Raw genomic sequence first — 42,504 nt, forward strand, 5'->3', positions numbered from 1 at the left:
CCCGGAAAATCTTATTGGAATGAGGATTAGCAAGAGTGCGAGGGTGTGCTTTCTTTTGCTTCGTTTTCTTTGCACAAGCAAAGAAAATGAAGTCGCCCTTTAGGGCGAAACCTAAAGGTTAGATAAGAAATAATTTAGCTCAAAGTTTTATAATTGACTTTGTCAATAAACTGAGCCCATTATAATTAATGGGCTTTCTTGATTATAAATTTTAATAAACACTAATGAAAAAAAGATTACTTACAGCCCTTTTACCATTTACGTTGATTCCAATTGATACATTGGCACAAGCTGGAGTATTGCACACTCCACCTGAAATAGAAGATGTGGCTGTTGTTGCTAAACCAGAAGCACCAACGCAGTCACCAGTTATTGAACATAGCACTGAAAAGACGATTAAAATTGCAATAGCTGATCTTCAACACAATCCGCAATTAGCTGGAAAAATTTTAAATCAGGCGATTTTACAAAGAAATTATGCGGTAATTGCAAAAGTTTTGCCGATTTATCAGACTTTTTCTAACAAAGACGAAATTTTAGTGCTGTTTGCAGAAGGAACTTTAGCTGATGCACAACAGCAATATGCTGAGGCGATCAATAAATTTCGCCAAATTTTAGCAATCAATCCGCAGCTCAACCCGGTACGAATTGCTTTAGCAATTACTTTGTTTAAGGATCAACAAAATAGTGCGGCAGAAGATCAATTTAACAAAGCGAAAACAGCTGAGAATATGCCAGCACCAATAAAATCACTGATTGATCGTTTTTTAACTGCGCTTGAACAGCGTTCCAGCTGGAAAATCAATTTTTCGGTGAATTATTTACAAGATCATAATGTGAATAACACCTCTTCTACACGAGAAATTGAAAATACTGGTTTTATAAAAGCAGAGCAAATGCTGCCGCAATCAGCACATGGCGTCGCTTACTCATTTAATTTATCAAAAGATATTAATTTATTTGGTGCACATTATTTGTCGCTAGAAAATAATCTTTTGGGCAAATTTTATTGGGATAATCGTGACTATAATGATGTATTAAATCGTACTTATGTAGGTTATACACATAAAAGTGCAGAGCAGACTTGGCGTTTGCTGCCGTTTTATGAGCGTCGTTGGATTGGTGATAAACGTTACCAATGGTCAAATGGTGTTCGTGGCGAATGGAACCGTTGGTTATCAACAAATTGGCAGCTTTCAACAGCGTTGGAATATGCTAAACAGCATTATTTCACTAGTGAAGCATTGAACGGTCATAATCAATTGGCTTCAATGACGGTGTTATGGTTGCGCACACCACAGCAATATTTCTATTTTGGCACTGATTTTTATCGTGAGAAAACCGCAGTGAAACAATATAGCCATGATGCGAAAACCTTAAGATTAGGTTGGGGACAAGAGTGGTATCAAGGGATTTCTTCTCGTTTAAGTGTAGCGTTTACAAAACGAGATTATAAGGATCAAGCTGTTTTAGCGAATATATTGCCATTAGGTAAAGTTCGTGCAGATAAAATTTATCAAGCGAATTTGATGCTATGGAAGCGTGATTGGCATTTTTGGGGCATTACCCCAAAAGTCAAATTTTCGTGGAAGAAACAAGGTAGTAATATTCCGTCAATGTACTCTTATACGGATAAAAATGTGAATCTGGTATTTGAAAAAACGTTTTGATTACTTGCATTAAGAGTGTGATAAATCCTCACCAGTTGGTGAGGATTTTTTTACCTGGTAAATGGGAAATAGACAAATTTTTGCTACAATAAGCGCCCGAAAAAAGTTGTAACTTGATAATAGGAAAAATATGGCAATCTTAACCCTTTCTGATGCATATCTCTCTTTTAGTGATCACCCATTATTAGACCATGCCAATATGACGATTGAACCTGGCGAGCGAGTCTGTTTAGTTGGACGTAATGGTGCAGGAAAATCAACATTATTAAAAATTCTTGCCGGTGAAGCAGGTATGGACGATGGGCAATTAATTGTAGAAAAAGATCGGATTATTGCTCGTTTAGAACAGGATCCGCCGCGTCATATTGAGGGCACTGTATTTGATTATGTTGCGGAAGGAATTAAAGATTTAGCGCAATTATTAAAAGAGTACCACCAATTATCATTACAACTTACCCAAGATTACCAAGAGAAAACGTTAACGCGTTTATCTGAAATTCAAGCGCAATTAGAACATTTAAATGGTTGGCGTTTTGAAACTCGTATTCAAGAAGTATTGGCAAGATTAGGTTTAAACCCTGATACAGCGTTATCTGAATTGTCAGGCGGTTGGCAGCGTAAAGCCGCGTTGGCACGAGCATTAGTGAGTGAGCCAGATCTCCTATTATTAGATGAACCAACTAACCACCTTGATGTGGATACTATCAGTTGGTTGGAAAATCTATTGCTTGAATTTAAAGGCAGCATTGTGTTTATTTCACATGATCGTGCTTTTATTCGTCGTATGGCAACTCGTATTATCGATCTCGATCGTGGTAAGTTGGTTTCTTATCCGGGAAATTATGATCAATATTTACTGGAGAAAGAAGAGAATTTGCGTGTGGAAGCGTTGCAAAATGAATTGTTTGATAAACGTTTAGCGCAGGAAGAAGTTTGGATTCGTAAGGGAATTGAAGCTAGACGTACCCGTAATGAAGGGCGTGTGCGTGCGTTGAAAGCGATGCGTGAGGAGCGTCGTCAGCGTCGAGATGTAATGGGTAAAGCCAATATCCAAGTCGATAATGCAGTGCGCTCCGGTAAGATTGTCTTTGAAATTGAAAACTTAAATTATCAAATTGGCGATAAAGTTTTATTAAAAGACTTTTCAACTACTATTTTGCGCGGCGATAAAATTGCTTTAATTGGCCCAAATGGTTGCGGTAAAACGACCTTTATTAAATTGCTATTAGGTGAATTACAGCCGACTTCAGGGCGAGTACATACAGGTACCAAATTAGAAGTGGCCTATTTTGATCAATATCGTTCGATGTTAGATCCAGAAAAAACAGTGATGGATAATGTCGCTGACGGTAAACAAGATGTAGAGGTCAATGGAGTAAAACGCCATGTATTAGGCTATTTACAAGATTTCTTATTCCCACCGAAACGAGCAATGACGCCGGTAAAAGCGCTTTCAGGTGGTGAAAAAAATCGTTTGTTGTTGGCAAAATTATTGTTGAAACCGAATAACTTATTAATTTTGGACGAACCGACCAATGATTTAGATGTAGAAACTTTAGAATTATTGGAAGAGTTATTAACAGAGTATGCTGGTACAGTCATTATCGTAAGCCATGATCGTCAATTTATTGATAATACGGCAACAGAATGTTTTATCTTTGAAGGTGATGGGGTATTGAATAAATATGTTGGCGGCTACCACGATGCGAAGCAGCAACAGGCAAATGTGTTAGCGCAAAAACAAGTTGAAACTAAGCCAAGCAAACCTGAAGTAGAAGAACCAAAAACAGATAAGAAACAAGAGTTTCGAGCTAATAAAGTGCGTAAAGTAAAACTTTCGTATAAAGAACAACAAGAATTAGCCAAAATGCCCGAATTGTTAGAACAATTGGAGCAACAAATTCAGCAATTGCAGCAAGAAATTAATCACCCAGATTTCTTTACTCAGTCAAATGAAGTAACAAGTGCAAAATTGCAGCAATTAGCGGAACAGGAACAAGCACTCGATGATGCCTTAACTCGTTGGGCAGAATTGGAAGAAATCGCTAACGCTTAACGTTAATTGTGGTTAAATGTTGAATGAATAAGCAATAACGCTAGACGAACTTGCATTTCACCACTATTTATCAGATAATGCGCCTCGTCTTTTCGACATCTTCAATGGAGGCCTTTTCGGTTCCTCGCAACAAACTCTAGCTCAGCGGGTCAGGTTCGGAAGAAAGCAGCCCAAGTTAGAACTTTGTGTGCCGAGATTCAGCTGGAAAGGACTCCACCCTAAATTTCTCACCTACACTTAAATTATCAAGCAACTAATTACATAAGTATAAAAAATCCCCTTTCATCAGTTTAACTGATCAAAGAGGAAATTTTATTTAAACAGAATTATTCAGTTGGTGCGCTGCCTTGGTTCCATTGCTGGCTTTCTGCTGGTTTCTTTGTTTGCAATAAGAAATGTTGATAAGGTTTTGCGGTTGGTTGGACCACTTTTCCTGATGGTGTTGAGAAAGCAATGCCACCTTTGAGTAACTGTTGTGCAGTACCTGTTTGTAGATTAACTCCGCTCCAGCCAACATCTAATGAATAGCCGGAAGCAAGCCAGAATTCACTATTTTGACGGACGAGATGACGATATTGTTGTCCAAGCGTAATATCCACAAAAACCCGATCCGCAGTGGTATTTAATTGAATATTACTGATTTCACCTACTTGAATACCACGATAGAGCACAGGCGCGCCGATTGATAATGAAGCAGCGCTTTCTGTTTCTAACACTAATGGGAAGCCATTACTATATTTGTTATTTTCATTACTTTGTGTCAGTTTAAAGCGTGTTTGTAACGCCCCTTGTCCGAAGCTTACTTCAATATAAGGTTTCAATAACGCATCTAAGTTTTCTACGCCGCTAGCTGAAATTTGTGGTGTGATGAGAGCAAATTTACTGCCTTGTTTAGTGAGTTGAGCGAAATAATCTCCAGTAATCAATGCCTTAGCAATCACTTGTTGTTTTTTGTCATCTAATGAAATTTTTTGGATTGAGCCAATAGTCACGCCTAAATAGCGTAATGGCATACCGACAGCAAGATTCGTTGCGTCATTAGCAACTAATTGGATTTCTTGTCCTGCGGAAAAGGCAGAAATTTTATCTGGATATAAAATCGTTTGTTCACCATTGTGCGCAACATTATCAAAACTGATCGCGCCTTTTAAGATACGAGAAAGGGGCGAGGCTTTGATATCCACTCCTTGCAATGAAACATCAACTTGCACTGCACTTTCCGCCCAGAAACGGCTTTGTTTATTAAAGAGATAACGATATTGTTGATTAATAAAGACGCCAACAGCAAAACCTTGTTTTGTTGGTGTGATACTTAAAATTTTTCCTACGGGTAAACGGCGATATAACACCAAAGAGTTCTCACTAATATCTGGTAACTCTTGTGTGGTTAATACAATGGTTGGCTTGATTTCATTAGAAGTGATACCGGCTAACGCATTGCTATTATTTTCATATAAAGGATACTCGTTTAATGGTGCACTATGTTTATTAGATTGCAGTAATACGCTAATTCCACCTTGCAGCCATTTGCGTGGTGAATCAACGTTTAATTGTACGCCGTCGCTGCTAAGGTTTAAGTTAAAATTACTTGCAGCAACAAAGAGTGTTTCGGCATTAATTAAGTGACGATAGGCAGCAAGAATAACTACTTGGAAAGAGGCTTGCTTAATATCTACTTTGCGTGAAACAACCTCACCAATTTTTAATCCGTTGTAAACAATAGGTTGCCCTTCTTCAATATTATAAGTTTGTGGTGCAGTGAGGGTAAGAATTAACACTCCCGGTTGTTGCAGTAAAAGTTCAGATTGTTTAATCACATTAAATGAGAGTGTTGGTTTTCCACTGCCTTCGACAATTTCAAAATACTTACCTTGTAGAAATTGAGCAAGATTATTGACTTCTGCTAATGATGGGCGATCTCTTAACACAATCTTTGAGCCTGTCTTTAAATTATTTTTGATACTAGGATCGACTAATAATTTTGCTTGCATAGTCTTGCTGCTGTGGACAGTTGTTTCGTCATCATCATTATAATTAATTTCACTTAATACACCGACTTGGATATCACGAAAATAGACTGGCGTTTCGTTCTCTCTTAAGCCAAATGTATCATGAGGCAGAGTAATATCGACATTTAAACCGCGTTTTGCTGCTTTGATAGAAGAGTATAGTGAAAATGTACTATCACTTTTTGCTTCAGGGCTATCATCTGGAGAATCAAAGGCGATAGCACCTTGCACAATCGCGCGCACGCTGTCCATATTGATTGAAATGCCGTTTAGACTAGCATCTACCTTAATACCGCTGATATTCCAGAAACGGCTGTCTTGCTTCACAAATTTGGCATATTGTTTATCAATAATTAGATCAATAGCCACTTTCTTATCATCAGTAAAATTATAGTTATTCACTTTACCAACAGGGACTTTGCGGAAGAAAATACTTGACCCTAATTCGATTGAACCGAGGTCATCAGCAATTAAATGGATTAATAAATCACCTTCGTTCAACTCTGCAATCGGTCCTTCTTCTTCGGCAATAAAGGTATCTTCAGTTTCATCACTTTTTCCCGGTGCAAGGGTAATATAGTTTCCGGAAACTAATGCGTCTAAACCAGATACACCAGCTAAAGTTGCAGTCGGTTGTACGATCCAGAATTTGGTATCTTCTTTTAATACTGAAACCGCTTCAGGATAGATATTGGCGGTTACTTGTACAGATTTCATATCAGCAGTGAAATTGACTTTCTTAACTAAACCAATCTGTAATCCTTGATAACGAATTGGCGTTTTTTCAGCAACTAACCCTGAACCTTCAGAGAAATAAATAGTGATCTGTTCGCCTTGTTCTTTGTGTAATTGATAAAACAACACAACACCGACACAAAAGGCAATAAAAGGTAATAACCAGAAAGGAGAAATCCGCTTAATAGCGGAGATTTTGGCAGGTGTTGAAGTATTTGCGTTATTTATGTGTTTCATAATTTTTCCAAAGTAAACGAGTATCAAAGACTTCCGCAGAAATCATAGTTAAAAATACGGCTAAACCAAAATAAATAGCGGCTGGGCCTACTGAAAAGCTGATAATTTGTCCACGTGTAACTAAAGACATCATTAGTGAGAGAACGAATAGATCGAGCATTGACCAACGCCCGACAAAATGGACAATTTCAAATAATTTCATTTGTAGGTGAATGTTTTTCCCATAGCCAAAATGCACACAGCCGAGTAAGTACAGCATAATTAAAATTTTAGAAACAGGAACAAAAATACTAGCAATAAAAACAATTGCAGCAATGCTGTAATTGCCCATTTGCATAAATGCAATAACACCGGACATTAGCGTATCTGCGCTTGGTGCACCATTGACATAAACGACAGAAATTGGCAATAAATTTGCTGGAATGAGCATAATCGCCCCAGCAATTAATGTACTCCATGTGCGTTGTAAAATTAAATTGGTATCTACTGAAGTATCAGCGTGACAGCGCGGGCAAAAGTGACCAATAGCTTGCTCAGCAGGGAAACTCAACCCACAAGTTTTACAATAACGTAGATGAGCATCTGGTGAAGTTGGATAGGGATAAAATTTATCCCAAAATTGTTTAGGTGAAGTCTTTGTAAATAGCAAAATAGTCAGAAAAGTGACTAAAACAAAGGGTAATAAATAGAGTGTAAAAGAGATACTGGCATATTCTCTGACTTTAAATGCTGCAACACCAAGTGATACAAGATAAACATCTAACATTACCCAAGATTTGATGTAATTTAATGATAATAAAAGCATTTTGGCGTTGATTTTAAACAGATAACAGATCTGTAATAAAATAATAATGACCACAAAAGCAATGGGCATCACAATCGCGCAGAATAACACCAAAAAAGCAGTGTAAGGATAGCCTTCAGTTGCCATTTTCCAGACACCGCTCCAAATGGAAGCATAAATTGGTGTACCTAAGAGTTGGATATTTAACAACGGAAAAGAGAAGGCGAATGGCATTAAAATTAGAATAGATAATGCTAAAATCGAACAGCGTTTTAAACTCCACAAATTGCCAACCCGCACAGTATGGTGACAGTGTGGACAGTTTGCTTTTTGATTTTTTTGTAATGATGGTAATAACATTGCGTGATCACAAACATCACAACAAATTGCACGTTCCGTCGCAGAAATTGAGGAGAATCGCTTAATTAACATTGAAATTTTGCTTGAGTGACACTATTAGTTTAAATAAGCCAATAAAGTTGTTGAACAAGTATATAAATAAAGAGAGAATATACAAGTAAAATAATCTCATCGATTTGAATTTCAAATAGGCGTCAATTTTGCTTAATAAAGCAGCAATGCAGCAAATTGATACAAGTTGGTAAGTCTGATTTTAGACCATTTTAGACAATTACGAGTAGGACTATGTCGTTAGAAACAGAAAACAAAAATGAACAGCAAGCCAATGCTGAAACCGCTACAAAAAACAAATTCCAAGAAAACAATCAAGTTATTGCATATTTAGCCGAAAAATTTCCACTCTGCTTTTCTACTCAAGGTGAAGCAAAACCATTAAAAATTGGTATTTTCCAAGATCTTGCTGAAAGATTAAAAGATGATGAAACGGTTTCTAACAGTCAATTACGTCGTGCACTTCGTCAATATACTGCAGGTTGGCGTTATTTACATGGCTATAAACCAGGTGCGAAGCGTATTGATTTAGATGGCAATCCTTGTGGTGAAGTAGAGTTACAACATATTGCTCACGCAGAGCAACGCTTACAAGAAAGTAAGGCGAAAAAATTTGCTAAAACAGCAGAGCAAAGAGCGAAGCAAGCAAAAGATAAAGAGCAAAAGCCGCGTAAGCCAAATTATAAGAAAAACCCACACAATAAGGGAGCGGTAAGACGTAAACCAGCGTTAGTGCCAGTGGATTTATCTACTTTGCAGGAAACACAACAAGTGAAAATTAAAGTAGGAGAAAAGACACAAATTGCGACTGTATTGGCAGTGAGCAAAGATAGTGTACGTGTTGAATTGGCACAAGGTTTAGTGTTAACGATAACGGAAGATCGTGTATTTCAACTTTAATAATTGTTGATAAATGATCAATAACTGAAGCAGGTGATAATCCTGCTTCATGTTTCTAACATAAGTTCAAATTGATTGATAAGTTTATAGAATTTAAGAGGATTGGACACGAATGAAGTTCAAGAGAATTGCACAGAGTATTATCATCGGCTATCTATTTACTAATGTACCTGCATGGGCAGTTAAACCGGATATTAATGCGGATAAGATTGTCCTGCCGACAGCAACGGAAGCAAATTCGATTGAGGCAAAACGCGTTACGGCCAGATTAATCCAATCACATTATAAAAAGTTTACGCTTGATGATGCGATGTCAGAAAAGATCTTTAATCGCTATGTCAATTTTCTTGATTACAGCCATAATACTTTTCTGCAATCAGATATTGATGAATTACGTGCTAAATATGCAAAACATTTTGATGATGATTTAGTCGCGGGCGATTTATTGGCGGCGTTTGATATGTATAAATTATTACAAGAGCGCCGTTATCAACGTTACAGCTATGCACTTTCTTTATTAGATAAAGAGCCGAATTTAAAAGAAAAAGATCAAATTGAGATTGATCGTAGTAAAGCACCGTTTCCAAAAACTGAGGAAGAAGCTGATAAACTTTGGAAAGAACGGGTGAAAAACGACATCATTTCAATGCGTTTACAAGGTAAATCTTGGCCACAGATCAAGAAGAAATTGGTTAAACGTTATAATTTGGCAATTAAACGTCTTACCCAAACCAAAGCAGACGATGTTACCCAATTATTCTTAAACTCTTTTGCAAGAGAGTTAGATCCGCATACAAGTTATCTTTCACCACGTAATGCGAAAAGTTTCCAAGAGGATATGAATTTATCATTGGAAGGTATTGGGGCAACCTTACAATCTGAAGATGATGAAACTATTATCAAATCATTAGTTCCAGGTGCACCAGCAGATAAAAGTAAGAAAATTAAAGCTGGCGATAAAATTGTTGGTGTTGGACAAGGTAATAAAGGCGAAATTGAAGATGTGGTTGGCTGGCGTCTTGATGATGTTGTAGAGAAAATCAAAGGTAAAAAAGGTACCACAGTACGTCTTGAAATTGAACCAGCGAAAGGCGGAAAAACCAAAATTATCACTTTAGTACGCGATAAAGTAAGAATTGAAGATCGTGCAGCGAAATTAAAAGTGGAAAAAGTTGATGACAAGAATATTGCTGTTATCACAATTCCTAGTTTCTATAATGGCTTAACTGCAGATGTAGTTAAATTATTAAATGAAATGAAAGAGAAAAAAGCCGACGCATTAGTTATTGATTTGCGTAATAACGGTGGTGGTTCATTACCAGAAGTTGTTAATTTAAGTGGTTTATTTATTACTGATGGTCCAGTAGTACAAGTGCGTGATGCATTTAATCGTATTCGTGTGCATGAAGATCTTGATCCACAAGAATTATATAATGGCCCAATGATTGTGGTGGTGGATCGTTTTAGTGCTTCAGCATCAGAAATTTTCTCTGCGGCAATGCAAGATTATGGTCGAGCAATTATTGTTGGGCAAAATACCTTTGGTAAAGGAACCGTACAACAAAGTCGCCCATTAAACTTTATTTATGATACTGATCCAACTCCATTGGGAGCAATTCAATATACCATTCAAAAATTCTATCGTATTAATGGTGGTAGTACACAATTAAAAGGTGTCGCGCCGGATATTAAGATCGCGGAATTGATTGATGAGTCTGAATATGGTGAAAGTAAAGAAGATAATGCTTTAGTATGGGATAAAATTCCAGAAGCTTCTTATAAGAAAGTGAGCGATTTATCTTCAATAATTAAAACTTTAACAACGCGTCATCAAGAACGTGTTGCTAACGATCCAGAATTTATTGTATTAAATCAAGATATTGCAACACGTGATCAACGTAATGAGCGTAAATTCTTATCATTAAATTTAGATGAAAGAAAAGCTGAAAATGATAAAGATGATGCAAAACGTTTGAAAGATTTGAATGCTAGATTTAAACGTGAAGGTAAGAAACCATTGAAGAAATTAGATGACTTACCGAAAGATTATGAAGCGCCAGATTTTGTGTTGAAAGAAGTAGAACATATGGCAGCAGATATGTTATCTGATAAATAAATCTAATTTTATCTGTTAAAAATCGCCTCCTAAGTGGAGGCGATAATACAATTTGGTGGAATCAAACCTCAAAATATATCAATTTCATATACAATACTGTTTTTAAGCTGCCTATGCGGCAGTAAACAAACTGGCTCTCAAGGACCTAAAGGAGACCCCTTTCTAAGCTGCCTATGCGGCAGTAAACTTTAAATCCTCTTGACTTACGCTGCCCGAAATTTTCTAAGCTGCCTATGCGGCAGTAAACGGTAATCCACCATCTTATCGACCATATAACGCTTTCTAAGCTGCCTATGCGGCAGTAAACGATCATGTGGTAAATTTTCATATTCAGAAATATTTCTAAGCTGCCTATGCGGCAGTAAACCATACATCATCACGTAGCTCACAAACGAACGCTTTCTAAGCTGCCTATGCGGCAGTAAACCACGTCGTGAAAAAGTGTTTGATCCGGTAAAATTTCTAAGCTGCCTATGCGGCAGTAAACAGAAACAGAATTATCTAGCGATCAGATGAAATTTTCTAAGCTGCCTATGCGGCAGTAAACACCATCATTATCCACTAAAGATAAGATAACTTTTTCTAAGCTGCCTATGCGGCAGTAAACTCCGAGGATTTGTTATTGAAAAATTACCTGAATTTCTAAGCTGCCTATGCGGCAGTAAACTTATTATAAATGAACAAGATTTGTTCCGCCGTTTTCTAAGCTGCCTATGCGGCAGTAAACAAATACCGTGTTTTAAATCAGGGTTGGTATCATTTCTAAGCTGCCTATGCGGCAGTAAACTAGATAAATCTATATTATCTGGATTGACAAAATTTCTAAGCTGCCTATGCGGCAGTAAACTGTTACTTTTACCATAGAAGAGCTGAAAATCATTTCTAAGCTGCCTATGCGGCAGTAAACGTGCTGGTTTCTATTACAAGTCAAAAAATACATTTCTAAGCTGCCTATGCGGCAGTAAACTGTAGCAGAAGGCGCTTCTGGTTCTACAAATTTTTCTAAGCTGCCTATGCGGCAGTAAACTATAGGTTTATGTCAGTTTGGCTATCTTTATTTTTCTAAGCTGCCTATGCGGCAGTAAACTAAAGAAATGTGAACTACCTATACGGCAGTAATTTCTAAGCTGCCTATGCGGCAGTAAACCCATTTCCATAAATAAAGCTCCAACTTTCAAATTTCTAAGCTGCCTATGCGGCAGTAAACTAGACCATAAATTACCGTAATCCCTTAAATAACAAGGATCACAGTAAAAATTTAGTTGTTAACCCTTTTTCTGTCAAACTAATAAAATTAATGGAAAATCAATTGGTTATATCAAGGGAAAAAATAAGGGTAATTGATAAGGAAGAGAGATTACTTATTAAGAATAAAAAAACTGCACCTTCCAGTTGAAGCCAACTTTTACGGTGCAGAAAGATTGTCAATAACAACTACTATGCTTAATTAAATTATTTAATATTCCTGATTATTCTAGACGTTCACCATGAGAGATTAAGTCAAGACCTTGGCGTTCCTCATCAGATGAGACTCTAATATCAGTGAATTTACTCATTACCCATAGGATTAAGAAAGACATCACACTACTATAAACTAAAGTAATTACAACACTTTCTACTTGGGCAAGTACACTTGCTCCACCGCCAGTAATATCTGTTGATACGAATACACCTGTTAATACTGCACCAGCGATACCGCCAATACCATGGATACCAAAGGCATCAAGTGAATCATCATAACCCAATTTATATTTAATTTTAGTGACTGCAATAAAGCATACTGCGCTAGTAATTACACCAATCCATACGGCACTTTGTGGTGAAACAAAACCTGCTGCTGGAGTAATACCAACCAATCCTGCTACAGCACCAGAAGCTAAACCTAATGCTGATGGTTTATGTTTGCTAAGAACTTCACATACCATCCAAGTTAATGCAGCTACTGCGGCAGCGATTTGTGTGGTAGCTAATGCCATCCCCGCGCGGCTATCGGCAGCAAGAGCAGAACCTGCGTTGAAACCAAACCAACCAATCCAAAGCATCGCACAACCAATTAAGGTTAAAGCAAGGTTGTATGGAGGCATTGCATCTTTACCATAGCCAATACGTTTACCAATAAAGAGTGCTGCACAAAGACCTGCGACACCTGCATTGATATGAATAACTGTACCACCAGCATAGTCTAAAACGCCATCTTCTGCTAACCAACCACCGATACTCCAAACCCAGTGGGCTGTTGGTACATAAACGAGTAATGTCCAAATACCGACGAAAACTAATACCGCACCAAATTTAATTCTTTCTGCAAATGCACCAGTAATAATTGCACCAGCAATAATTGCAAAAGCCATTTGGAACACCATAAATGCTGATTCTGGAATTGAACCTGCGCCTGGATATACGGTTAATTTTTCTTGTTCAGTAAAGACATTTAAACCACTTAAGAACAGACGATCTAAGCCACCAATAAATGGATTGTTTGGTGTAAATGCTAAACTGTAACCGCAAACGATCCAAATCACCGCAACTAAGCAGCAGATGGCAAAACTTTGTACCATTGTTGCGAGAATATTTTTCTTACGTACCATACCAGCATAAAAGAGTGCTAATCCTGGAATTGTCATAAATAAGACTAAAATTGCAGCCAGCATAACCCATGCGGTATCACCTGCACTAATGACTGATGTAGGTTGTACCCAGTCCGAAAGATCAGCGTGTGCTGTCATTGGCAGTAAAGCCATTAACCAATGGTATCGTTTCATTTTTACTTCCCCTAAGTCGTGTTGTGTTTCTATTATTAAAATAAATTAAAGTGCATCATCGCCCGTTTCACGAGTACGGATACGAATAACTTGTTCTAGTGGTAAAACAAAAATTTTGCCATCGCCGACGCGTCCTGTTTGTGACGCTTCAATAATTGTTTCTACTACGCTATCAACATTTTCATCACTTACAGCGATATCAATTTGAATTTTTGGTAAGAAATCAACAGAGTATTCACTACCACGATAGATTTCAGTATGTCCTTTTTGACGACCAAAACCTTTTACTTCAGTAACGGTGATACCATGAATACCAATATCTGTTAATGCTTCGCGAACTTCATCCAGACGAAATGGTTGGATAATTGCGCTGATAAGTTTCATATAAACCTCCTGTAAAGAGCTAATGAGTTTGAATTATTAGGTTTTGATAAACACTCTCGACATTTCATGTATTTTGTTTTGAATTTTTTCTATCAATTTTGCTATTAAATAGAATTTTATCTAACAAAATAGCCTTTAATGTGTTGAATGTTTATTAAATTAACCTTTGTATTAAATTGTGTTTAGATAATAAAACTTTAAATTAAATGTTGTCAAAGGTTTTTTTAGTTTTTTTATAAAAAATTTTTAATTTTTGTTTTTTTATTAGATTTTCTCTAATTAGGTTGTGTGAGAGCAGAAAATTTTATGATAAACAAGTTCTCATTAAGACGTGGATGAGGTACATTATTTTGGCGATAAAAAGAAGAGGAATTTCTATGAATAGTTTGACTAAAATTGCATTTTATCCAATCAAATCAATTCAACCTTGTTTTACGTTACAAAGTTATGTACAACTGCATGGGCTTAGTTTTGATCGAGAATTTATGCTGACCGATCCCGCTGGTACATTTATTACAGCGCGAAAATATGGTGAGTTATACCGTTTTTCAGCTTATCCAATTGCGCAAGGGATAATAGTTCGTCATCAAGATGGTAGTGAGATAGTAATTCGTTATCAAGATTTTTCCGAACAGCAAGAGTGTGAGGTATGGGGAAATCATTTCCCTTCTTATGTGGCACCAGAGCATATTAACCAATGGTTTAGTGAAAAATTACAAACGGAAGTAATGTTACGTTGGTTAGGCGAACGAGATCAGCGTTTTATTAAACGTTTTCCAGAACATAGTGTGTCATTTGCAGATGGTTATCCATTATTGCTAGTGAGCGAAAGTTCTTTTACTGCAGTGCAGCAAGCTTGCCCTGTGCCCATTACGATTGATCAATTTCGTAGTAACTTAATTGTTACTGGAGAAACGGCGTTTGCGGAAGAAAATTGGCATACCATTAAGATTGGTAGCGTAGAATTTTTGAACGCCAAATTATGTGCTCGTTGTATTTTAACAACGAGAAATTTAGCAACGGCAGAATTAGAAGCAAAATGTGAACCTTTCCGTACCTTGAAAAAAATTCACAAGAGTGAGGAAGGAGAACCGTTATTTGGTATCAATTTAATTCCACTAAATAGTGGTGTTATTCGTGTTGGTGATAAAGTAGAAGTTTTACAGTACAAAAAGGAATAAAGTGTTTGTAAATGATTTGTTAAGAGCATAAGATAGGGATATCCCTATCTTCATTTGTATAAAATCAATGATTACGCTTCGTTCCAGAGAGTTTTATTTAGCGAGTTTTGCGTTAGCATTCTCTTCATTTCTCGTCTTCTGTAACCTCTATTCAGCTCAGCCAATCTTGGCGGATTTTGCTAAACAATATCAAGTTTCTATTACTATCGCGAACTGGATTTTTGCGGGGGCGTCGCTTGGACTTAGTTTGAGTTTAATTCCTTGGGCATTATTTGCGGATCGTTTTGGGCGACGCTTAATGATGCAAATTAGCCTTGGTATAACGGCCATTATCGGTATTATTTTATATTTTGTTGATTCAGTCGGCGCATGGATTTTCTTTAGAGTTGCGCAAGGTGTGGCTTTAGGTGGCTTACCCGCAGTGGCGATTGCTTATATTAGTGAAGAGTTTGAACCGAGATCGATTGCTTCAGTCGTAGGCTCCTATATTGCCGCTAATTCATTAGGCGGTATTTCAGGGCGGTTATTAGGTGGATTCTTAGCCGATCACTTTGGTTTAAATATGCCGATGTTGTTTTGCGGTTTCTTGGCGATAATTGGCGTATTTCTGATTATTTATTGCTTACCAAAAGAGCAGCATTTCCAATTGCAAACATTACAATTCAATAATTTGCGCAAAAATTTGTGTGGTCATATTCGTAATCCGAAATTGTGGCGTACCTATTTTATTGGCGGATTAGGTTTTGGGGTTTTTATTAATCTCTATTCGGTGGTGAGCTTACGGCTAATTAATGAACCTTACTATTTTTCAACAACACAAGTTTCGTTACTTTTTTTGTGTTACCTTAGCGGTACATTCGCAGCAAGTCTAACAGGAAAATTAACTCAACGTTATTCAGCGTTACGCGGTATGTTTCTTGGCTGGTGTGTATTGTTAATTGGGGTATTGGCTTTGATGGCTTCATCATTACCGCTAATTATTATGGCGTTGTTGATTTGTAGTATTGGTTTTTTTACCACACACGCGTTGGCAAGTGGTTGGGTAGGTAAACAAGCACAACAAGCTAGAGCATTGGCGTCGGCATTATACCTATCATTTTACTATTTTGGTTCTAGTATGGTGGGGTTCTATCTTATCTTCTTATGGCGCCATTTTTCGTGGGGCAGCGTTATTATCGGTTCAATTTTCTTATTAAGTTTTATTCCAATATGTATTTGGGGAATGAGAAAGCGGTAATACTAGCAACTTACAAAGAGTAGTTAGGGTTATTACAGAGTAATGTATAATATCAAGTTTAATTGTTTGAATAAGAGCAATTGTAATCGTTAAAATTTTACCTATTATGTTGGGTATTAAAGTATTGTGATTAAGATAAAAAAGTGGTTTTGCTGGAAATGCTAAACCACTTTAATTTTATTTATAGGTTCATTTTGTAATGCTGTCTATCCATTGAAACAACTCATCTAAATCATAATCACCTGAATGTGGAATTCCCCAGGGGGTTTCATAATTTACCTGTTTCCCAGACATACTTAATTTTATAGCCAGGATAGCGCCAATTGCATGAGAAGTATCACGATCAGCTGTTCCGACACGAATACGCCAATAATGTGCAGATTTTGGATTATTAATATAATTCATTACATTCATTAATTTGATTATCTGAGGATCAGCCATTTCACTAGGCTGTGTTGAGTGCTGTAGTGAATAGGTAGTGAAATGTCTATTATCTATATTGTTAGTACCAAATAAATTGTTTTCACCAGAACTAAGGTCAAAGGCATCAAAAGCAGGTGGAGATTTCATGCGTTTTTCTGAATGGATGTAACCATTCCAATCAATATCGATCACTTGATGATTTTGCATTTTTATCCAGCTGATATTGGAAAGATCTGCACCATTAGATATAGCTTTATTAGCAGCACGAACAATAACAGATTTTATATACTCTTTAAATGAGCCATTACCGTTAGAATCTAATGTTAATGTATTACCTTTTTGATCTTTTAATTGAAGTTGATTTATATAAGCAGGAAACTGCTGTTTTAATTCATTTGATGTTTTAATTTGCTCAGCATTAAGTGTGCCTTCTAATTTAGGCAATGGTTGAGAGCGATCATTAAATGAAGTAGCATTTAATTTACTCATGTCGAGATGACTATATTGATTTAAACCATTAAATTCCCATTCGTAAGCGCTATCTGCATGTTCTAGATTGGTGATGGGGCAATAAGCTGATACAGCAAAAATAGCGTCACTGGCATTGGCAGCACCAAGCTGATTTAGATAAGCAGAGTAGTCCGTATTATCTCCGCTTGCTCCCAATAAAGCAGATAAAGCTCCACCAGCGCTAGTACCATTAGAAATGATTTTATTTGCATCGCCGGGCATTCTTGCATCATTGAAATGGAGATAACGGACAGCGGCTTTTAGATCTACAATGGCGGCAGGCGCTTTACCTGTGTAAGTTTTATTTTGTTGTAAAGTTCGTCCACGTGCACCAACAGTAGCTACAACATAACCTTTGGATAGGGCTGTAACAATTGCATTCGGCTGTTTTTTTTGCTGAGAAAAGCCTTTAGTATCATAAGTAGCTGCTTTGGCAGGTAGATAACCGCCGACACTATTTGGTAAGAAAATAGGTGCTGTTTGAGATGTAAAACCCTGTATAGCCTTATTATGAAAATAGTCTTCTGGAACATAAAAGTTAATGGTTTGATATTCTGGCTCTATAGGATGTTGTACATAAACAATTTTTTCAAATGCTCTAAATTTGATTTTTTTACCATTAACGTCAGTTTCGATTGTACGATAATGGTTGCCTTCAAATGTCAATTGATAACCTGATGATGTTTTATTGAAATAAGGAAGGTGTGCTAAGGGATCAGAATTATCAGCAAAGACATAGTTTGCTGTAAGATTGGATGCGGCAATAATGAGGCCGGTTAATAGATTGAATTTCATTTTGGCTCCTACCTAAATAAAGAAATATAAAGATTTATTGTATAAAGATAGGTGAAAAAGACGAATTGTATTTAATGATAGATATTATCAGAAAAAAAGATAATTTATTCTTATGTACCTAAAGAAATACGTCCGGCTATGCTGCGGTAAGTGATGTTGTTTTGGAACTAAAATTATTTAGCACTGCGCAAACTATCTATGTGACGGTAAACCAGTGAAATCACAAAAGAGGTAATCTTTGATTTTTCTAAGCCATCTATGCGACGGTAAACAATTCTCAATTTAAGTGAGAAACAAGCAAAATTTTCTAAGCCATCTATGCGACGGTAAACTTTTGCTTTATCAACCGCTTGCTTGAGTTTTTTTTCTAAGCCATCTATGCGACGGTAAACAATCAGCCCTCATTGCAAAGTATTAATTAAAGTTTCTAAGCCATCTATGCGACGGTAAACGTTAGCCCATTCATGCAGTATTTCAGCACGGCTTTCTAAGCCATCTATGCGACGGTAAACTCCCTGCAATCGGCGCCTCTCTAATAATAAGCTTTCTAAGCCATCTATGCGACGGTAAACGTATAAAACTGACCAGCTAAAACATCTTTATTTTTCTAAGCCATCTATGCGACGGTAAACATTCGCCAGCTGGCACCTGTCAGACGGCACGTTTTCTAAGCCATCTATGCGACGGTAAACTTCAGAATTGTTCTATTGAATTCTTTGAAATATTTCTAAGCCATCTATGCGACGGTAAACAAGTTAATATTGAACAAGGATTTGGTGTTCCATTTCTAAGCCATCTATGCGACGGTAAACAAAAACCGAAACCTGGCGACAGTAAAGATACATTTCTAAGCCATCTATGCGACGGTAAACAAGCCGTAAATAAAGCGATTGCACAAGCTCAATTTCTAAGCCATCTATGCGACGGTAAACTTCATTAAAATATATCGTCATTCCTGAAATAGCAAGCTATGACATAAAAATTTAGCCATTTACCCTATTTTTTCTAAGATAATAAAAACATTGTTAAATCAATAAGTTATTTTCTTGGACTAAAAAAGGGTAAAATAAAATCATTTGTATAAATAAGATAGCACTCTATTCGTTATCACTTTTCGTGAAAAAGGATGAAATGGCAATTGGCTTAATTTATAATGTCACATAATTATAACTATTTTAATAACTTAAAGAACTAAGCGAAGAGGAGGTTAATATGTTGCAAAAAAAACATGTCTTAACCACAATTTTATGTTCTGCAATTATGATGGAATCAAGTTTTGCAGAAGAATCCGTAAATGTATCACAAAATCAAACCACTGATCAGGTTGCCGCTGTACAGGTTCAGCAACCAGCAAATTTAGAAAAATTACAACAAGTTACCCAAGGAATAAAGTTAGTTTTCCCGGAAAAACTCGCAGAAATTTATACTGCACGTGATTTCGCACCAATTTGGCAAAATGCAGAAGCAAAACAATTGTTTTTGCGTGATTATGCTTTATTAGGTTTAACTGATATTTCTAAGGATGTAAAAGAGCAATTAGCACAATTAAGCCAATTGGATGCAAATAGCTTGGCGGCAGATATCTTGATTACAGATAGTTGGTTGAATTACTTAAATTATGTCACTAATGTGGCGAATAATGCGCAAAATTGGTTATATGATAGCTATCGATATAGCGCAAAATTACCACAAGATGAGGTGATTTCGGCATGGTTATCGGCTGTTGATCAACAACAATTATTAGCATTTGTACAAAAATATAATCAACCAAATCAACGTTATACGCATACATTGCAAGCGATTTTAACTGGATTACAACAACAAACATTAGATAATGCGACTTTGGCAAAATTAGCAATAAACTTGCAACGTTTACGTTTTATTCCTGATTTCCATACTGGAATTTTCGTCAATATACCAACGTATCATCTACATTATTATCGTAATGGCGAAGAGGTGCTAGATTCAAAAGTGATTGTGGGTAAACAAGCACGAAAAACACCAGTAATGAGTAGTAAATTAAGCAATATTGTGGTGAATCCACCATGGAATACGCCTGTTCGTTTAATTAATGAAGATCTCATTCCAAAAGTACGTAAAGATCCAAGTTATATCTATCGTAATGGTTATACGATTATTGATAGTAAAGGGAATACTATCGATCCTTATACTATTGACTGGGATAATATGACAGCGAAGCGTTTCCCATACCGTTTGCGTCAAGCGCCAGGTGGCGATAGTGCATTAGGTAACTTTAAATTTAATATGCCAAGTTCTGATGCAATTTATCTGCATGACACGCCAAATCACCGTTTATTTAATAATAAAAATCGAGCAATTAGCTCAGGTTGTGTGCGAGTGAATAAATCGGATGAATTGGCGACATTGTTATTGACAGAGTCAGGTTGGACATTAGATAAAAAAGCACAAGTGTTGAAAAGTCGTAAAACAACATCGGTGCCAATTCAATCTAGTAATCCAGTCTATCTCTACTATGTAACAGCGTGGGCGGATGCGCAAGGTCATCTACATACAGTTTCAGATATTTATGGCTATGATAAGAAATTAACATTAGAAGAAACTAACAAAACGCTTTTACAACAATATTTACTTTAATCTGAGAAAAAAATCGGTATAATCCTGGAGGCTATTGTTTATGCAATAGCCTTTCTGTTGACCTCTCTGATAAATCACTTACCAATAGGAAACAAGGAAATGGGCAATATTGATCAATCTCGCCGTAGATGGCTATCGTTGGGCGGTATTATGTTAGGTAGTTCATTGGTGGCAAATTCTGCATTTGCAGTGTTATCTACTGCAGCACCAAAGATCCTACATTTTAAGAATATCAATACTGGTGAAAAATTAAGTTCTCCATTTGCTCCTGGTAAGGGATTAGCTAAATCAGATCTACAAAAACTCAATTATTTAATGCGTGATCGACGCAGTAATTTGGTCCATAACATGGATCCTCGTTTATTTACTAAACTCTATCAAATTCAATCACGTCTAGGTTTGCGTTCATGTGAAATTTCTGTAATTTGTGGTTATCGTTCACCGGCAACGAATGCGGCAATGCATCGTCGTAGTAAAGGCGTGGCCAGCAATAGTTACCATATGAGAGGCCAAGCAATAGATTTCCGTATTACGAATGTTTCATTAGATAATGTGCGCAAAGTAGCGCAATCTTTGAATAATGGTGGGGTTGGCTATTATCCGCGCAGTAATTTTGTGCACGTAGATACAGGCCCTAATCGTACTTGGCGTGGAAGCTGATTAAACACAATACAATAATGATGAACGTACAAATAATTCCAGTTACCCCATTTCAACAAAATTGTTCTGTGATTTGGGACGATGAAAAAAATGCTGCCATTATTGATCCCGGCGGTGATGCAGAGAGAATCATTAATTTTATTAATGAAAATGAACTGAAACCTAAAATGATCTTATTGACTCATGGTCATCTTGATCATGTGGGTGGGGCAGCGAAACTGAAAAGAGAATTTAATCTTGAGATTATTGGCCCGCATAAAGCTGATCACTATTGGCTACAAGGGTTGCCACAACAAGCTGAACAATTTGGCTTACCCTATTGTGCCCCTTTAACACCAGATCGTTGGTTAGAGGAATGTGAAACAGTACAGTTTGGTGCTCTCTCTTTTTCAGTATTACACTTGCCGGGCCATACTCCAGGCCATATCGGTTTTATTAATCAAGAAGAGAATATTGCTTTTACGGGGGATGTATTATTCCGTCGTAGTATTGGGCGTACCGATTTTCCTGGCGGTGATTTTTCACAATTAATTAATAGCATTAAGACAAAACTATGGCCATTAGCCGATGATATGCAAATTGTGCCTGGTCATGGTTTATTGACAACGATAGCAGATGAAAAAAGACAAAATCCTTTTTTAAATGCACAAAATATCGACTAAATAAATGAACTCTTTATATTGATAAACCTCTAATAGCTGCTCCAGTTATCGGAGGTTTCTTTTTTAATAGATATCAGGAAGATGAGTATTTGAGGTTATTATGTTCCGGGTTTTCTCCCTTTATCCAGTCTTTTATTTTTTTATATTAAACTTAATTATCCTATCTGGAAGTCGTATTGGTTTAGCTCTCTGGCAAAAAGAACGTGTTGATGCGGTAGATGGATGGTTTCCGTTATTAGTACAAGGTATCCGCATGGATATCGTATCGCTTTGTTGGTTATTTGGTTTATTTGCCCTCTTATCAGCACTTTTTTTAGATAAAAGTCAATTTGGTTCTGTGTTTAGAATTATTCTGCGCGTAGCTTTAACTGCGGGTTCAGTTTTTATCTTGTTTATGGAATTGGCAACACCAGAATTCATCAGCACATATGATTTCCGACCAAATCGCTTGTTTGTAGAATATTTGGTTAATCCTAAAGAAGTCTTTACGATGCTGGCCAAAGGGCATCTGTTCGCTATGATTGCTTCAGTGTTAATTACTGGATTTGCTATTTGGGGTTACTGGAAATTATCAGGTTATGTGGTACGTGATGCCAATGCTGGAAGTTGGTTGTATCGACCAGTAGTGGCAGTTTTAGTGGCAGCATTAGTGTTTATTGGTGCAAGATCAACCTTTGCTCATCGTGGGATTAATCCAGCAATGGTGGCATTCTCTTCTGATCCATTAATTAATTCATTGGTATTGAATTCCGGCTATTCAGTGATGTTTGCGATGCGTCAGATGCGACATGAAGAAGATTCATCAGAAATTTATGGACGCTTAGAACCGGAACAAATGTTAGCGACCTTAAAACAATTACATCCACGTCCAGAAACGGATTATGTGAAAGGTGATATTCCATTATTAAGTAATAATCCAGCAACCTATCGAGGCAAACCAAAAAATTTAGTGATTATTCTGGAAGAGAGTTTAGGTGCGCAATTTATCGGAGCATTAGGAGGATTACCTTTATCACCTAATTTAGATCAATTGAGTAAAGAAGGTTGGTGGTTTGAAAATCTTTATGCAACGGGTACACGCTCAGTACGAGGTATCGAAGCGGTGGTTACCGGTTTTACGCCAACGCCGGCGCGTGCTGTGGTGAAATTAACTAACAGCCAAAATAATTTCTTTACTATAGCAGATTTATTAGCACGCAGAGGTTATCACACATCATTTATCTATGGTGGCGAAAAACACTTTGATAATATGGCGAACTTCTTCTACGGTAATGGTTTTAAATATATTATTGATGAAAAAGATTATCCAAATCCAAGTTTCAAAGGAACTTGGGGTGTTTCTGATGAAGATCTCTTTATTCGTGCTGATCAAGAATTTCGTCAGTTGCATCAACAAGGAACACCATTCTTTAGTTTAGTCTTTAGTTCAAGTAATCACGATCCGTTTGAATTTCCAGACAATAAAATCGAATTGTATGAGCAACCAAAAGCAACACGCAATAATGCCGCGAAATATGCTGATTTTGCGATTGGGGAATTTTTTAAACGTGCAAAACAATCAGATTATTGGAAAGATACAATTTTCTTGGTGATTGCAGATCACGATTCTCGTGTAGCAGGCGCTTCTTTGGTGCCAATTACGCATTTCCATATTCCAGCATTAATCATTGGTGATGGTATTGCACCAAAAACTGATGATCGTTTGGTGAGCCAAATTGATATGCCGCCAACCTTGTTATCATTGATGGGAATTGATGCTGAATACCCAATGTTAGGTTTTGATTTAACCAAATATAGTCCGAATCGTGCATTAATGCAGTTTGATAAATCAATGGCATTGATGAATGAGAAAAATCAAGTGGTAATTTTACAACCAGATACACAACCACAAGGTTTTACTTATGATAGTGTGAAGAAAAACTTACAACCTGCATCAGTGCCAGAGGAGATGAAACAACAAGCACTAACCTATGCATTGTGGGGCAGTTATTTATATAAAAATCGTTTGTATCGTTTACCGGAAAAATAAACAATAAAATTAAATAATTGACCTCGCCATCTAGTATGGCGAGGTCTTTTTGTAGCTAAACTATGGCAAATGATATTTATAGATTTTTTACATCAATAATGGCGCCTGTATCTGCCGAACTTACCATACTGGCATATTTTGCTAATGCTGGTTTACGTTCTTTATATAAAGGCTGCCAACCAATTTTTCTAGCGGCCATTTCTTCATCACTAACAGCAATACTAAGTTTACGTTGATTGATGTCTATTTCAATTTCATCACCATCTTGTACAAAAGCTATTGGTCCTCCGGCTGCTGCTTCTGGTGAAATATGTCCAATACATGGACCATGAGTTGCGCCAGAAAAACGGCCATCAGTAATAATGGCACAATCATCATCCATACCACGACCCATAATAAGGGCAGTAGTAGAAAGCATTTCACGCATACCAGGCCCACCTTTAGGCCCTTCATAACGGATAACTATTACAGTACCTTTTTCGATACTATCACTACTAATTGCTGCATCAGCTTCTTCCATAGAATTAAAAACGCGAGCTTTACCTTTAAAATAATACATGGATGGTTTTACACCTGATTTTTTAACTACTGCGCCACGAGGGGCCAAATTACCATATAAAATTCCAATACCGCCATCCTCTTTTTGAGGATTATCCATAGTACGTAAAACATCATCTGCAACTGCTTTAACGGAAGCTAAATTTTCTTTTACTGTTTTGCCGGTAACAGTTAGGCTATTTGTGTGGAGTTTAGTTTCAATCATTTTGAGTACAGCGGGGATACCACCACTAGCATCTAGTGAAACGATAGGATATTTTCCAGAAGGTTGTAGATTACAGATAAATGGAATTTCACGACTAATACGATCAAAATCTTGTAAAGAAAGAGATACTTCTGCTTCGTGTGCAATTGCCATTAAATGAAGAACTAAATTAGTAGAAGAACCTGTAGCCATAGCGCCAGCAATACCATTTAAAAGTGTTTCTCGCGTTAAAATATCGCGAGGTTTAATGTTTTGTCGTAATAATTCCATTACTTGGCGTCCTGAGGCTTTTGCTAGTCTTTTCCGTTTATTTGATACAGCTGGAGCAGTACCTGCGCCTTCTAATGCCATTCCTAAAACTTCTGTAAGCATACACATAGAATTGGCAGTACCTAAATGTGCACAACTACCTACTGTTGGTAATGCAGATTTTTCAGCTTCTTTCATTTCATCTACTGTCATAATACCAGCCTCAACGCGACCAGGATACTCACGTAATTCACTGGAACAGAAGAGAGGATTGCCTCCTACATTACCTGGCAGCATTGGGCCGCCTGGTACAATAATTGTTGGAATATTTAAGCGGGCTGCTGCCATTAACATACCTGGTATAATTTTGTCGCAACCAGGCAATAACACCATAGCATCAAAATGATGAGCTTCAACAACCATTTCAATTGAATCAGTAATAAGATCCCGACTTGCTAATGGATAACACATACCTTTATGCCCTTGACATAAACCATCACAAATTGCGATCGTTTCGGAATGGCGTGGTACACCACCAGCTTCTGCAATACCTTGTTTCACATACTCAGCTAATTCTCTTAGATGAACATGCCCAGGTACCATTTCACTAAAAGATCCAATTACTGCGACGAATGGTTTTTTTAGATCTTCTTCATCCATACCGGTAGCATATAATAAAGCGCGTTGCCCTGATTTGCCTAAACCATTAGTTAAAGTGCTGCTACGATAGCTTTCATCTTTAATTTGAAATGCTTTTTCATATTCTTTCATTGATAATCCTCCAGGTGTCCGTCATAAGGTGTGTGAGCTAACAAGTTAAAATTTTGCTTGTTTGTACTATACGGCAGCTTATATACTTAAGTAAATTTAGTCTTTTTAAGAGTTCATTTAGTTTTTCTACATAAATGTATAAATTAAATACAACTTAATGAAGTGTTATGAAGATAATTACTGTTTAAGAGGGAGTGAGACAAGAATATGAATATAAAAGAGATCGAATATATTCTCAAAATTGCTGAAGAAGGAAATTTAACGAGAGCTGCAGAAAAAATTTATCTCACACCCTCTGCGTTAAATCAGCAAATTTTGAATTTGGAACGAAATTTGGGTCAGCCACTTTTTTTACGTGATAGAAATGGTTGGATACCGACAGAAGCAGGAATAGTTTATTTAGAAGGAGCTCGTCAAATTTTGCAAATCAAACAGAATACTTATCGTCGTTTACAAGATTTGCGCGATGCTGAAACAGGCAGCTTAGCCATTGGTTTTCCACCAGAACGTGGTGGAGCAGTGTTTAATCATATTTATACAATTTTTCATCAGCAGTATCCAAGGTTGACGATCAAACTTATTGAAACTTCAGTGAAAGAACAACATCGTTTATTGGAACAAGGACAATTAGATATTGGTTTTGTGACGTTGTTGCCATCACAACAGGAAAATTTTATGTATCAATATATTTGTGATGAAGAATTTGTATTGGTTTTACCAAAAATTTATGCTTCTCGTTATAAATTGAAATTTATAGATTGGGTAACATTACGTAGTTTAAGTAAAGAATTGCCACTAGCGATGATCTCTAAAGATTCAACACTTTATCGATGCTTAACGGATCTATTTCAGAAAAATGAATTTGTTCCATATATTTTGTTAGAATCTGCCCGTATTCATACATTATTAGAGGCTGTGGGAGCAGGTTTTTGTTTTAGCATTGTGCCTAAAAGTAATGTCATTACACCACAAGCTAATATTGAGTTATTTCCTTTACAAGGACGTCCAAGTTGGCAGATTATGTCTGTATATAAGAAAAATGCTTATTTAACCGAAGCTGCTAAAACTTTTATCGCTTTAAGTAGTCGCTATTGGCAAACTTTATTAGGTAAGAGAGATATTATTTAATGGTATTCAATAGAAGGATTGCAACAGAGTAAATAAAGATAGTAAGCTTATATATAACTTGGATAAGTTAGTAATATTTATTTAATTTTCTATTACAGCCATTTGTTCTAAGCTGCCTATGCGGCAGGAATCGTGCAATTATCTGATACATTCCCAGCGGTGGTTTTCTAAGCTGCCTATGCGGCAGGAATCGGCTGTAGATGCAAGAGTAAACAATCCCCCTTTTTCTAAGCTGTCTATGCGGCAGGAATCTTGTATATTCATTACATACGGCTGTGTTTTCATTTCTAAGCTGCCTATGCGGCAGGAATCTTCCCTCATCTTTTGGTTGAGGTTTTTCTTCTTTTCTAAGCTGCCTATGCGGCAGGAATCAATATTCAGAGTGCTTTTCATTCCCGATTGGTTTTCTAAGCTGCCTATGCGGCAGGAATCATATTGATTATGGCGACAGCTTTGCTGTTGTTTTTCTAAGCTGCCTATGCGGCAGGAATCATCTTTATATTCGCCCAAAAGCGGTACAAGTATTTCTAAGCTGCCTATGCGGCAGGAATCTTCGACCAAATGGAAGCGAAAGATCAGTTTACATTTCTAAGCTGCCTATGCGGCAGGAATCACCCGTGAAGCAAGTAAAGAAATTGCGACAACTTTCTAAGCTGCCTATGCGGCAGGAATCAAGAAATTACAGAAATTGTAATTAATCGAGTATTTCTAAGCTGCCTATGCGGCAGGAATCTTAGGTTTAGACTTTAGTAAAGACTGATTTAATTTCTAAGCTGCCTATGCGGCAGGAATCAGTAGATTCACAAGCATTTGTTGAAACAGTTTTTTCTAAGCTGCCTATGCGGCAGGAATCTACCAGACTCATAAACAAAAACGTACGCATCATTTCTAAGCTGCCTATGCGGCAGGAATCTTACAGTTATTCTCTTTCTTACAACATTTTTATTTCTAAGCTGCCTATGCGGCAGGAATCGTTTTAATAACGCCCACAATTGCAAACCGTAATTTCTAAGCTGCCTATGCGGCAGGAATCACTGCCATTTGGACGTGGCTAACAGTAAATGTTTTCTAAGCTGCCTATGCGGCAGGAATCAATTGGTGAGATTGATTTAGGTGATATAGATTTTTCTAAGCTGCCTATGCGGCAGGAATCAGATTCCGTAAGCGTTGCTGTTTACGTTCATATTTCTAAGCTGCCTATGCGGCAGGAATCTAGAACATAATATGGTATAAATATAAGTGTGACAAGGATTAAGCTTAATAAAGGTTATAAAACCCTTTTTTTGTAAGGTCTTAAAAATCTTTTAATATCAATAAGTTATTTTTATTAGAAATAAAAGGGTAGTTAAATAGGGATATTGTGCTGATAATTATCAGATAAATATCAACTTTAAACAAGTTTGTGGGATTGGAGAATAGTTTTTAAAAATTGAACATTTTTGTATAATACTCACCTTTTTTTCAATTCAACACAAATAATCATGGCCAAAGATATGATTTTCTCAGCACCCATTGAGAAATTGGGTGACTTTACCTTTGATGAACGAGTAGCCGAAGTTTTTCCTGATATGATTCAACGTTCTATTCCAGGCTATTCCAATATTATTACTGCAATCGGTATGTTGGCGGAACGTTTTGTACAACCGCAAACAAATGTCTATGACTTAGGTTGTTCTCGTGGTGCAGCAACCTTATCAATTCGCCGTAATCTACATTGTGACGGGGTTAAAATTTATGGAATTGATAACTCCGAACCTATGGTTCAACGCTGCCGACAACATTTGGCTGCATATCATAGTGACATTCCTGTTGAAATTTTATGTGCTGATATTCGTGATATTGCTATCGAAAATGCGTCAATGGTAGTGCTAAATTTCACCTTACAATTTATTCCACCAGCGGATAGACGAGCTTTACTAACAAAAATTTATCAAGGGCTAAATGCTGGTGGTATTTTGGTGTTATCGGAAAAATATCGCTTTGAAGATAGTGTGATCAATGAATTACAAATTGATTTACACCATACCTTTAAGCGCGCTAATGGTTACAGTGAATTAGAAGTTAGCCAAAAACGTACCGCGTTGGAAAATGTCATGAAAACGGACAGCATTGCCAGCCAAAAAACATTGTTAGCTGAAATTGGTTTTCAGCATATTGAGATGTGGTTCCAATGCTTCAATTTTGGCTCAATGTTAGCGATTAAATAAGTGAACTTCCTCTTTTAACATAGATAAGTAACTTTTTTCGTGCTTTTCTAGGTTAAATGTATTAATCCAATTCAAACCGCGCTTGATTTTCGCTATAATCGCCGAGTTAATTTTTAGCTTAATTTAAAAACAAGGATTTATTATTATGATGCGTTCACATTATTGCGGTGCATTAAACCGCAGTCATATTGGTCAAGAAGTTACTCTTAGTGGTTGGGTTCACCGCCGTCGTGATTTAGGCGGTTTAATTTTTATCGATATGCGTGATCGTGAAGGAATTGTTCAAGTATTTATTGATCCACAAAATAAACAAGCATTTGAAAAAGCAGCAAATTTACGTAGTGAATATTGTATTCAAATTAAAGGAAAAGTGATTGCTCGCCCAGAGAACCAAATCAATAAAAATATGGCGACAGGGGAAGTTGAAGTTTCAGCAACAGATGTTTTAATTTATAACGCTGCCGATGTCTTACCACTTGATTTCAACCAAAATAATACTGAAGAACAACGTTTAAAATACCGCTATTTAGATTTACGTCGTCCAGAAATGGCGCAACGTTTAAAAACAAGAGCTAAAATTACTAGCTATGTGCGTCGTTATATGGATAGCCATGGTTTCCTTGATATTGAAACCCCAATGCTAACTAAAGCAACACCAGAAGGTGCACGCGATTATTTAGTACCGAGTCGTGTGCATAAAGGTAAATTCTACGCTTTGCCACAATCACCACAACTTTTCAAACAATTGCTGATGATGTCAGGTTTTGATCGCTATTATCAAATCGTTAAATGTTTCCGCGATGAAGATTTACGTGCCGATCGTCAACCAGAATTTACCCAAATCGATGTGGAAACTTCATTCCTCACAGCGCCAGAAGTACGTGCGATTATGGAAGAGATGATCCATGGGTTATGGTTAGAAATTTTAGGTGTGGATCTTGGTAAATTCCCAGTAATGACCTATGCAGAAGCAATGCGTCGTTTTGGTTCAGATAAACCGGATTTACGTAACCCATTAGAAATGGTGGATGTGGCTGACTTATTAAAAGAAATTGATTTTAAAGTGTTTAGCGGCCCAGCGAATGATCCGAAAGGTCGTATTGCTGCGATTCGTGTACCAAACGGTTCTCATATTACTCGTAAACAAATTGATGAATATACTCAATTTGTTGGTATTTATGGTGCGAAAGGTTTAGCGTGGATGAAGATTAATGACATCAACGCGGGTATGGAAGGCGTACAAAGTCCAATTGCGAAATTCTTCTCAGAAGCGACTTTAAAAGCAGTGTTAGAGCGTGTTCAAGCACAAACTGGAGATATTATCTTCTTTGGTGCAGATAGTTACAAAGTGGTGACTGATGCAATGGGTGCATTACGTTTGAAACTAGGTCGTGATTGCGGTTTAACCCAATTAGATCAATGGGCGCCATTATGGGTGATTGATTTCCCAATGTTTGAAGAAGATGGCGAAGGCGGTTTAGCAGCAATGCACCATCCATTTACTTCACCAGCACACGTTTCACCAGAAGAGCTAGAACAATCACCAGCGAATGCAGTAGCGAATGCATATGATATGGTGATCAATGGTTATGAAGTAGGTGGTGGTTCTGTACGTATTTTTGATCCAAAAATGCAACAAACTGTTTTCCGTATTCTAGGTATCAATGAACAAGAACAATATGAAAAATTTGGTTTCTTACTTGACGCATTGAAGTTTGGTACACCACCGCACGCAGGTTTGGCATTTGGTTTGGATCGTCTAACAATGCTATTAACTGGTACAGACAACATTCGTGATGTAATCGCATTCCCGAAAACAACAGCTGCGGCATGTTTAATGACAGAAGCACCAAATTTTGCCAATGCACAAGCATTACAAGAATTAGCTATTCAAGTCACTAAAACAAAAGAGTAGTTAAAGAGGAAGAAATGAAAGTATATAAATGGGGCGCACTCTGCTTAAGTGGTTTAGCCCTATTTGCTTGTAAAGAAGAAAAGGTAGCTAAGCCTGCGGCTGTAGCTCAACAACAAAAAGTGGAAGCACCAGCGCCGTTACCTTTAGTTAGCAGTAAACCAGTTACTTTTTTACAAGAAGAAAAATGTTTTGCCAATGATCGTTGTTATCAACTCGATGTACAAAGCTTAGAAACTAATGTTGATTGGATTAATCAATATTTTCAAAATGAAGCGCGCAAGCTGTTAACAGTAAATAATTTCGAACTTTCAAAAGAAGAAACGGCAAAGATCCAAGCTGAATGGGATAAATTGCCACTAGCGGAATTGAAAAAGACCTATGTTGCAGATGTTGCAGCGCTATTTAAAGATGCTGAATATGCACCTTATGGTTTTTCATTAGAGTATAAACCGCGCTTTATCGCACAAAACCAACAGGTAGCAATGTTTACTGATTATTTCTACCATTATGCTGGCGGAGCGCATGGGGTTTATGCAACACACTTTACTAATTTTGATTTAAAAACAAAAAAAGTATTGCATATTGATGATGTGCTGCAACCAAACCAAAGACGTGAGTTTAAAAATCTATTGCGGGAAGCGTATCTTGAGTATTTGGCATCAATGGAAAATGAGCAAGATCAAGACAAAGCAGAGCAATTGTTGCAAGAGCGTTTAGATATGGGCTGGGAAGCTGAACCAACAGATAATTTTACTTTCACTTATAGTGGAATTTTATCGAGTTATCCGCCTTATATGTTAGGTTCTTATGCAGAAGGTGAAATTCAACTATTAATTCCTTATGAACGATTAATAGATATTGTAAAACCTGAATTTTTATTTAATACAACAAAAACGATTATTTCTGAGTAAATGATGAAATATAAACACCCTGAATCAGTTTTGGTTGTAGTTTATTGTACTGATACTAAACGAGTATTAATGCTGCAACGTAAAGATGATCAGGATTTTTGGCAATCTGTTTCAGGTAGTTTAGAAATGGGCGAAACGCCGGCACAGGCGGCAAAACGAGAAGTATTTGAGGAACTCCAACTAGATATTTCTGCTTTGCCAACGATGCTTCAAGATTGCCACTATGAAGTTGATTTTGAAATCTTTGCACAATTTCGTGAGCGTTATGCCCCGAATGTAACGCATTGTCACGAATATTGGTTTACTTTACCGCTAGCGGAAGAGTGTTCTGTCGTTTTAACTGAACATTCCGCTTATCGTTGGGTAGAAGCAGAAACAGCAGTAAAGATGACAAAATCGTGGAATAACGCGCAAGCGATAGAAAAATTTGTAATACATCAACCTATTGAAAATTAAAGAGGATTTTTCATGGCTGGTCACAGTAAATGGGCTAATATTAAACACCGTAAGGCGGCACAAGACGCACAACGTGGGAAAATTTTTACTAAATTAATTCGTGAGTTAGTAACAGCAGCGAAAATGGGTGGAGCGGACGTTGGTTCAAACCCTCGTTTGCGTGCTGCAGTTGATAAAGCGCTTTCAAACAATATGACTCGCGACACTATTAACCGCGCTATTCAACGTGGTGCTGGCGGCGGTGATGATACCAATATGGAATCTATCGTTTACGAAGGTTATGGCCCAGGTGGTACAGCAGTGATTGTTGAATGCTTGACAGATAACCGTAAACGTACTGTATCTGAAGTGCGTCATGCTTTCACCAAATGTGGTGGTAACTTAGGAACAGACGGTTCTGTGGCATATTTATTTACTCGTAAAGGCTTAATTTTAGTGAATGAAGCTGATGAAGATGCATTAATGGAAGCAGCAATCGAAGCGGGTGCAGATGATGTTCAACCGCAAGATGACGGTAGCTTTGAAGTTTATACTGCATGGGAAGAGTTAAGTGCAGTGCGTGAAGCGATCGAAGCAGCTGGTTTCAAAATTAATGAAGCAGAAGTTACGATGATTCCATCTACTTCAGCACAATTAGATGCAGATACTGCACCAAAATTGATGCGTTTAGTTGATATGCTAGAAGATTGTGATGATGTGCAAAACGTATATCACAATGGTGATATCAGCGACGAAGTTGCAGCATTACTATAATTGAATTTTTGTAGATAGAAAGGCGTCTTTAAGACGCCTTTACTATAACTAAAAAAGAGTTCTTGAATAGAAAAATGCCTTTTTAATGCAATAAAGAGGGGATTGGGGGATTTAAACCATCTATCTCACTGAACTTTCTAAGTGAAAAGAAGCGGTAAAAGGGGATAAATAATCAAATCTCCCTAACCCTCTTCAATCTTGAAGAGGGGATCTGCTTTGTGAAGTATTAATGTCAGTGCATTTAAATAAATTGGACAAATAGTATGAGTATCATTCTTGGCATTGACCCCGGTTCACGCTTAACTGGATATGGCGTGATTAAACAACAAGGTAAACAACTGTTTTATCTTGGCAGTGGCGTCATTCGTACTGAAGTTGATGATTTACCGACGCGCTTACAGCGTATTTATGCTGGAGTGACAGAAATAGTTACTCAATTTCAGCCCGATATGTTTGCCATTGAACAAGTCTTTATGGCGAAAAATGCTGATTCAGCGCTTAAATTAGGACAAGCACGCGGTGTAGCGATTGTTGCTGCAACCAATCAACAATTACCTGTTTTTGAATACGCAGCGAGATTAGTAAAACAAACAGTGGTAGGTATAGGATCTGCCGACAAAAAACAAGTGCAGCATATGGTAACTAAAATTCTCAACCTATCTGCAACACCACAAGCCGATGCGGCGGATGCGTTAGCGATTGCGATTACTCATGCTCATACGATGCAACACGCTTTGCAAGTCGCGCAAACTAGCCAATCAAAATTAACTGGAAATGCTGCTTTATTAAGGACACGATATAGTCGAGGGCGTTTTCGTCTAAAAGCGGAAAAATAAGAGCAGACAAATTTGCCTGCTCTGATAGAGATTAAAACATTGTGGTATCTTGGAATAAACCTACTTTTAAATCAGTGGCGGTATAAATAATACGACCATCAACTTCTACTTCACCGTCGGCTAATCCCATAATCAATTTACGATTAATCACACGTTTTAAATGAATACGATAAATGACTTTTTTTGAAGTTGGTAAGATTTGTCCGGTAAATTTCACTTCACCAACACCTAAAGCACGACCTTTACCTTCGCCACCGATCCAGCCTAAGAAAAAGCCAACTAATTGCCACATTGCGTCTAATCCTAAGCAACCCGGCATCACCGGATCGCCGATAAAATGGCAACCAAAGAAAGGTAAGTCAGGACGAATATCTAATTCAGCTTCGATATAACCCTTGCCATAACGCCCTTTAGTTTCATCCATTTCAACAATACGATCCATCATTAACATTGAGGGTGCAGGTAGTTGAGGGCCTTTTTCACCAAATAACTCACCGCGTCCTGATGCTAATAAATCTTCATAGCTAAAAGATTTTTGCGCGGTGAATGTTCTTTTTTGTGAACTACTGTTCGGCATACTGTTCTCCTCCAAGCGAGCGTTAAAAATTATTCTATTAAAAATACGAAACAGATGTTCGCTATTCTAGCAGGGAAAATTCCCTTTTTAAATAGCTTACATCTGTTAGCTGAATGGTCGGAGCAGTTTTTTACTTTTTATGCTGATTTAACCAAGGAAACCATCTTGACAGTAATGGCTTAGTTTCTGCTTTTTGCTCAATGTTTTGCATAATCAGTTGATTGAGTGGACGATTGTTTGCTTGATATTGTGTATCCGGCATTTCAACCAAATCACGCTGTAATAAAATTTGTAACGCTTGTGCAGCATCCTCAACAATCCATAAATGGAACTGTTCCGCTTTAACTGCATCAATCACAGCACGATTTAAACTTAATTGAGAACAAACTACTGCGGGAATAATGACGCCTTGTTTGCCAGTTAAACCACGTTGTTGGCAAATAGCAAAAAATCCTTCAATTTTTTCATTAACGCCGCCTACGGCATGCACTAAACCAAATTGGTCAATTGCACCAGTAATGGCGATATTTTGTGGTAACGGTAGTTCCGCTAAAGCGCTTACTAATACACATAACATTGCTAAAGAAGCGCTGTCGCCATCAATTTCAGTGTACGACTGTTCAAAAACAAGCGAAGCCGAAAACGGTAATTGGCTAGGTAACTGTAAGATATTACTTAAGCAAGATTGCGCAATCATCATTCCTTTACTATGAATATTGCCAGCTAATTCATTTTTTCGATCAACATCAACAATTTCCCCTTCACCAATTTGCACTAAACAGCTAATACGTGAAGGTTCGCCAAAAGCATAAGGTACGCCGGGATACTCAATGACGGATAAGCCATTAATCTGCCCAATTTCTTCGCCATCAGTGGCGATATAGATTTGTTCTGCCAATACACTTTGATAACTGCGTTGTTGTAATAAATCGCGCTGATAACATTGCTGTGCATAAAAATGCTCAATCATATCAGCAGTAATAGTGTCAGCATTGGTTTGATAAGTTAATGCACCTTGTAAAATACGCAATAATTGTGCAGGTGCATTGCTAATTAATTGACGATCTTCACTCTCACGCACCAACCATTGATACAAACGAGTAATCGCAGCAAAATCAATCTGTTTTTGCATTTCCTTTTCAGCCAAATAACGCACATAACTTGCCCATTGTTGTTGTTGCGTTTCGGTAGTAACCTCGCTATAAGCAGCTAACTCGGCATAATCGGCGAGCTGATAAAGATCTGGTTGGAATGCTTCCAATTCAGCAATATTGTCGCGACTACCAACTAAAATTAACTTCAATTTCAATGGCATACTTGGAATAACACAAGGTTGGCGCTGTAAGAGATTATCTAATTGCCAATGAAATTGTTGTTGCTGTAATAAACTTAATAAGCGCAGCCATACATCAAATTGCGCTAACAGTTGTGCCACTGAAACAATCAAAATCCCGCCATTTAATTGGTGTACTAAACCGGGAACAAGGTGAATTTTATCGCTATTGGTAAGTTGTAAAATTTGTCCAAATAAATGTTGTGGATCGAGATAATCGGCACTTTTTACCCAATAACGTTGAGTAAAATTATCTTGCATAGATTGTGCCGGACGCATCTCCATCACCGGAAATTCATTTTCACTAGCGGAATGAAATTGATAATGTACGCCATTAACGGCTAAAGGTTGATCGGCAAAATGGTGTTGTAATAAATAATTTTCTAAACGCTGTAAATCGGCAAATTGTTCTTCACCCTTTAATACTAATAAATTACCGTCTTGTGCTAACCAATGTTGAATTGCCGCAGTGGCGCGCGGTTGTAATTGCCAGAAGTCTGTATCGTTACTAATGTCTGTCGCTGCAATAGCAAAGGTTGGAGCAAGTGATTGCCAATCTAATTTTAATAAATCCATATTTATTCTCTTATTATTTTTCACCTGCGAATTATACACAAAAACATGGTACAAAAGGGGGATTTCTATTGGTAATGATTTAGGGTGTTTTTTGGAAAATGTAAATGATGTTATCAGGTTATAGCCATTTAACTATTCTCTCATTACCAATTCTCCTCAATATCATTAAAATCTTTATTTGTATGATTGATTACCTCTATTGTTTCACCGTTTTTACTTACTGCAAAAGACGAGCGATTTTGTTAGAATTTAACAGTTTTTTGTAGCAGCATAAGGGAGAAATATGCAACAAATTATCGAGGTAAATACACAGAATTTGGCTGAAGTGCTTGATATGGGCAAAACTCAGCCGTTAGTGTTTGTATTTTATGCCGCAACAGACAATACATCAGCGAATTTTGTACAAGTATTAGAACGACTTACCACACAATATCCTAACCAATTTATTCTAGCGAAAGTGAATTGTGAAACAGAACAAATGATTGCCGCACAATTCCGTATTCAAGCATTACCGACAACTTACTTATTTAAAGATGGTGCACCAATTGATGGTTTTCATGGTCCATTAGCAGAACCTGAATTACAACAACGCTTATCGGTAATCTTACCAAAAGAAGATGAGATCAAATTTAATCAAGCCTTAGATCTGTTAGCGGTGGAGAATTATGAACAAGCCTTACCATTGTTGAAAGAGGCGTGGGAATTATCCGATAAAAAGAATAGTGATGTTGCGTTGTTATATGCGGAAACCTATATTGCGATGAAAAAGGTGGAACCTGCGCAAGAAATTTTAAAACAGATTCCATTGCAAGATCGTGATAGTCGTTGGCAAGGTTTACAAGCGCAGATTGATCTATTGCTAGAAGCTGCGGATACACCAGAAATTCAACAATTACAGCAAGATTATCAACGTAACCCAACGCCAGCGATTGCGATTAAATTGGCAGTGCAATTACATCAAGCAAATCGTAATGAAGAGGCGCTGAATTTATTGTTAGCAATTTTGCAAAAAGATCTTGCGGCTGAAGATGGGGAAGTGAAACGCCAATATTTAGCAATTTTGGCAGCAATGGGCAACGCTGATCCATTAACGAATAAATATCGCCGTTTAGTATATTCGCTTTTATATTAATGACGATAACCAGTATGAATAACATTTGAGGATAACAAAATGGCAGATAAACATTGTAAATTACTTATTTTAGGATCAGGTCCAGCGGGTTATACCGCCGTGATCTATGCTGCACGAGCTAATTTAAAACCTGTATTAGTAACTGGGTTGCAACAAGGCGGACAATTAACGACTACCAATGAAATTGAAAACTGGCCAGGTGATGCAGGCGAAACAACGGGTCCAGAATTAATGCAGCGTATGTTGGAACACGCAGAAAAATTCGAAGCAGAGATTATTTTTGATCATATCAATAAAGTGGATCTTACTAAGCGTCCGTTTACCCTTTATGGCGATAGCCAAACCTTTACTTGTGATGCGTTGATTATTGCTACTGGTGCGTCAGCAAAATATTTAGGTTTACCATCAGAAGAAGCATATAAAGGCAAAGGGGTTTCTGCGTGTGCGACTTGCGACGGTTTCTTTTATCGTAATAAACCTGTGGCGGTAATTGGCGGCGGTAATACAGCGGTAGAAGAGGCGTTATATTTAGCCAATATTGCTTCGGTGGTGCATTTAGTCCATCGTCGTGATAGCTTCCGTAGTGAGAAGATTTTGCTAGATCGTTTAATGAAAAAAGTTGAAGAAGGCAAAATTGTTCTGCATACCAAACGTACGTTAGCGGAAGTTTGTGGTGATGATATGGGCGTTACCCATTTGCAACTGCAAGATACCGAATCTGATGCACAAGAAAAAGTAGATGTTGAAGGTGTGTTTATTGCGATTGGTCACGCGCCAAATACCGATATTTTCGCTGGTCAATTAGCGCTAAATAATGGCTATATTGTGGTGAAATCGGGCTTACAAGGTAATGCCACTGCAACTTCGGTTGAAGGTGTTTTTGCCGCGGGTGATGTTATGGATCAACATTATCGTCAAGCAATCACTTCAGCAGGCACTGGCTGTATGGCGGCATTAGATGCGGAACGTTATCTTGATGCTTTAGCAGCACAAAACGCCTAATTATTTTATTAACTCCCCCTCCTTTTTGAGGGGGATTTTATTGCATTTTTACAATATAGCGAGATATGGAAAAAGCACGCCAAAAACAATTACAAACTTGGCTCAAACAGCAAAGTAAACTGATCAAAAAACCGCTTAAATTAAATCTACTTTTTGCCGTTACTTCGACGGTGTTATTAGTTGTACAAACTTGGTTATTAGCCTCTTTATTGAATGATCTAATTATTGCCCAATTACCTCGTGAGCAACTCATACCGCAATTTATTGCGTTACCAATTATCTTTATTGTGCGAGCAGCTTTACTGTATGCGCGTGAAAAAGTGGGCTTTTATAGCGGCAAGATTTTGCGCCAACATTTGCGTCAGCAAATTATTGAAAAATTACAACAAGTAGGGCCGGCAACCTTGGCTTATCGTCCAGTAGGAAGTTGGGCGACATTAGCGTTAGAACAAGTAGAGAATTTGCATAATTTTTATGCACGATATTTACCACAACAATATTTATCAGGCTTAGCGCCACTTATTTTGCTAATCGCGATTTTTCCAGTGAATTGGGCAGCAGGCTTAATTTTATTATTTACTGCGCCATTAATTCCGCTATTTATGATTTTAGTTGGGTTGAAAGCTGCAGAAGCGAATCAGCGCAATATCAATACCTTAGCGCGTTTAAGCGGACAATTTCTCGATCGTTTGCAAGGGTTAGAAAACTTACGCATTTTTAACCGTACCAAACAACAAACTGAGCAGATTGCTGAACGCAGCGAAGATTTTCGCGAAACAACAATGGATGTGTTGAAATCAGCGTTTTTATCATCTTCCGTATTGGAATTTTTTACCTCAATTTCGATTGCATTAACGGCGGTATATTTTGGTTTTAGTTATTTAGGGCAACTCAATTTTGGTGGTTATGGCACAGCAGTTACCCTATTTGCTGGTTTTTTCTGTCTAATTTTGGCGCCCGAGTTTTATCAACCGTTGCGTGATCTTGGTACTTATTATCATGACAAAGCGGCGGCGATTGGTGCGGCTGATACCATTGAGGAATTTTTAACAAAAGATTTCCTAATTGCGCAGCAAGGACAAACCGAACTGACGGCGACTGAAATTAATATTCAAGCGGAACAATTAGTAGTGTTATCGCCATCAGGAAAAGCTTTAACACAACCGCTTACTTTCCAAATTAATGCTGGTCAGCAGATTGCGTTAGTTGGGCAAAGTGGCGCAGGTAAAACTTCATTAATGAATGTGTTACTCGGCTTTTTACCTTATCAAGGCAGTTTATTGATTAATGGCGTTGAGTTAAAAGAGTTAAACCCGATAGCGTGGCGTCATAAATTAGCGTGGGTGGGGCAAAATCCATTTTTATTACAAGGTTCGATTCGCGATAACTTGCGGTTAGCTAATGCGAACGCTAGTGAGCAACAATTACAAACTGCTTTACAGCAAGCGTATGTATCAGAACTTGCCACCTCATTAGACAAAACATTACAAGATGGCGGTTTGGGCGTATCTGTTGGACAAGCGCAGCGCTTAGCAGTAGCAAGAGCATTACTGAAAACGGATAGCCTATTGTTGTTATTAGATGAACCAACGGCAAGTTTAGATGCTCGTTCGGAAAATCAGGTATTAGCGAGTTTACAACAATTAAGCCAAAACAAGACAACCTTAATGATTACGCACCGTATCGAGGATTTACGCCAAGCAGATGGCATTTTAGTGATGCAAGCTGGGCAATTGGTGCAACAAGGTACATTTGCTGAGTTAGCTAATCAAGGCTATTTCGCAGAATTGTTGGCACAACGAGAAACAGCGATTAACTAAGGATTATTTTCAATGCGTTCATTACTTCCTTTTTTGGCAATGTTTAAGCACACGCCAACCCGTTTGTTGTTAGGAATTATTTTAATGCTTACCGGGTTGGCAGCGAGTATCGGATTATTAACGCTGTCAGGCTGGTTTTTAGCGGCGTCAGCGATTGCCGGTGTTTCGATTCTATTTAATTTTTTCTATCCATCTTCAGGTGTAAGAGGGTTAGCGATTGGCAGAACGGTAGCCCGTTATTTTGAAAAAATCGTGACTCACGATGTTACTTTTGAAATTTTGACAAAGTTGCGAGTGCAGGTTTTTACTAAAATTATTCCATTAAGTCCAGCAGTACTCAGTCGCTATCGTAATAGTGAATTGCTTAATCGTTTGGTGGCTGATGTTGATACGTTAGATACCTTATATCTTCGTCTTTTTGCTCCATTTGTTAGCGCAATCTGTATGATTATTTTTATTGGCATTGGGCTAAGTTTTTTAAATGTATCAATTGCACTATTTGTCGCTGGCAGTTTATTAGCGTTATTACTGGTTATTCCAACCATTTTTTATCGGTTAGGAGAAAAATTTGGTGCGCAGCTAACGGCAAGCCGAGCGAAATATCGCACACAATTTGTGGAATATATTCAAGCGCAAGCGGAGCTATTGTTATTTAATGCTGGCACTACGTTGCAGCAGCGTTTGCAACAAACGGAAGGGCAGTGGCTGCAATATCAACAACGTGAAGCGCAGTTAGCAGGGTTATCTAATGCGATCTTATTATTAGCTAATGGATTGATCGTGATGACGACATTATGGTTAGCTGCGGGAACTTCAATGGGCGAAGGGGACTTTAAATTAGCACTGATTGCGTTAGTAACCTTTTCCGCATTAGCTTCATTTGAGATCTTAATACCGATTGGTGCTGCCTTTTTACATTTAGGGCAAGTGATTGCATCAGCGCAACGAGTGACTGAAATTATTAGCCAACAACCGTTGGTACAATTTAATGGCAACCTTGAAAAGGTGGCGGTTGATCAACAACAGCCATTGTTAGCGTTGCAGCAAGTGAATTTTGCCTATCCAATGCTTACGGAACAAGTATTAAGCGATATTAATTTAAGTTTTGTAACGGGTGAAAAAGTCGCTATTTTAGGCAAAACTGGCAGTGGAAAATCGACTTTATTGCAATTATTGATTCGCAACTATGAAGCAACGCAAGGGCAAATCTTGTTATCTGGATATCCGATTGCAGAATATAGCGAAAATGCGTTACGCCAACAGATAGTGTTATTAACGCAACGTGTGCATATTTTTAGTGATACTTTGCGACAAAATTTATTGCTAGCTAATGAAGCGGCAACAGATCAGCAATTAGCCGAGTTGTTGCATAAAGTGGGCTTAGATTATTTGCTTTATCAAGAACAAGGTTTAGATACTTGGCTCGGTGATGGCGGTAGAACCTTATCTGGTGGCGAACAACGTCGTTTAGGAATTGCCAGAATATTGTTATCAACAGCGCCGATTATCTTGTTAGATGAACCAACCGAAGGCTTGGATCGTGAAACGGAACGTCAAGTGTTAGCGTTGTTGTTACAACATTGCCAAGATAAAACTTTAATTATGGTAACCCACCGTTTAACCGCATTAGAGCAGTTTGATCGAGTGATTGTGATGGATAATGCACAAGTGGTGGAGCAGGGTGATTTTAGTGCGTTATCACAAACACAAGATTCGTTTTTATTTAAGCTAGTGAATCGTATTTCTTATTGATGTTTGGTGGTTGGTGGCAGTAACCGCTGACAAACCTAAATTTTAGCTAAATTATTTTTTATCTAAGATTTAGGTTTCGCCCTAAAGGGCGACTTCATTTTCTTTGCTTGTGCAAAGAAAACGAAGCAAAAGAAAGCACACCCTCG

Annotated in this window: 29 protein-coding genes, 1 other RNA gene and 3 CRISPR repeat arrays; of the genes, 22 read left to right on the plus strand and 8 right to left on the minus strand. The window is 37.5% G+C overall.

Features of this window, described 5'->3' with window-relative positions:
• Positions 1 to 224: 224 nt before the first annotated feature.
• From QS62_RS02625 to ffs, 3 genes are all read left to right on the plus strand, one after another.
• Positions 225 to 1,670 (plus strand): surface lipoprotein assembly modifier, encoded by a 1,446-nt coding sequence (locus tag QS62_RS02625; protein WP_066105506.1) that lies wholly within the window; start codon positions 225 to 227, stop codon positions 1,668 to 1,670.
• Positions 1,671 to 1,800: 130 nt separating this feature from the next.
• Positions 1,801 to 3,726: an ABC transporter ATP-binding protein gene (locus QS62_RS02630; RefSeq protein ID WP_066105508.1), complete on the plus strand. Its 1,926-nt coding sequence runs from the start codon at positions 1,801 to 1,803 to the stop codon at positions 3,724 to 3,726.
• A 113-nt stretch (positions 3,727 to 3,839) separates the two neighbouring features.
• Positions 3,840 to 3,937, plus strand: an RNA gene (gene ffs, locus QS62_RS02635) — signal recognition particle sRNA small type.
• A 115-nt stretch (positions 3,938 to 4,052) separates the two neighbouring features.
• Here ffs and QS62_RS02640 read toward each other — a convergent pair.
• Together QS62_RS02640 and QS62_RS02645 are read right to left on the minus strand one after the other, a co-directional pair.
• Positions 4,053 to 6,707, minus strand: a complete 2,655-nt coding sequence (locus QS62_RS02640; protein WP_066105511.1) for a PqiB family protein — start codon at positions 6,705 to 6,707, stop codon at positions 4,053 to 4,055.
• The gene (locus tag QS62_RS02645) at positions 6,691 to 7,923 is read right to left on the minus strand and encodes a paraquat-inducible protein A (RefSeq protein ID WP_066105515.1); all 1,233 of its coding nucleotides are present in this window, start codon (positions 7,921 to 7,923) and stop codon (positions 6,691 to 6,693) included. The genes QS62_RS02640 and QS62_RS02645 overlap by 17 nt, the downstream gene beginning before the upstream one ends.
• A 213-nt stretch (positions 7,924 to 8,136) precedes the next feature.
• On the opposite strand from QS62_RS02645, the gene proQ reads away from it, so the two are divergent.
• On the plus strand, positions 8,137 to 8,802 hold the full coding sequence (gene proQ / locus QS62_RS02650; RefSeq protein ID WP_082966116.1) for an RNA chaperone ProQ: 666 nt from the start codon (positions 8,137 to 8,139) through the stop codon (positions 8,800 to 8,802).
• Positions 8,803 to 8,914: 112 nt separating this feature from the next.
• Complete coding sequence (prc, locus tag QS62_RS02655) at positions 8,915 to 10,918, plus strand: carboxy terminal-processing peptidase (protein ID WP_066105518.1); 2,004 nt, start codon at positions 8,915 to 8,917, stop codon at positions 10,916 to 10,918.
• Positions 10,919 to 11,017: 99 nt separating this feature from the next.
• A CRISPR array of direct repeats spans positions 11,018 to 12,125; the repeat unit is 28 nt; unit sequence TTTCTAAGCTGCCTATGCGGCAGTAAAC.
• 262 nt (positions 12,126 to 12,387) lie between these two features.
• Here the strand turns inward: prc and QS62_RS02660 are convergent.
• The gene (locus tag QS62_RS02660; protein WP_066105522.1) at positions 12,388 to 13,680 is read right to left on the minus strand and encodes an ammonium transporter; all 1,293 of its coding nucleotides are present in this window, start codon (positions 13,678 to 13,680) and stop codon (positions 12,388 to 12,390) included.
• A 45-nt stretch (positions 13,681 to 13,725) separates the two neighbouring features.
• Positions 13,726 to 14,064, minus strand: coding sequence for a P-II family nitrogen regulator (locus tag QS62_RS02665; protein ID WP_066105527.1), 339 nt, complete (start codon positions 14,062 to 14,064; stop codon positions 13,726 to 13,728).
• Positions 14,065 to 14,441: 377 nt separating this feature from the next.
• On the opposite strand from QS62_RS02665, the gene QS62_RS02670 reads away from it, so the two are divergent.
• Together QS62_RS02670 and QS62_RS02675 are read left to right on the plus strand one after the other, a co-directional pair.
• Positions 14,442 to 15,245, plus strand: a complete 804-nt coding sequence (locus QS62_RS02670) for an MOSC domain-containing protein (protein ID WP_066105530.1) — start codon at positions 14,442 to 14,444, stop codon at positions 15,243 to 15,245.
• 67 nt (positions 15,246 to 15,312) lie between these two features.
• Positions 15,313 to 16,482 (plus strand): MFS transporter, encoded by a 1,170-nt coding sequence (locus QS62_RS02675; RefSeq protein WP_066105533.1) that lies wholly within the window; start codon positions 15,313 to 15,315, stop codon positions 16,480 to 16,482.
• A gap of 189 nt (positions 16,483 to 16,671) precedes the next feature.
• Here QS62_RS02675 and QS62_RS02680 read toward each other — a convergent pair whose 3' ends face one another.
• Positions 16,672 to 18,210 carry a subtype B tannase gene (locus tag QS62_RS02680; RefSeq protein ID WP_066105535.1) on the minus strand — a complete coding sequence of 513 codons (1,539 nt, stop codon included), beginning with the start codon at positions 18,208 to 18,210 and terminating at the stop codon, positions 16,672 to 16,674.
• Between the two features lie 244 nt (positions 18,211 to 18,454).
• A CRISPR array of direct repeats spans positions 18,455 to 19,142; the repeat unit is 28 nt; unit sequence TTTCTAAGCCATCTATGCGACGGTAAAC.
• A 280-nt stretch (positions 19,143 to 19,422) separates the two neighbouring features.
• On the opposite strand from QS62_RS02680, the gene QS62_RS02685 reads away from it, so the two are divergent.
• From QS62_RS02685 to QS62_RS02700, 4 genes are all read left to right on the plus strand, one after another.
• Positions 19,423 to 20,826, plus strand: a complete 1,404-nt coding sequence (locus tag QS62_RS02685; RefSeq protein WP_066105538.1) for a L,D-transpeptidase family protein — start codon at positions 19,423 to 19,425, stop codon at positions 20,824 to 20,826.
• A 99-nt stretch (positions 20,827 to 20,925) separates the two neighbouring features.
• Positions 20,926 to 21,486: a YcbK family protein gene (locus QS62_RS02690; protein ID WP_066105541.1), complete on the plus strand. Its 561-nt coding sequence runs from the start codon at positions 20,926 to 20,928 to the stop codon at positions 21,484 to 21,486.
• 20 nt (positions 21,487 to 21,506) lie between these two features.
• Positions 21,507 to 22,148, plus strand: coding sequence for an MBL fold metallo-hydrolase (locus QS62_RS02695; protein ID WP_066105582.1), 642 nt, complete (start codon positions 21,507 to 21,509; stop codon positions 22,146 to 22,148).
• A 100-nt stretch (positions 22,149 to 22,248) separates the two neighbouring features.
• Positions 22,249 to 24,177: an LTA synthase family protein gene (locus tag QS62_RS02700; protein ID WP_066105544.1), complete on the plus strand. Its 1,929-nt coding sequence runs from the start codon at positions 22,249 to 22,251 to the stop codon at positions 24,175 to 24,177.
• 76 nt (positions 24,178 to 24,253) lie between these two features.
• Here QS62_RS02700 and ilvD read toward each other — a convergent pair whose 3' ends face one another.
• Complete coding sequence (gene ilvD / locus QS62_RS02705) at positions 24,254 to 25,960, minus strand: dihydroxy-acid dehydratase (protein WP_066105547.1); 1,707 nt, start codon at positions 25,958 to 25,960, stop codon at positions 24,254 to 24,256.
• A gap of 207 nt (positions 25,961 to 26,167) precedes the next feature.
• Between ilvD and QS62_RS02710 the strand changes: the two genes are divergently transcribed.
• The 7 genes from QS62_RS02710 to ruvC all read left to right on the plus strand — a co-directional run bounded on the left by QS62_RS02710 (position 26,168) and on the right by ruvC (position 34,166).
• Positions 26,168 to 27,088: a LysR family transcriptional regulator gene (locus tag QS62_RS02710; protein WP_066105550.1), complete on the plus strand. Its 921-nt coding sequence runs from the start codon at positions 26,168 to 26,170 to the stop codon at positions 27,086 to 27,088.
• 104 nt (positions 27,089 to 27,192) lie between these two features.
• A CRISPR array of direct repeats spans positions 27,193 to 28,301; the repeat unit is 28 nt; unit sequence TTTCTAAGCTGCCTATGCGGCAGGAATC.
• Positions 28,302 to 28,569: 268 nt separating this feature from the next.
• A complete protein-coding gene (cmoA, locus tag QS62_RS02715) occupies positions 28,570 to 29,295 on the plus strand; it encodes a carboxy-S-adenosyl-L-methionine synthase CmoA (RefSeq protein ID WP_066105553.1) in 726 nt (241 codons plus the stop codon).
• 145 nt (positions 29,296 to 29,440) lie between these two features.
• Positions 29,441 to 31,210 (plus strand): aspartate--tRNA ligase, encoded by a 1,770-nt coding sequence (aspS, locus tag QS62_RS02720; protein ID WP_066105554.1) that lies wholly within the window; start codon positions 29,441 to 29,443, stop codon positions 31,208 to 31,210.
• A 14-nt stretch (positions 31,211 to 31,224) separates the two neighbouring features.
• A complete protein-coding gene (locus QS62_RS02725) occupies positions 31,225 to 32,121 on the plus strand; it encodes an RsiV family protein (protein ID WP_066105556.1) in 897 nt (298 codons plus the stop codon).
• A 3-nt stretch (positions 32,122 to 32,124) separates the two neighbouring features.
• A complete protein-coding gene (gene nudB, locus QS62_RS02730; RefSeq protein ID WP_066105585.1) occupies positions 32,125 to 32,577 on the plus strand; it encodes a dihydroneopterin triphosphate diphosphatase in 453 nt (150 codons plus the stop codon).
• 12 nt (positions 32,578 to 32,589) lie between these two features.
• Positions 32,590 to 33,330 (plus strand): YebC/PmpR family DNA-binding transcriptional regulator, encoded by a 741-nt coding sequence (locus tag QS62_RS02735; RefSeq protein ID WP_066105559.1) that lies wholly within the window; start codon positions 32,590 to 32,592, stop codon positions 33,328 to 33,330.
• Positions 33,331 to 33,593: 263 nt separating this feature from the next.
• Positions 33,594 to 34,166 carry a crossover junction endodeoxyribonuclease RuvC gene (gene ruvC, locus QS62_RS02740; protein ID WP_066105562.1) on the plus strand — a complete coding sequence of 191 codons (573 nt, stop codon included), beginning with the start codon at positions 33,594 to 33,596 and terminating at the stop codon, positions 34,164 to 34,166.
• A 31-nt stretch (positions 34,167 to 34,197) separates the two neighbouring features.
• Here ruvC and fabA read toward each other — a convergent pair whose 3' ends face one another.
• Positions 34,198 to 34,743 (minus strand): 3-hydroxyacyl-[acyl-carrier-protein] dehydratase FabA, encoded by a 546-nt coding sequence (gene fabA, locus QS62_RS02745; RefSeq protein ID WP_065234534.1) that lies wholly within the window; start codon positions 34,741 to 34,743, stop codon positions 34,198 to 34,200.
• Positions 34,744 to 34,873: 130 nt separating this feature from the next.
• Entirely contained in the window at positions 34,874 to 36,652 is a 1,779-nt protein-coding gene (locus QS62_RS02750; protein ID WP_066105565.1) for an AAA family ATPase, read from the minus strand.
• Positions 36,653 to 36,935: 283 nt separating this feature from the next.
• Here QS62_RS02750 and QS62_RS02755 point away from each other — a divergent pair, with 283 nt between their 5' ends.
• The 4 genes from QS62_RS02755 to cydC all read left to right on the plus strand — a co-directional run bounded on the left by QS62_RS02755 (position 36,936) and on the right by cydC (position 42,358).
• On the plus strand, positions 36,936 to 37,784 hold the full coding sequence (locus QS62_RS02755) for a co-chaperone YbbN (protein ID WP_066105568.1): 849 nt from the start codon (positions 36,936 to 36,938) through the stop codon (positions 37,782 to 37,784).
• Between the two features lie 39 nt (positions 37,785 to 37,823).
• A complete protein-coding gene (gene trxB / locus QS62_RS02760) occupies positions 37,824 to 38,786 on the plus strand; it encodes a thioredoxin-disulfide reductase (protein ID WP_066105573.1) in 963 nt (320 codons plus the stop codon).
• 65 nt (positions 38,787 to 38,851) lie between these two features.
• On the plus strand, positions 38,852 to 40,606 hold the full coding sequence (gene cydD / locus QS62_RS02765) for a heme ABC transporter permease/ATP-binding protein CydD (protein WP_066105576.1): 1,755 nt from the start codon (positions 38,852 to 38,854) through the stop codon (positions 40,604 to 40,606).
• Between the two features lie 12 nt (positions 40,607 to 40,618).
• Positions 40,619 to 42,358: a heme ABC transporter ATP-binding protein/permease CydC gene (gene cydC, locus QS62_RS02770; protein WP_066105579.1), complete on the plus strand. Its 1,740-nt coding sequence runs from the start codon at positions 40,619 to 40,621 to the stop codon at positions 42,356 to 42,358.
• Positions 42,359 to 42,504: the final 146 nt, after the last annotated feature.

It is taken from the genome of Gallibacterium salpingitidis, from assembly GCF_001678495.1.
GTDB classification, from domain to species: Bacteria; Pseudomonadota; Gammaproteobacteria; order Enterobacterales; family Pasteurellaceae; genus Gallibacterium; species Gallibacterium salpingitidis.

Coding starts and splice junctions, on each gene's coding strand:
- QS62_RS02735 (WP_066105559.1), top strand. CDS start 32,590: ATGGCTGGTCACAGTAAATGGGCTAATATTAAACACCGTAAGGCGGCA.
- ruvC (WP_066105562.1), top strand. CDS start 33,594: ATGAGTATCATTCTTGGCATTGACCCCGGTTCACGCTTAACTGGATAT.
- cydC (WP_066105579.1), top strand. CDS start 40,619: ATGCGTTCATTACTTCCTTTTTTGGCAATGTTTAAGCACACGCCAACC.
- QS62_RS02725 (WP_066105556.1), top strand. CDS start 31,225: ATGAAAGTATATAAATGGGGCGCACTCTGCTTAAGTGGTTTAGCCCTA.
- QS62_RS02680 (WP_066105535.1), bottom strand. CDS start 18,210: ATGAAATTCAATCTATTAACCGGCCTCATTATTGCCGCATCCAATCTT.
- QS62_RS02630 (WP_066105508.1), top strand. CDS start 1,801: ATGGCAATCTTAACCCTTTCTGATGCATATCTCTCTTTTAGTGATCAC.
- QS62_RS02645 (WP_066105515.1), bottom strand. CDS start 7,923: ATGTTAATTAAGCGATTCTCCTCAATTTCTGCGACGGAACGTGCAATT.
- fabA (WP_065234534.1), bottom strand. CDS start 34,743: ATGCCGAACAGTAGTTCACAAAAAAGAACATTCACCGCGCAAAAATCT.
- QS62_RS02660 (WP_066105522.1), bottom strand. CDS start 13,680: ATGAAACGATACCATTGGTTAATGGCTTTACTGCCAATGACAGCACAC.
- QS62_RS02670 (WP_066105530.1), top strand. CDS start 14,442: ATGAATAGTTTGACTAAAATTGCATTTTATCCAATCAAATCAATTCAA.
- ilvD (WP_066105547.1), bottom strand. CDS start 25,960: ATGAAAGAATATGAAAAAGCATTTCAAATTAAAGATGAAAGCTATCGT.
- QS62_RS02700 (WP_066105544.1), top strand. CDS start 22,249: ATGTTCCGGGTTTTCTCCCTTTATCCAGTCTTTTATTTTTTTATATTA.
- nudB (WP_066105585.1), top strand. CDS start 32,125: ATGAAATATAAACACCCTGAATCAGTTTTGGTTGTAGTTTATTGTACT.
- aspS (WP_066105554.1), top strand. CDS start 29,441: ATGATGCGTTCACATTATTGCGGTGCATTAAACCGCAGTCATATTGGT.
- QS62_RS02665 (WP_066105527.1), bottom strand. CDS start 14,064: ATGAAACTTATCAGCGCAATTATCCAACCATTTCGTCTGGATGAAGTT.
- cydD (WP_066105576.1), top strand. CDS start 38,852: ATGGAAAAAGCACGCCAAAAACAATTACAAACTTGGCTCAAACAGCAA.
- QS62_RS02685 (WP_066105538.1), top strand. CDS start 19,423: ATGTTGCAAAAAAAACATGTCTTAACCACAATTTTATGTTCTGCAATT.
- QS62_RS02695 (WP_066105582.1), top strand. CDS start 21,507: ATGAACGTACAAATAATTCCAGTTACCCCATTTCAACAAAATTGTTCT.
- QS62_RS02640 (WP_066105511.1), bottom strand. CDS start 6,707: ATGAAACACATAAATAACGCAAATACTTCAACACCTGCCAAAATCTCC.
- QS62_RS02675 (WP_066105533.1), top strand. CDS start 15,313: ATGATTACGCTTCGTTCCAGAGAGTTTTATTTAGCGAGTTTTGCGTTA.
- QS62_RS02755 (WP_066105568.1), top strand. CDS start 36,936: ATGCAACAAATTATCGAGGTAAATACACAGAATTTGGCTGAAGTGCTT.
- QS62_RS02625 (WP_066105506.1), top strand. CDS start 225: ATGAAAAAAAGATTACTTACAGCCCTTTTACCATTTACGTTGATTCCA.
- QS62_RS02750 (WP_066105565.1), bottom strand. CDS start 36,652: ATGGATTTATTAAAATTAGATTGGCAATCACTTGCTCCAACCTTTGCT.
- trxB (WP_066105573.1), top strand. CDS start 37,824: ATGGCAGATAAACATTGTAAATTACTTATTTTAGGATCAGGTCCAGCG.
- cmoA (WP_066105553.1), top strand. CDS start 28,570: ATGGCCAAAGATATGATTTTCTCAGCACCCATTGAGAAATTGGGTGAC.
- prc (WP_066105518.1), top strand. CDS start 8,915: ATGAAGTTCAAGAGAATTGCACAGAGTATTATCATCGGCTATCTATTT.
- proQ (WP_082966116.1), top strand. CDS start 8,137: ATGTCGTTAGAAACAGAAAACAAAAATGAACAGCAAGCCAATGCTGAA.
- QS62_RS02690 (WP_066105541.1), top strand. CDS start 20,926: ATGGGCAATATTGATCAATCTCGCCGTAGATGGCTATCGTTGGGCGGT.
- QS62_RS02710 (WP_066105550.1), top strand. CDS start 26,168: ATGAATATAAAAGAGATCGAATATATTCTCAAAATTGCTGAAGAAGGA.